Origin of the sequence: Cohnella massiliensis, assembly GCF_900169535.1 — a bacterium.
GTDB lineage: Bacteria > Bacillota > Bacilli > Paenibacillales > Paenibacillaceae > Cohnella > Cohnella algarum.
The window spans coordinates 57518-109822 of the sequence record NZ_LT821244.1 but is presented as its reverse complement, the minus strand read 5'-3'; the positions used below and the strand labels follow the sequence as shown (position 1 = coordinate 109822).

General features: G+C 44.9%; 45 protein-coding genes and 1 other RNA gene (1 of these 46 running past the window's edge). 17 read left to right on the top strand and 29 right to left on the bottom strand.

The window, feature by feature from the left end; genetic code table 11:
* Positions 1 to 210: 210 nt before the first annotated feature.
* Positions 211 to 504 carry an IS66 family insertion sequence element accessory protein TnpA gene (gene tnpA, locus B7E11_RS30830; protein WP_420830610.1) on the bottom strand — a complete coding sequence of 98 codons (294 nt, stop codon included), beginning with the start codon at positions 502 to 504 and terminating at the stop codon, positions 211 to 213.
* A 652-nt stretch (positions 505 to 1156) separates the two neighbouring features.
* On the opposite strand from tnpA, the gene B7E11_RS30040 reads away from it, so the two are divergent.
* From B7E11_RS30040 to B7E11_RS01610, 6 genes are all read left to right on the top strand, one after another.
* Positions 1157 to 1396, top strand: a complete 240-nt coding sequence (locus B7E11_RS30040) for a hypothetical protein (RefSeq protein ID WP_338026251.1) — start codon at positions 1157 to 1159, stop codon at positions 1394 to 1396.
* Between the two features lie 127 nt (positions 1397 to 1523).
* Positions 1524 to 7052 (top strand): DUF4011 domain-containing protein, encoded by a 5529-nt coding sequence (locus B7E11_RS01625; RefSeq protein ID WP_080831899.1) that lies wholly within the window; start codon positions 1524 to 1526, stop codon positions 7050 to 7052.
* A 41-nt stretch (positions 7053 to 7093) separates the two neighbouring features.
* Complete coding sequence (locus B7E11_RS01620) at positions 7094 to 7354, top strand: hypothetical protein (protein ID WP_041049471.1); 261 nt, start codon at positions 7094 to 7096, stop codon at positions 7352 to 7354.
* Between the two features lie 808 nt (positions 7355 to 8162).
* Positions 8163 to 8489, top strand: a complete 327-nt coding sequence (locus tag B7E11_RS28700) for a hypothetical protein (RefSeq protein ID WP_139787032.1) — start codon at positions 8163 to 8165, stop codon at positions 8487 to 8489.
* A gap of 130 nt (positions 8490 to 8619) precedes the next feature.
* On the top strand, positions 8620 to 9984 hold the full coding sequence (locus B7E11_RS01615) for an ISNCY family transposase (protein WP_080831898.1): 1365 nt from the start codon (positions 8620 to 8622) through the stop codon (positions 9982 to 9984).
* 63 nt (positions 9985 to 10047) lie between these two features.
* The gene (locus B7E11_RS01610; protein WP_213084114.1) at positions 10048 to 11340 is read left to right on the top strand and encodes an SIR2 family protein; all 1293 of its coding nucleotides are present in this window, start codon (positions 10048 to 10050) and stop codon (positions 11338 to 11340) included.
* Positions 11341 to 11394: 54 nt separating this feature from the next.
* On the opposite strand, the gene B7E11_RS01605 is transcribed toward B7E11_RS01610, so the two are convergent.
* The 10 genes from B7E11_RS01605 to B7E11_RS01560 all read right to left on the bottom strand — a co-directional run bounded on the left by B7E11_RS01605 (position 11395) and on the right by B7E11_RS01560 (position 21199).
* Positions 11395 to 12510, bottom strand: coding sequence for a site-specific integrase (locus tag B7E11_RS01605; RefSeq protein ID WP_080831897.1), 1116 nt, complete (start codon positions 12508 to 12510; stop codon positions 11395 to 11397).
* A gap of 79 nt (positions 12511 to 12589) precedes the next feature.
* The gene (locus tag B7E11_RS01600; RefSeq protein ID WP_080831896.1) at positions 12590 to 13024 is read right to left on the bottom strand and encodes a DUF5348 domain-containing protein; all 435 of its coding nucleotides are present in this window, start codon (positions 13022 to 13024) and stop codon (positions 12590 to 12592) included.
* A 169-nt stretch (positions 13025 to 13193) separates the two neighbouring features.
* Entirely contained in the window at positions 13194 to 14864 is a 1671-nt protein-coding gene (locus B7E11_RS01595) for a DNA primase family protein (protein WP_080831895.1), read from the bottom strand.
* Positions 14865 to 15077: 213 nt separating this feature from the next.
* Positions 15078 to 16337: a hypothetical protein gene (locus B7E11_RS01590; RefSeq protein WP_080831894.1), complete on the bottom strand. Its 1260-nt coding sequence runs from the start codon at positions 16335 to 16337 to the stop codon at positions 15078 to 15080.
* Positions 16338 to 16538 (bottom strand): helix-turn-helix domain-containing protein, encoded by a 201-nt coding sequence (locus tag B7E11_RS01585; RefSeq protein ID WP_080831893.1) that lies wholly within the window; start codon positions 16536 to 16538, stop codon positions 16338 to 16340.
* Between the two features lie 152 nt (positions 16539 to 16690).
* Entirely contained in the window at positions 16691 to 17989 is a 1299-nt protein-coding gene (locus B7E11_RS01580) for a stalk domain-containing protein (RefSeq protein WP_080831892.1), read from the bottom strand.
* Positions 17990 to 18048: 59 nt separating this feature from the next.
* The gene (locus B7E11_RS01575; RefSeq protein ID WP_080831891.1) at positions 18049 to 18624 is read right to left on the bottom strand and encodes a hypothetical protein; all 576 of its coding nucleotides are present in this window, start codon (positions 18622 to 18624) and stop codon (positions 18049 to 18051) included.
* Positions 18625 to 18942: 318 nt separating this feature from the next.
* Positions 18943 to 20646, bottom strand: coding sequence for a DUF308 domain-containing protein (locus B7E11_RS01565; RefSeq protein ID WP_080831889.1), 1704 nt, complete (start codon positions 20644 to 20646; stop codon positions 18943 to 18945).
* Positions 20647 to 20659: 13 nt separating this feature from the next.
* The gene (locus tag B7E11_RS29310) at positions 20660 to 20827 is read right to left on the bottom strand and encodes a hypothetical protein (protein ID WP_176220567.1); all 168 of its coding nucleotides are present in this window, start codon (positions 20825 to 20827) and stop codon (positions 20660 to 20662) included.
* A gap of 27 nt (positions 20828 to 20854) precedes the next feature.
* Positions 20855 to 21199, bottom strand: a complete 345-nt coding sequence (locus tag B7E11_RS01560) for a helix-turn-helix domain-containing protein (RefSeq protein WP_080831888.1) — start codon at positions 21197 to 21199, stop codon at positions 20855 to 20857.
* Between the two features lie 192 nt (positions 21200 to 21391).
* Between B7E11_RS01560 and B7E11_RS01555 the strand changes: the two genes are divergently transcribed.
* Positions 21392 to 22912, top strand: a complete 1521-nt coding sequence (locus B7E11_RS01555) for a transposase (RefSeq protein ID WP_080831714.1) — start codon at positions 21392 to 21394, stop codon at positions 22910 to 22912.
* Positions 22913 to 23525: 613 nt separating this feature from the next.
* Here B7E11_RS01555 and B7E11_RS01550 read toward each other — a convergent pair.
* From B7E11_RS01550 to B7E11_RS01525, 6 genes are all read right to left on the bottom strand, one after another.
* A complete protein-coding gene (locus B7E11_RS01550) occupies positions 23526 to 23771 on the bottom strand; it encodes a hypothetical protein (protein WP_080831887.1) in 246 nt (81 codons plus the stop codon).
* A 154-nt stretch (positions 23772 to 23925) separates the two neighbouring features.
* A complete protein-coding gene (locus B7E11_RS01545) occupies positions 23926 to 24225 on the bottom strand; it encodes a DUF960 family protein (RefSeq protein ID WP_176220566.1) in 300 nt (99 codons plus the stop codon).
* Between the two features lie 72 nt (positions 24226 to 24297).
* On the bottom strand, positions 24298 to 25020 hold the full coding sequence (locus B7E11_RS01540) for a Rad52/Rad22 family DNA repair protein (RefSeq protein ID WP_080831885.1): 723 nt from the start codon (positions 25018 to 25020) through the stop codon (positions 24298 to 24300).
* On the bottom strand, positions 25010 to 25990 hold the full coding sequence (locus tag B7E11_RS01535) for a YqaJ viral recombinase family nuclease (protein ID WP_080831884.1): 981 nt from the start codon (positions 25988 to 25990) through the stop codon (positions 25010 to 25012). The genes B7E11_RS01540 and B7E11_RS01535 overlap by 11 nt, the downstream gene beginning before the upstream one ends.
* Before the next feature lie 29 nt (positions 25991 to 26019).
* Entirely contained in the window at positions 26020 to 26634 is a 615-nt protein-coding gene (gene radC / locus B7E11_RS01530; protein ID WP_080831883.1) for a RadC family protein, read from the bottom strand.
* Positions 26635 to 26681: 47 nt separating this feature from the next.
* Entirely contained in the window at positions 26682 to 27617 is a 936-nt protein-coding gene (locus tag B7E11_RS01525; RefSeq protein ID WP_080831882.1) for a DUF932 domain-containing protein, read from the bottom strand.
* 224 nt (positions 27618 to 27841) lie between these two features.
* Here B7E11_RS01525 and B7E11_RS01520 point away from each other — a divergent pair, with 224 nt between their 5' ends.
* The gene (locus B7E11_RS01520; protein WP_080831881.1) at positions 27842 to 28258 is read left to right on the top strand and encodes a toxin-antitoxin system YwqK family antitoxin; all 417 of its coding nucleotides are present in this window, start codon (positions 27842 to 27844) and stop codon (positions 28256 to 28258) included.
* Positions 28259 to 28700: 442 nt separating this feature from the next.
* On the opposite strand, the gene B7E11_RS01515 is transcribed toward B7E11_RS01520, so the two are convergent.
* Positions 28701 to 30347: an IS1634 family transposase gene (locus tag B7E11_RS01515; protein ID WP_176220565.1), complete on the bottom strand. Its 1647-nt coding sequence runs from the start codon at positions 30345 to 30347 to the stop codon at positions 28701 to 28703.
* A gap of 212 nt (positions 30348 to 30559) precedes the next feature.
* Between B7E11_RS01515 and B7E11_RS01510 the strand changes: the two genes are divergently transcribed.
* Both B7E11_RS01510 and B7E11_RS01505 read left to right on the top strand, forming a co-directional pair.
* Positions 30560 to 30907 carry a hypothetical protein gene (locus B7E11_RS01510; protein ID WP_080831879.1) on the top strand — a complete coding sequence of 116 codons (348 nt, stop codon included), beginning with the start codon at positions 30560 to 30562 and terminating at the stop codon, positions 30905 to 30907.
* 4 nt (positions 30908 to 30911) lie between these two features.
* Positions 30912 to 31838 (top strand): hypothetical protein, encoded by a 927-nt coding sequence (locus B7E11_RS01505; RefSeq protein WP_080831878.1) that lies wholly within the window; start codon positions 30912 to 30914, stop codon positions 31836 to 31838.
* 281 nt (positions 31839 to 32119) lie between these two features.
* Here B7E11_RS01505 and B7E11_RS01500 read toward each other — a convergent pair whose 3' ends face one another.
* The 3 genes from B7E11_RS01500 to B7E11_RS01490 form a co-directional block, all read right to left on the bottom strand.
* On the bottom strand, positions 32120 to 32857 hold the full coding sequence (locus B7E11_RS01500) for a hypothetical protein (RefSeq protein WP_080831877.1): 738 nt from the start codon (positions 32855 to 32857) through the stop codon (positions 32120 to 32122).
* A 198-nt stretch (positions 32858 to 33055) separates the two neighbouring features.
* Positions 33056 to 33454 carry a JAB domain-containing protein gene (locus B7E11_RS01495; RefSeq protein ID WP_080831876.1) on the bottom strand — a complete coding sequence of 133 codons (399 nt, stop codon included), beginning with the start codon at positions 33452 to 33454 and terminating at the stop codon, positions 33056 to 33058.
* A 113-nt stretch (positions 33455 to 33567) separates the two neighbouring features.
* The gene (locus B7E11_RS01490) at positions 33568 to 34503 is read right to left on the bottom strand and encodes a DUF932 domain-containing protein (RefSeq protein ID WP_080831875.1); all 936 of its coding nucleotides are present in this window, start codon (positions 34501 to 34503) and stop codon (positions 33568 to 33570) included.
* Positions 34504 to 34665: 162 nt separating this feature from the next.
* On the opposite strand from B7E11_RS01490, the gene B7E11_RS01485 reads away from it, so the two are divergent.
* Positions 34666 to 35607, top strand: coding sequence for a HamA C-terminal domain-containing protein (locus B7E11_RS01485; protein WP_080831874.1), 942 nt, complete (start codon positions 34666 to 34668; stop codon positions 35605 to 35607).
* A 3-nt stretch (positions 35608 to 35610) separates the two neighbouring features.
* On the top strand, positions 35611 to 38124 hold the full coding sequence (locus B7E11_RS01480) for a DEAD/DEAH box helicase (RefSeq protein ID WP_139787031.1): 2514 nt from the start codon (positions 35611 to 35613) through the stop codon (positions 38122 to 38124).
* Between the two features lie 178 nt (positions 38125 to 38302).
* Here B7E11_RS01480 and B7E11_RS01475 read toward each other — a convergent pair whose 3' ends face one another.
* From B7E11_RS01475 to B7E11_RS01455, 5 genes are all read right to left on the bottom strand, one after another.
* Positions 38303 to 40057 (bottom strand): AlwI family type II restriction endonuclease, encoded by a 1755-nt coding sequence (locus B7E11_RS01475; protein ID WP_080831872.1) that lies wholly within the window; start codon positions 40055 to 40057, stop codon positions 38303 to 38305.
* 18 nt (positions 40058 to 40075) lie between these two features.
* Positions 40076 to 41980, bottom strand: coding sequence for a Dam family site-specific DNA-(adenine-N6)-methyltransferase (locus B7E11_RS01470; RefSeq protein ID WP_080831871.1), 1905 nt, complete (start codon positions 41978 to 41980; stop codon positions 40076 to 40078).
* Positions 41981 to 42107: 127 nt separating this feature from the next.
* A complete protein-coding gene (locus tag B7E11_RS01465; RefSeq protein WP_080831870.1) occupies positions 42108 to 42719 on the bottom strand; it encodes a DNA modification methylase in 612 nt (203 codons plus the stop codon).
* Between the two features lie 522 nt (positions 42720 to 43241).
* Positions 43242 to 43607, bottom strand: a transfer-messenger RNA (tmRNA) gene (gene ssrA, locus B7E11_RS01460).
* A 427-nt stretch (positions 43608 to 44034) separates the two neighbouring features.
* Positions 44035 to 44889 (bottom strand): MurR/RpiR family transcriptional regulator, encoded by an 855-nt coding sequence (locus B7E11_RS01455; protein ID WP_080831869.1) that lies wholly within the window; start codon positions 44887 to 44889, stop codon positions 44035 to 44037.
* 178 nt (positions 44890 to 45067) lie between these two features.
* Between B7E11_RS01455 and B7E11_RS01450 the strand changes: the two genes are divergently transcribed.
* From B7E11_RS01450 to B7E11_RS01435, 4 genes are read left to right on the top strand one after another with little or no spacing between them, the layout of a single operon-like run.
* Positions 45068 to 45955: a DUF8171 family membrane protein gene (locus B7E11_RS01450; protein ID WP_176220564.1), complete on the top strand. Its 888-nt coding sequence runs from the start codon at positions 45068 to 45070 to the stop codon at positions 45953 to 45955.
* A complete protein-coding gene (locus B7E11_RS01445; RefSeq protein WP_080831868.1) occupies positions 45948 to 47780 on the top strand; it encodes an ABC transporter ATP-binding protein in 1833 nt (610 codons plus the stop codon). The genes B7E11_RS01450 and B7E11_RS01445 overlap by 8 nt, the downstream gene beginning before the upstream one ends.
* Entirely contained in the window at positions 47752 to 48561 is an 810-nt protein-coding gene (locus B7E11_RS01440; protein WP_080831867.1) for an energy-coupling factor transporter transmembrane component T family protein, read from the top strand. The genes B7E11_RS01445 and B7E11_RS01440 overlap by 29 nt, the downstream gene beginning before the upstream one ends.
* 44 nt (positions 48562 to 48605) lie before the next feature.
* Positions 48606 to 49403, top strand: a complete 798-nt coding sequence (locus tag B7E11_RS01435; RefSeq protein WP_080831866.1) for a PHP-associated domain-containing protein — start codon at positions 48606 to 48608, stop codon at positions 49401 to 49403.
* 221 nt (positions 49404 to 49624) lie between these two features.
* On the opposite strand, the gene smpB is transcribed toward B7E11_RS01435, so the two are convergent.
* The 3 genes from smpB to B7E11_RS01420 all read right to left on the bottom strand — a co-directional run bounded on the left by smpB (position 49625) and on the right by B7E11_RS01420 (position 51843).
* Positions 49625 to 50101 (bottom strand): SsrA-binding protein SmpB, encoded by a 477-nt coding sequence (smpB, locus tag B7E11_RS01430; RefSeq protein WP_080831865.1) that lies wholly within the window; start codon positions 50099 to 50101, stop codon positions 49625 to 49627.
* 322 nt (positions 50102 to 50423) lie between these two features.
* A complete protein-coding gene (gene pyrB, locus B7E11_RS01425; RefSeq protein WP_080831864.1) occupies positions 50424 to 51347 on the bottom strand; it encodes an aspartate carbamoyltransferase in 924 nt (307 codons plus the stop codon).
* Positions 51348 to 51462: 115 nt separating this feature from the next.
* Positions 51463 to 51843: a winged helix-turn-helix transcriptional regulator gene (locus tag B7E11_RS01420; protein WP_080831863.1), complete on the bottom strand. Its 381-nt coding sequence runs from the start codon at positions 51841 to 51843 to the stop codon at positions 51463 to 51465.
* 138 nt (positions 51844 to 51981) lie between these two features.
* On the opposite strand from B7E11_RS01420, the gene B7E11_RS01415 reads away from it, so the two are divergent.
* Positions 51982 to 52305, top strand: the 5' end (the start) of a protein-coding gene (locus B7E11_RS01415) for an MFS transporter (RefSeq protein WP_080831862.1). The gene runs 879 nt beyond the window's last position; 324 of the gene's 1203 nt are visible here — the first part of the coding sequence; the start codon lies at positions 51982 to 51984; its stop codon lies beyond the right edge, outside the window.

Sequence of the window (52305 nt, the reverse complement as noted above, 5' to 3'; positions counted from 1 at the left end):
GGAGCAGTTTTTTTACGCCGACAAACAAAGGCGAAATATAATTGTCTCCGAAACGGCGGTGAGGAAAGCAAAAAGCCACCGTCATTGGCGGTTCCGAATCTACCGTCAATTAAAGTGGCTGATGACAGACAAGAGCAGCCAATCCGTCGATGGATTTACGTAAATCCGTGCTGCCACAAGCCAGAAATACCTGACGGCTGGTTAATTCGCTCAGCATATGACCTCCAAAGCCTGCACCACGTCGCGGAGCAAAGCGGGATTGAACCCGGCGTCAACCTCGATGACGGCTGCGCCGATTCGGATGCGAAGGCAAGCCGAAGGTGTGGCTTCCGGCTCGGGAGTAATATGAGCTTTGACGAAGGTGGCTGACTTGACAGCAGCAGGGGATGAACCGCTTAGTCTCTTCATCCATGTATAGAGCCCGCGACGATCCACCTGATTGGCTTTGCACCATCTTGCTGCTTTTTCTCCACTGGAACGGAAAGCGGCAATCGTTCTTCCCATTTCTTCTGTACGTCTTCTCTGGCCATAAAAAATCCTCCCCCAATTGGACTATGAGGAGGATTATCTCACGGTTATTGCAAGGAACGAAGGTGGGGAGAGTTTGACGCTTACGATTCAAATCGAATTCGGCTTTTTTATGTAGATGTTCGTTACAATTTGTCACTATTGACGATATATAGAATATTGATTACCCTACTGTAAGCATTCACCGATTGAAATGTCGGCGTAGGATTAATATCCATAAGGATTTCAGCTTGTGCCAAGTGGTAATGAGCCAAAAAATTGCGATTTTGGCGTTTCTACTCCCAATAGGGGTAACAAAACTTAATTGAGCTCAACATATTGATCAAGATCAGGAAGAAAGGCCCAATTCCTTGTGATAGAATTAAGAAGAATCTGTCGTTTAGAAGATGGCAAGAACGTATTATTCAGAATCGTTGCCAATCCCACTTATCAACGAACTGACTGTCCATGTTGATCACTTGGTGGAGAAAAGAACGCAATGCACGAGCTTCACGAGTTAATGAAGGTGATGGTTTGAGTAGTAGGACTTTTTACAAAACACCGCTCGGAGCGGGAAGCCATACGATTCCTATTGTCCAGACCGCAAACATATTGCTGGTCATGTTTTCCAAAAAAAGCGGCAGAGGAAATGCGTGACCGAATCGCACATTTACCTGGGATGGATGAAAATATTGCGGCAACCATTCAAGCCCGCACGTTTCACTCTTTTTTGCTTAAAATCATTCGAAAACATGTTGTAACACAAGTCATCTTGAGCGAAACCCGTTACCAGCATATCCTGCTGAAGCGTATGAAAAGGACTTGGAGGACGCTTATCAACCAGAATCGTTACTGTCCCTTATCTTGTTGTTGTTTAGCTTTTTCATAGAGTTTGTTGAGATTTGGCAATTTGCGACTGGTCGAAAGAAGGAGATCTTTGTCAATTGTTGAACTTAATAATAATTAGTTAGCTTTTTACATACATATGATTTAGTCCTAATGGCTGAGGTGTTATTATGGCTGCAATTGATGTCCGCATAGATAAATGGAAGAAGCGTCTTCTTGATTTGGGCAAGAAAAACAGACTCATCAACTATCGAGAAACCAAACGTTCCAACATCAAGATAGTAGCCCCTGATCTCGCTGAATTGTTTAGACTGCTCGTCGTTAATGAAACAGCTTTAGAATTCCCATTCCCATTTGAAGATTTTGATGACGATGAAGACGAAGTTAGTGAACCATATACTTCAAGTGGCGATTTACAAACCAATCAAACCATCAAAGAGCAACAGAAAACATTAAGAAATCTTAGAAACAAAGCAAAGACAGCACTTGAAGAGCAAGGTGTCAACATCCTATATCTTTCATTTGGTTTCTTGAGGTGGAAGGAGAACCAAGACTCTGATCAGATCATCACCTCCCCCATCGTACTTGTTCCGGTATCACTTACACTAGAGTCCATTACCTCGCCCTTCGTCCTACGTCTACATGAAGACGAGGTCGTGGTTAACCCAACATTAAAATATAAAATGGAACATGAATTCGGAATTACATTACCTGAATTCGATGCACACGAAGATAGCATTACCGAGTATCTCAACAACCTCAATAAATCTGTTAATAAAAACAAATGGGAAGTTGCTTTTGAGACTGGATTAAGCCTGCTCTCTTTTTTGAAAATAAATATGTACGAAGACCTGGATAAGAACCAGGATAAGATAAAGGCACACCCGGTACTTCTCGGATTGGCTGGAGACAGAAGCCAAATCAAAACACTGCCTGCAGAATTCAATCAGTATGATCACGACAGGAAGACTCGGGCTATTGATACATTTCAAGTCGTTGATGCAGATTCTAGCCAGCAAGACGCCATTCTTTACTCCAAGAAAGGTGTCAGTTTTGTGCTGCAAGGGCCCCCTGGTACTGGAAAAAGCCAGACCATTACAAACATAATCGCTGAGAGTCTTGCTGAGGGAAAACGAGTGCTATTCGTTTCGGAGAAGATGGCAGCACTTGAGGTTGTACACAAACGATTGACGCAAGCAGGCTTATCTGATTTTTGTCTCACCCTACATAGCCATAGAGCTAATAAGAAGGAAGTCCTAAACGATCTTGGAAATACATTGGCTCTTAGTAGATTTAAAGTTCATGATGAGGCAGTCTCCCAACTAGAATTACTTGAAAAGCAAAGGGAAAAATTGAACCGTTATATTACTGAACTTCACACTCCCATCCAGCCTCTCAATCTAACACTATACAGTGTTAATGGGAAATTAGCTAAGTTATACGAAACTCCAGATGTCATTTTCTCCATTGACAATGTGGGCGAAACGACACTGGAGAAGTTGAATAGATATATTTACCTTTTGAATGAACTCTCCAAAACCATCGGAAAAATGACGGAGGACTACGCACTCAACCCATGGAGAAACTGCATAGTCCCCAATGTTTCGCACGAACTTCGGCATGACATTGAAACAAACTTAAGGAAGTTGGCCCCCGCTTTCCACGTACTTGTAGAGAATTTTAATAAAGTTAATAATAACTTCGAACTGAACAGGGATTTGACCCTGGCTGCAACAGAGGATATCCTTGAGATTTTCGATATCTCGGAGAAATCACCAGGAATTCCGATTCATTGGATAACTACTGAAGATATTACTCCGCTTATTCAGCAAGCGGAGAAATATCTTGCAATGAAAAAGGAATATGAAGATTACCAGTCCGAGTTAGGCAAAATTTATGATAACGATTACTTCAATCTGCAAGCTGAAAATACAAAATCACTACTCTTATCAAGGGTTACAACAGTTAAGCCTATATTAAATGAGGATAGTTTTCCAAGTGACAATGATATTTTGAGGTTCGCAAAATCGATCATTAATGAACTGACTTCCATTTGCGGAAAAATAGAAGCTGCTTCAGCCGCGGCAGAAAGTATTTTTGAAACATTAAAAATTCCTTATAAAAGATCGATCATGGGTTTAGAAGCACTTCATACATTATTGAGCTTCATTCTTCTAAATCCAAGACCTACTGAGGCATGGTTTGACCCTGGTAAATATAATGCTATTAAGAAGTTGTCAGAAGAAGCAAAGAATAAGTACGATCAGATCAACAATCTCACAACATCCATAAGCAGCCGCTTCGATAAAGAGATCTTTGACATTGATTATTCATCTATGCTGAAACGATTCAAGATTGAATACACTACTTGGTTCAAGGTTTTTAAAAGGAGCTACAGAACAGATAAAAAACAAATTCGTGTTTTGATGAAAGATAATTCTCAGAAGTTCGATGATCAAACCATTATCTCTGTCTTAAACGAATTAAAAGAAATCGCTGATATTCATTCTTGGCTAAATGAAAATGAAAAGATACTTACTCAATTATTGGGAAGCCATTATCTTGGGAAAATGACTGATTGGGGGCTCTTGGATCAATCGTTCAAACAATTCTCAAGCATTCTCAACTGTTTCTCAGGTGAGCCTATTCCTGTTAGCGTTAAAAACTTTCTCGTTGATGGAGAAGCGAATTATCAGGACATTAAAACACGACATGAGAAGCTTGGTATCATAAAAGACCCTGATCTGGTTCTTACTCTTCAAAGGATACTGCCATCTACATCCGATTGTAAGAATTTGGATGTATCAGTACTTCTTGAAATGGTTACCGGTGTAATGAATTCACTTCAAGTACTGGATGGATTGTTTACAGAAGTGACTAAGCATAGTCATAAAGAACTTTCATATGACGAAGTTATAGATGATCTCTCCAAGTTGGAAATTATTCAGATTATTGATCGCACAATCAATAAGGAGAGCGATAACCTAAAAGAAAACTTCCAGAGTTTCTTCAACGGTAGTATCCAAACTGATTGGGGCTCCATCTTAGGATCATTATCTTGGGCCGGAGATTTTAAGAAGTTACATGAGAAGTATTTATTGCCACAGAACTTTATTGCTCGCATTTGTTCTGATTCCTCATATGTTGCAGAGGTCTCTTCTTACAAGAAGATTCTTAAGGATAGCTTGAATCATATACAGAAAGAATGGCGATGGTTTGCAAACCTCTTTGACAATGTAGAGGAGTTACAACGAACAGACTTAACCTCCATCTTATTAAAGATCAGCAAATGTCTGAACAACATATCATCTCTGGAAGAATGGATTGATTTCCGTAGCATCAGGGATGAGTGTAAGAAAGAAGGATTGTCGGAGTATGTCCAGAAAGTAGAAGAACTCAAGATCGACAAAGATCTGATAGTCGGTACATTCCTTAAGCGTTTCTATCGACTGTGGGTAGACTCTGTAATCTCAAAGTTTCCTGCAGTTAATTCTTTCCGTAGCCGTAGCCACGATGAGATCATACGGGAATTTAATCGCCTCGATATAACTCAACTTTCCTTGGCAAGAACAAGGATAAAAGAACGTCTTGTCTCAAGGTTGCCAGATTTGAACATGGCGACAATGGCTATGGATGAGATTGGAATATTAAAGCGTGAACTAGGCAAACAACGCAAAATACTTCCATTACGGAAACTATTCAAGGCGATACCCAATTTATTACTTACTCTAAAACCATGTTTGATGATGTCTCCCCTTTCCGTAAGCTTATTTCTCGATGCAGAGAACTATAACTTTGATGTGGTAATCTTCGACGAAGCATCACAGGTTTGTACTGAAGATGCAATAGGAGCAATTATGAGGGGGAAGCAAGTCATTATTGCCGGAGACAATAAACAGCTGCCACCAACCAACTTCTTTGCCGCGAATACTTCAGATGGAGACTTTGATGGCGATGGAGCAGACGATGAAGAATTTGACGATACCGACGCATTTGAGTCTATTCTTGATGAATCCCTTACTGTTCTGCCGGAGCGAACACTAAGATGGCATTATAGGAGTCGCCATGAACACCTGATTGCTTTCTCAAACGCCAAAATTTACAATCATAATTTAATCACATTTCCTTCTCACATTGATAAAGTTCCTGACCACGGAGTCGAGTATATTTATGTTGAGAATGGAGTTTATGATCGTGGCGGTAAGAAATGTAACGTAAAAGAGGCAACACGTGTGGCTGAATTGGTTTATGAGCATTTCCGCAACTACCCTGAAAGATCCCTAGGAGTTGTCACTTTTAGTGAAGCCCAACAACAGGCCGTTGAAACAGCAATCCGTCAATTGCGTCTTCAAAATCAGGAATTTGAAAAATTCTTCAATGAAGATAAAGAAGAAGCGTTTTTCATAAAAAACCTTGAGAACGTGCAGGGGGATGAACGCGATACCATTATCTTCAGCATTGGTTATGCAAAAGATTCAAATGGCATTATGTATATGAACTTCGGGCCTTTAAGCAGATCCGGCGGCTATCGTCGGTTGAATGTTGCAATAACTCGAGCTAAATATAATGTTAAACTTGTTGGATCGATCCGGCCAACAGATATTAAATTGGAGAGCACAAATGCTGAAGGTGTAAAGATGTTACGATCTTATATAGAATTTGCAATGAATGGGCCCGATGCAATTCTTAATGAGCTGACATATTCCGATTCGGTTAACGTTGACTCTCCATTTGAAGAGTCTGTGTATGACTTCTTAGTAAAGAATGGATTTATGGTTGCTACTCAAGTTGGTTGCTCCGGATATCGAATCGATCTTGCCGTTAAACATCCTACGTTAAGTGGCAGGTTCGTCCTTGGAATAGAATGTGATGGAGCTACATACCACTCTGCTAGAACGGCTAGAGAACGTGACAGGTTGCGTCAGACCATCTTGGAGGACATTGGTTGGAAAATCTATCGTATATGGTCAACTGACTGGATTAAAGATCCTATTACAGAAGGTCGTAAATTACTGGATGCTGTCAACAAGGCCATAAGCGAGTACAAGGAAAGCAATGTTAATTCTGGATCAATGCATAAGTTTCAAAGCGAGCTCTTACAGCAAACGATTGGTATCCAAATTATAGAGAACCCCACGGATCTTGGCGATCATACTTACGATAACCCTTATTCCTTTGAATACTATGAAGAAGCTAATGTCTATGAGGTTAAACGTTATTCCGATGATACGACTTATCTTAAGAACGTGATTAAGTATGTTGTCGAAAAGGAATACCCAATCCATTTTGAATTGCTGTGCAAAAGAGTTGCCGGGCTGTTTGGCAATCAAAAGGTAACAGTAAAAGTGAGAGATTCAGTTAACTATGTAATCAGTAAATACCTTACCGATCAGTTGATGAGAAAGGGTGATTTCCTTTGGATTAAGGGAGCTGAAAACATAAAAGCCAGGGTTCCGCTTTCAAATGACGTTGGAGTAAGATCAATCAATCATATTTCCAAAGAAGAGATCGCTGAGGCAATGCTACAAATAGTTAGTAAAAGTTTTGGAATCACTACAAATGACCTTTATTCAGTTACAGCTCGGGTATTCGGATTCAGCAGAACGGGCGGCAATATTAGCAATGCAATGCAACAAGCTTGCGATTATCTCGTTGAATCAGGGGTTGTTAAAAATCTTAATGGAAAGATCGTTCTTTAGTCGTTAATTTTTTCTAACCACAATTACTAGGAGGATTTATTTTGGAGCAATTAATTGAAGTTCTACAAGAAATTAGGGACGGAATTTACTCAATCAATTCAAACATTGAGGACTTAAAAGTATCTGTTGAGGAACTCAAGGGACAAGGTCTTTATAATTCGATATCAGATGTATACGATAAGTTGGAATCATTAGCAAGTGATATCAAAGGCAATGGCCTATATGATAGTCTTAGTGATGTTTGTAATAAATTGGATGAGATCTCTACTATACTAAATTCGATAGATACTAATACGATGTGAGATTATAAATATTGTTTGGAACCATTTTTACAAAATCACGTAAACTAATCGAACAATTTTCAACCGTTAAACATTCATGCTGAACCTTTTAAAAATGAAAACCCAGTTCGACCAAGACGCGTTCTAACGGAACGGTTGAAGGAGCGAGCCCGTCTATTGGATGACATTAAAACTGGTATAAAGTGTGGCACCGCCCCGTGCACCATCAGAGATATTTCTTATTCAGAGTCAGAAAAGGCAAAAACCCAATAACCACAAGTTTTTTAAACCACCACAATTACCGAAAACGCAGAAAAGACACCTAACGCGGTGTCTTTTCTGATGGTTTTGGTGGAGGCGAGGGGAGTATATGATTCCCGATTAAACTTGCTGACGAAGCCCACTCGACGAAGCAGAGCGCTGCGGTAGAATCAGATGCCGTGCTCGTCCGCTTCGCTCCCTTCGCGCGGTCGAACCCCAATGTCCTCCTTCGGATCGGGCACACGACTGCCCCTCGCCCCCATTAAAAAACTCCGACCTCGTGCGGTCGGAGTTTTTATGGTGGAGGCGAGGGGAGTCGAACTGTTGTCCCTGATTTCTCACTCTCTCTCCACTTGTATTAATGAATCCCGAAAAGTCTTACTAACCAAGACTTTTCGGGATTTTTCATTTTATGTAGTACCCTTTTTTATCGTCATAATTTAACAAATTTCAAATGTCTTGTCTACAGTTAGTCTACAAAATCGGACAGGAGATTTAAGATAACTGCTCAATATATTTTTATTTGTTATAATATACTTAATATTCTTGTAATTGAGGTGTAACATAAATGTCCCGGTCAAAGGTTGCTTTGTTTTTCGGAGCAGGATCTGAAATTGGCTATGGTTTACCTTCAGGCGGGAAATTCGCACTTGACCTTTTTAGGACATCTGTAGAGAATGATAAAGATGATTTTCGTAAACAACTTGACAAAATAAATAACACTTCAACTTATGCTGCAAAATGGCTACCAGAAAATTATCACAAAAAACGTATTTACGTTTTTGGAAAAGGAGAATTTGAAGAAATAATTGCTTCAAGTTTAGAATATAAACGAGACGATATATTAACTTACTTAGTTTCCCATGAAAAAGTCGGGTGTTTTGGGCAAAATTAAAAGGAATTCAGCACCTCAAAATGGAAATTGTTATTGTCGAGATAACAAAGTTCCACACCCCGAGGGAAGAATTCCTTTGCTTTAGGAGTTCAACAAAAGCCCTCGGGAATCCTTCCAAGAGGTGAAGAAAATGTTGAAACTTCGCGACGGACAATTGAACATCTGGGATGCCATTCTCCCGGAACCTGTAAGAAGGCTGCCAGTCGAACTTGCGATCATAGATCAACTGCTGGACGACGACCGTTTTCTTCAACCGTTTGCTGAGTTGCACCCGAAAGGCAAGAAGAGCGGCCGTCCTACGCTTGCAATTGAAAAGTACATCCGTCTTATGGTGCTGAAGCATAAATACAATTTGGGCTACGAGTCACTCGTGAAGGAAGTCGGCGACAGCATCACATGGCGAATGTTCTGCCGAATTGCCATCGACGAAACGATGCCAGACCCGTCTACACTCATTTATGCTCGCAAACGCTATGGCGACAAGATCATCGAAGAGATCAATGCCGCACTTGTAAAGCAGTGTGAGGAAAAAGCCATTCTGAAAACTCGTAAATTACGCACGGATACAACGGTTGTGGAATCCGACATCCACCACCCGACAGACGCTACACTGCTACAAGATGGCGTGAGGGTTATTACTCGCACGATTCAGAAAATCCAGAAAGTTGCCTCCCACGCTGTTCAAGGCTTTGAAGATCGCACGGCAGAAATCAAGGAAAAGATTCTGTCCATCGCGAAAGTTCTACGTCGCCGCACCCGTGAATCCTGGGAAGAAGTTGACCGGATCACTGGGAGCGTAATAGAAGTAGCCGAGAACGTCGTGAACAAGGCTCAAGACGTAATCGAGAAACTGCATGACAACGGAAGAACTACTGTTCAGCAAAGCAAAACGAAACTGTCGGCTGCGGTCGAGCTTGCCGGAAAGCTGCTTGAGCAAGCCAAGCAGGTCGTTTCCGGTAACCGTATAATTGCCGACCGTATCGTAAGTTTCTTTGACCCGGAAGCCAGGCCGATTAAAAAAGGCAAGTTAGCCAAAGGCACGGAGTTCGGATACAAGGTGCGAATCGACGAGACGGAAAGCGGCTTCGTCACTGGTTACGCTGTCTACGAGGGAAATCCCTCTGATGATGAACTGCTCGTTCCCGCTGTACAGGCGCACATCAAGCAATTCGGCAAGGCGCCGCAAGCTGTAGCCACCGACCGCGGTTTCTCAAGCAAGGAAAACGAAACGGCCATTACCGAACTCGGCGTGAAGCGCGCCAGTTTGCCGCGAAAGGGCAAGAAAGGCGTGGCTCGAACTGAGTACGAAAACGAAAAATGGTTTAAGGACTTGCAGCGTTACCGTGCAGCCGGAGAAGCGAAGATTAGTCTTCTCAAGCGCAAGTACGGTTTGAACCGCAGCAGGTACCGGGGATTTGCTGGCTCAAAATGCTGGGTCGGCTTCGGAATCCTGACCCACAACCTGCAAAGAGCGGCAAAAATGCTCCAAAATTAAGGTGAAAACCGCCCCTTAGGGGGAGTTTCCCCTACAACCCAACCAGGAACCCCGAAATCATTTTTGAAAATCTACTTTTTCAGGAGCAACTACTTAGAAGATTTCGACTCAAATGTTAGCAAAATACTCAAATATTGGCACCTAAAAGAAAGTGATGTACGAGATAAATTCAGAGAAAAAACAGGGCTCGATATCGGTGACGTATCTTATAGTCATGCGGTGAAAATAAATAGAAGATTAGCCGAAAATATCAAACTATTTGGATCAGCGTTCTTTTCTGCAATGTTAAAAACATTAGAATTAAATCAGGAAAACAAGAGATTGCAACGAATAGTTAGAGCAATCTTAGAACTACTCGTGGGTTCTTACGGTCAGCGACTTATTGCCAGACTAAACGAAGAATTATTTGAAGAAGCACCGGAAGAATTATCTGTATTTGATGATCTTTCGGGAGTGTTTAGTCTCAATTACAAGAATATCGGACAAACTGGAATGGAAATGGTTCTTGATGATATTCAATCACCAATATCCTCCAATGATACTCTTGTTAAAATTATGAGTGAACTAGGACGAACAGTTCTTGAAGACATATATTCAAAAGCTATTGATTATCAGGCACTGATTGATAGTCATTTTAGATATCTTTATAATCCTAAAGCACACTGGGCAAAGTTCACAAGAATCAGCATTTTCTTACATACCGTTAGAAGATATATCAAAACATGTAGTAATATTGATATCAATAAAATAAATAATGGTCCAGGGTATTATCACGACTTGCTATTATTATCAGAACATGCTGACATAGAAGCTATTGGAACCACTAACTACAATACTTTCATCGAACAAGTATTTGATTTGAATGGGAAATCTAATATCCCCGTCTTTCATCTTAATGGAAGTGTAGATGAATATTACGATCCTTATTGTAACACTATTTTACTTAACTATACAGAAGAACAATTGGCATCGTATGAACATATTGTAGTTCCATTTTTATTTACACAAAGTGGAGTTAAACCACTAACCTCGATTACTATGTCCAAGAGGTATGTTGAACTTTATGAGAGATTTAAAGAATCTGATATAATTTGTATTGTTGGATACGGATTTAATGGTGATGATGGACATATAAATGGACTTTTTAGATCATTGGCTGTTGAAGGGAAAAAACTAGTAGTTTTTCACTTTGGCAACGATAATCAGAACTTTTTGAAAAAGGAATATCAAACTAAGCTAAGATTAGGGTCTTCACATAATATTGATATTTTTACGGTTGATGACTCCAGAAATACGAATGATAATAAAGCATGGTGGAAATCCCTTATAGACAATTACGTTCTACTTCCCAATTAGCCAAAAGTAAACACTCCGGAAGAAAAAGTTTTTCCTTTCCGGAGTGTTTATATGTTAATCCCTCAAAGCATCACTCATTGCACTAACAGTATTTTTGTGTGTTTTATCGAGCAAATGAGTATATATTCTGCTTGTTGTTCCGATATCCGAATGACCGACTGCTTCAGAAATGGCCTTTAAATCCACGCCGGAAGCATACAATACGCTGACGAATGAGTGCCTTAAATCGTGAAGCCTGCACTTAGGGAGATTATTTTTCTCAAGAAAATCTTTAAACCATTCTGTAACGGAATTAACTCGATATGGCCGTCCATCTTCCCTTACAAAAACATAACCAGTGTATTGGTAAGAGTCCCCAAGCAATTCCTTATGTTGCTCTTGCAACTTTCTATGCTTGATTAAAATTTTATACAATTCATCTACAATATACAACGACCTTTTACTTTTTTCGGTTTTCGGCGCTTTGGTAATCACCTTCTCTCCAGCACTTGTCCTGACTTCCCTGATGTGAAGAATACGTTGATCAAGATCAACATTTTCCCATTTCAACCCGGTTATTTCTTCTCTACGCAATCCTAAATATCCAGCCAAATACACTGGTAATTCAAGCTTGGTGTCTTTAACCTTCTCCAACAATTCCTTTAATTGTTCCTTGGAATATGCTTTTCCTTCAAACCGAACCTTGCGCGGCATCGAAACTGCATCGGCTGCATTTCGATATACAAATTGCAACTTCAAAGCGTAATCCAGCGCTTTACGTAAATTCGCATGATGTTTGTGGACAGTGTTTGGGGACAAGCCCTTTTCCTCCATTAAATGACGATAGTAATTTTGTATGTGAATAGGCTGTAATTTCTGTAGCTCGATATTGCCCATGAAGGGAATAATATGGTTGTAGATTATATTTCTATATCCGTACGCTGTAGTCTCTTCGCAATTGTATCGTACATAATTTTCCATAAAGTGATGAAGTAAATCGGCCAAAGTCATTTCTTCTGAATGAACTAACAAGTTCCGCTGGCGATTGTATTCAAATTCATTTAGGATTTTTTTCGCTTCCGATTCCGTTGAAACTGATACATACTTACGGAGCCGTTTACCTGCATTGTCCACGCCAAGTTCCAATGTTACACGCCACTTCTTACCTACCTTTTGGATTGAACCTGCCATACCTCATCCCCATCCTGTGATAGTTTTTACTTTGAATAAGAGGGAGGGAAGAAGGCTGCCGTATAAGGCAGCCAATCGATTAAATAGCAATTAGGTATTTATCCTGGGTACGCAAATAAAAGCGAACACCATCCATAATCACATACCAATCAGAATCGAATTCCAAACGACAGAGAACAGGCTTGTCCCCGATATAAAGACTGAAGCATTCACCGCAGTGTAAACCATAGCCTTCATCGATCACAAACCACCGCTGGCGATCCTTATCGAACATGATTGTATGTTTTTCCTTCATGTTGAGTTTATGCCCCTCTTCCGTTGAATGATTTTTCAGGACCGTACTTCTCACCCATTCATCGAACCAATCCCTGGGAATAATTACCTTTCTCCCAAATTTGATCTTGGGGAAGTCTTCTTGGTTGACAAGCTTATATATGGCATTTTTGCCCAAAGGCAATAGTCGATATAAATCGCTAACTGTGTAAAAGGATGAATTTCTTCCGGCGTCCCCCATTGTAATCCTCCCTCGTGGTTATAATATATATTTGAGTCAGTCGGGTTAACGTAGTCTTATGTAGCTCGAATGTAGCATTCGCAATCTACGTTAATTCCTCAAAGAACATCGTAAAATCAATAGTCTTAACGCAATGTAGATAATGTAGCCATTTAATCTCCTGACTCTTTTAATCTTCCTCAGATTTAAGGTTGATCCCCGTATACCCCTCCAATGGCGTAGAGCCATTCAGCCGAAACTTTCCGGGTTTAGCAATTTTTTTGATTTCGACATTAAACTCCTCTTTTGTTAAAGCCCTTTGTGCATTTTCATGACAAAATCTTAGGTACGCCTGGTACAAATCTCTTTTGTGAATCCGTAGTCTCGGATTACTTGCATCAACTTTACATCTATCTTGAAGAAACGTTGGCACATTGTTTAACTCGGCCATATACTGCTTTTTAAATCGTTTAGCATCTTCGCTTTCAACGAATACTAAATTATTAGCCATTAAGTCACGCAACCCATCAATTGCCCATTCCACGATGTAATTTTTTTCCGATATTAACTTTGCCATGAGTTCTTTATCTCTTCTTTCTTCGGGAATAGTATTGTTAAATACCAGAAACAAAATCCGATCTGTAAAAGCATTGGTGCCATCCAATTTGCTTAACATTGGCATCTGATTTCCGGCCGCCACCAGCTTAGTTTTTCCGTAGAATCGAAAAGGATGTTCCCCCTTCCGTTCTGCGGTCAACAAGTCGCCGCCAGTAATCGCTTTGATCACATCAGTTCCCTTGAGCGCGGCACTTTCATCCAATTCGGGAGTCACATTCAATTTTGAGCGAAATAATTCAGCCGTCATGAATCTTACTTCCGATAGTTGTCGGAAGGACATCGCCGTTGTGTGCTTATCTCCAATAAGGTGTCGCCATAACGCCAACCAAACACTTTTCCCAGTATGCGGCAATCCGATTAGAATAAAGAATTTTTTAGCACGCCATTCGTTGCTAATGATATAGCCCGTAACTTGCTGTAAACATTGGATTTTCACGGGATCTCCTTCAGTACAATCGAAAAGGAATTTTTGAAACCAAACTCCCATATTCCTTCGTCCGGCGGTATAGACCTTTACCTGGGAGTCAGTCACTCCATATTCCGCGTTAATATAACTTGTAAACATGAAATTTGGACTATGCTTGTAGACTCTCCTGCTTTTGATATCAAGAACTCCGTTAAGAAAATTGATCAAATGGGTATGTTGATCGAACTTATCGTGTTCTATTTGCAATTCCGGATCAGTTTTTATCCGATGAACTATTTCTGACATTTTCTGCTTTCCTAATTTCATATTTATGGCTTCCGGAAGTGATTTACGTATGTCAATGTAAAGTTCTTGATCCGACTTTTCATCAAAACATCGACCGTTATACAAATACACATTTCCAGCGCAACATCTGATAATATGTCGCTCAACGAAAATTTGCTTAACTACATAATCAATTGGGACATGCGAGGTAAAAGCGTCGTTATTCTTCTCTTCTTCTTGACTAACCGCACTACTCAATTGTTTGCCAGATGGTTCAATTGGTTTAGTCGGATTTGTTACTCTGTCCTGAACTTGAACTGTGGACTGAATTGCGCTTTCCTCGGTGTCAGGGATTTTTACTGTTAGCCGACCAGCGTTCTGGTTATGCATTTGCAGTATTTCGTTGTGCGATTCTTTTTCAGAATCTACCTCGGAGATTTCAACTCGCAGCATTTCATCTTCTAGGTCAGGAATTTCAACTCGCAGCATTTCATCTTTTAGGTCAGGAATTTCAACTCGCAGCAGTCCTTCATTACCAGTTCGCCAGGTCAACTGCCCTCTCTCCCTTCACTTGTTAATGAGACGTCTCATGAGCTAAATATATCAGCCGGTGCAGCAATTCGTATTACCAGCGAAGATCATTTTTTTTTTGATATTGGTATTTACACAGTATAAAAAATGAGATAAAATTCTTGGATTGACTTTAGTTTGACAATATAAAAACCAAGCTTTGTGCCGGTATTTCAGCACAAAGCTTGGTTCCAATTAAGCCTTCATATAATCTGCCAAGAATGTACGGCTAATTTCGTATCTCTGAGATATTTGCATAGCCAATAACGTATACTTGTCTGCTCCTTTTCTTCGTAAAAAATCCAACGGATTGAGGAATGCCTGCTGATATTCTAATGTCTGAAGTGATGTAGCTTTGTTGATTCGCTGCAACACTCTCTTAATCTTTTTAAATGGCACCTTGGCTATTCTCCACTTCTTATCCATTATTGAACCCAGTATATTGTTTTCTTCCTCATAGACTTCATTAGAAAAGAACTTACTTTCATAACTATGAAATACTGTGCTTAACCATTCTTCGTCAAGATCAACACTTGAGTTTTTTATCAAGTATAAGAAGTAAGACTCCATTAGTGGGATTACGATCAGCGCTAATTCAATTAAATCATTTATCCATTTTCGAGTCGTATCGATTCTTCCCGACAAACTTTGTTGTATTATCTCTTCGCTAAAAGCAATACTTTTTATGTAGTGTAATCTGCCAATGATATTAGGCAACAACGCTGCAAGGCTGAGTAATTTCTCGTATTCATCTAATAAATCTGGAAAGTCCGAAAATTGTGTACTAAGAATTGCGATCTCGGAAGCAAGTGCAAAATTATATTCACGTTCAAATAACAACCGGTTAAACAAAGTAAATTCAGTATGTAGTTCCAACACTCTGCAAAAATTATTGTAAAAATATACATGAAAATACTTTGTTGTAATATGTTCGGAAATAAATTTATAACTATAAAGATTATTTTCTATTTTCTCTTTTTTTAAAATATTATGTATGTCTTTGTAAAAAATTGAAAAACCTAAAAATCCTGACAAAAACCTTGGAATACGATATTTATTTTCTAACTTAGGAAGATCAAAATAAGCACCAATTTTTTCAAATTGTCTGGCTGCATTTCTGAAAAACCCACGTTTTTCATCCATAATCAAATTTTCAAAGTTTACAGAATCAACTATTTTCAATAATCCGTTTCGATCCTGAACATACTCATCTTTTTCTAATAAATAACCCATATAAGCATTGATTATGATATGGTTTACTAGATCGTATTTGAAGAAATCGTCTTCGCTATCAGAAAAAAACCAAAATAAACCCTCAGGTATAAATTCTGAGCATTCCTCAAATACAAAATCAGCAATTTCTTCAAGTGTATTTATACCGTCAGGACACTTCTTAGGTAAATTATAGTATTCGAAAGTATCAGCTGGTAATGTGTTTGATCTAATATGCAACAATTATATCTTCCGCCTTTTCATCTTCTGGTTTTCAATTATGAAATCAATAACAGCGCTTCTTTGAATACGATAAGAGTGATTGACTTTAAATGACTGAATCTCACCTGATTTGACCAAATTATAAGCTGTATTTAATCCTATCTTCAACATCTCGGCTAGTTCATTAACGGTTAGAATTTCACCATAAAATTCATCATACATGATTAAAACCCCCTCCTAAATCATTATCGTAATGTTTGTTAAATTTTGTTATTTTTTGTCATTCTTCATTAATGGATGTTATATATTCCAAAATGAATCTCCATGAGCACAAAAAAAAGAGGCATATTTATGCCTCTAAAGACTATTTTGTATTAATCTTCCAAAATAACAACCTTAGCATCCATCCATTGATCAGCTAGCCATGTGATGCCGAACATTTTGGCGGTTTCTCGTTCTTTACCGGGGTCAACCAGGAAAGAAGCCGTGTCCCAATAGACAAGCACTTTCGTTCCACGAACTTCCTTTACGTAACCGCTGAATGTACCTAATCCAACCCGATCTCCGACGTTTATCCATTTTCCATAATAGTCTAGAGGATCGGTATCGTTATATTGAACCTGATCATGCTTTTTTTGGTTCTCATCCACTACATCGGCTAGTGTCTGACGGTTATCCTCTTGTTTTTGGAATGCATTGAGCAGAGAAATTTTATAACCGTACTCAAACCAATCCGATTCTTTTGGTTCTGCTCCGCCGTAGTAGATCAGAATCATTTGCATTTCTCCATCCCACATGACATCCGCTCCTAAATTTTCTGCAACGAAGCGAACGGGAATCATAGTCTTTCCTTTAATAATTTCTGGCGGGACATCAAGCGTTTGGATTACTCCGTTCACAGTAGCCGTTGTCCGGTTAATCCAAAGTTCAATATTGGTTTCATTCAGCGTAATTGTAACCTTTCGTTCGTCGCCGTTCCATATGACCGTTCCGCCCATTTGATTGACGATTGGAGCGATGGGAAGCAGGGTACTGCCGTTTTGGATGACCGGCGTGACCGTATGATCGGCTTCATCAAATAATTGGCCATCATTTGGTGTCAGCAACCATGGACTGTTGACGACCATAGCTAGCGTGACGGGTTGAACTGCTTGCATTTTTTCCGATCCGTCCTTATTAACCTTCGCGAACTCTAATTGGCGCTCTTCCGGGTCATATTTCGTGGTAAATCGATTCCCGTATTTTGAGTTTTGCAGAATATCGCTAATAAAACTAAGCGGAACAAAAATGCCGAGATCATAAGAATCTAGATAACCTGCCGCGGCTTCCATTTGGTAAGATTCGCCGGTTTGTACTAAACAGCTTCCAGATTCATCAAGCTCATATTCTTGCACTTCGGTTTTCCCTTGGGTAATTTTGAAACATTGGCCTTGAAACGTGACAAAGGAATAAGCTGGAGATTCGTTGTAATAGACTGTCTCCGTTCCGCTTATGTCAAGAAACTTCAGGATTTGACCAATGGGGAAGATTTCAACCCCGTTTCGTTCAACAGGAGTATGTACCCATCCTTCATTTTGACCCAGTTTAATCGGTATATCGGCCGCAAACGCTGATTGAAGCATGGTGAGTGACAGAACCATGAGCAGAACAAAGCTAAGAAGTGTTTTTTTCATCGAAAGAACCTCTTTCCTCTGGATTATTTAGGAATTTTTATCGATGTGTGTTTTCTTGGTTACGAACCATCGTGCAGTGCGTTGGAAGCGAGCTCTGCAGATGCGTTATCAATTAGCTGCCTAATGATCGGCACGGCAGTCATTGCATGGGTGTATTCTCTCACCGCGGGATTATGTCGTCTTTTAATCAGATTTTTTGTATTTAGTCTAGAAAAAATGTTATAGGTCAGTTTGTCTTGGTCGATTTTTACCCTGTGAGTTGTTGTGTTCTTAAAGATGATTCGGATTTCAGATGATCTGTTCTCAATTGTAAAATCCGGATGGAGATTCATGGACGATAGCTGCTTGTAAAGCTCTTCTGTAGTGACCGAAAAGGGCAAGGGATAATCCTGCCAGTTTAAACGGAATAACTTGATTGCGGAAATGAATTGCATAAAAAGGTAGGCAGCGGCCCATCCGATGACGCTCCCAATGAGAAGGCCAGCTAGTCCCCCGGTAACAGCAAGTCCAATAGCTCCAATGGGAATAAGAAACCAGTACACTTTCCGGTATGCCTTTAATGGATCATGAAGTTGAATTGGAGAGGGCGAGAGAGTTTCTGTGAATACTCGATCTTCATGGTTTTCAATGTGCATGGGAAAGCACTCCTTTGCTGATTCTTCCAGAGTGTTGATGCAATCCTGTTGGATTTTCCATTTCTTTAAGATTGCTAGCGACTACTTTTTGTGATAGACCGTACCATTTTGAAAATTAAATAGATCAAGTAAAACGGAGTAACGGCCCATCCGATGAAAGTGGCCAGAATAATTTTGTAAATGATGTAGTTGGAAATCGAAGTGAATACGGTAACATTCCGTTGCAATCTGCTAATGAAGGCCCAACCGAAAGGAATGCAGAGAAGCACATAAGCGGAGATCAAAGGCTATTCCTCCCTTCCTGAAATTAGTTGAAACTTAGTACATGCTCTCCACTTTATAGTCAATCACAATCCAGTCATCCGATTCCGACTTTTTAATCGTTGCTGCGACTGAGCCGACATAAGAAAAGTTTGAAGAGTCCGGCCAAGCAGCTTGAGGTTGATAGCGAATGGCTTTAGCTTGCAAATGATCGGGATCATCACTGTTAAAAAAACCGTAGTCACTCAAGTCTTGGTACACGCTGATTACAGCCGTCAACGTACCATCCTGATTATCGAACAACTGTTGTACTTGAGAAAACAGGTTCGAATCGGTATATGCCCATCTGTATGCATCCCATCGATAATAGCCGTCTTTATATTGGTACCCGGAAATGGATTTATGTTTAATTTGAATGCCAAAGAAGTGCTCGATCGTTTCAGCAATCAAGTCCTGATGCATCATTAACTCATTTTCGTTATCCGGGTTAAAAACGTAGCTATTGTCTAGGCCGAATTGTTGATTTCGCTCTATCGCAAATCGAATTAGTTCATCCGTGCTATATTGACTGATCTTGCTATCTCTAATATAGGGGGATGTACCGAAGTTTACGGAACTGAGATCACTAAAGAATCGATTCAATTCGACCTGTTTCTCCGAGCTCATCGACGGCCATGTATCGATTGGGGTTTTGGGCCCATTCTCCGTTACACGCAGCGGCGATTCCTTATCGTTATGAACACGATTAGTCAGTTCATCCTTTGCAACAGTGACTTCGTGCTTCAACGGGATTTCAAACGTAAACGGCTCGATACGCACTTCCCAGTTATCGCTGCTACCTTCAAACGTAACCGTGAAATTATCTCCGTTGGGGTCAACAGACGGAAAAACAATCACTCCTTCCGTCGTAACGCTAGGACGAATATTGTCACTATTGATTTCAGGATAATTGGCGTGAAAGTTACTAATCCTCTCGTACTGTTTGTCACCCTGAATCAATGTGGAAGAGTAGGTATGAAAATCGATGGTATCTGCTGATTCGTTCCTTACTTTGAGATGTACGCGGGTTTCCTGTTTCGCCAGTTCCACATTGGTTACCGACATGACGTAGCCGTTCTGATTTTGTTCCTGATTCACTTCAATCGTCTTGAAGGCAGGAGCAAACGCGGTGGCGTAATCCGTTTTTTCGACCTTTTTGGCTATGATGGCGGGGAGTTTCAATATGGCCCCAAAGGCGTTCTTCCCTTGAAACATATCGTGAACCTCGCCTACAATATGTAAAATATCTCCTTTTTGAATGTCAACGGCCATGTCGTCCAGACGAACAATCGTATTCTTGCTGTCATCATCTTGGGCGTATACTTGGAATGATTGATACTTTTCCGTTTTTTCTGGTGCTTGGAACACTCGCCCATAAAAGTCAACCTGATAGCCTTTAAACGGCTTCGCATCCGTATAAAGTTGGACAAATTGCTGTTCCGTCAAAAACTCCTCACGGCTCACCGTTTTATCGTTCACACTACTTAAAGCTAATCCAATGACCACAAGCAACAAAGCAGCAGTTCCTGAAATAATCATCCCTAATTTCGTTTTTCGCCCCATTTTGCGCGATTTACTTTCCGGCAACAAAAATCCTGCGCCGGACAACAGGGAAGTAACTGCACCGATCATAGCGGCAATGCCGATATCACCTGTCATCATGCTGCCTAAAATTAAACCTGATATGCCTATCAATAGTTGCAAAATACCAATGATTCTCATTTCAGTCCCCCGATTATGGCGTCTTTTTATCTTTTGCCATTTTCAAGAGAAACCCGATGCCGGAAAGCAATGCGGAAGATGCGCCGATCATCGCCGCAATTCCGATATCCCCAAACATGGCGCCGCCCATTGCCATTCCGGCTACGCCAACGATAACAAGTAAAATTCCAATAATTTTCATCTGTTAAACCTTCCTTTCATATAATTTCTAGTCTTCGTTCGTGCTTTTGGTTTGATTTGCCGACACATTCGTCTTGATCGTATCGATGATGATCTGCTTGAGTTCATCGGACGAAAGTACGGTAAGCACCGCCTTTTTCTCGACTGGAGTCTCCGCGCATTGTTTCGTAGGCACAATCAAACTTTCTAGGGTAGTGTCAAGACCACCGGCTATTTTCTCCAACGTCTTGATCGTCGGATTTTTTTCCCCGCGTTCAACTTGTCCCAGGTAGGAGGTATTGACTCCGGCGTGAAGCGCCAACTGTTCTTGACTCAACCCCTTCTTTAGACGCAAATACCGAATTTTTTCACCAATATTTTGCGCGGTGTTCATGTTTTTTCACCTCTTCTCACCTCTAATAGCCTCTCGGAATTAAAAACTCCGCACCGGCTTTGGCCCTTTGGCCAAGGTCTTTTATTGTTTCACCCCCAAAACAGGAGTGCGAACAAACATTCCTCTTGACATTTTCGAAACACCCCAATAATCGCCGAGAAGGCATTTTCTGCCTATCTCTTGAGAAATTGGGTGATCGTTTTGAAAGTTGTTTCTCGTTCTCACCAGGACTACTTGACTTTCGTAAGCAACCAACTTCGAAAGGAGTACGGCACACCGGAAGCGCTACTGTTTTTGCAGCACTTTTACAACGACCTGATCTTCTGGATCACGGCCATCGATCTGTCCGCCACCGCTTCCTTGATGCGTTCGGCTTACTCCTCCAATCCGAAAGGACGCAAGCCTCACGATCCCGCCGACATGCTCCGCTGCTTGCTCCTTATGACCAAGCTCGGGCTGAGCGTCGATGACGGAGTCGTCGCGCTGCGAACGACGCCGGTCTATGCCATTCTCTGCGGCTTTAAACCTGGTGAGACGCCGGGTGTCGGAACGTTCTACGACTTTTTCCCCCGGCTTTGGCGGGCATCCACTCCGCATAAGACCGGGCGCGTCAAACGCCGCTTGAAGAAGCCGCGGAAGAAGGGCAAAAAGAACGAAAAGCAAGAGCCCAAAAACCCCAAGATTACGGAGAAACTCGTCTCCCGCATCCTGCGCGAGGGCAAAATCCACTACGCCCCCAAGGAGCACGACCTGCTGCAACAGTTGTTCCAATCCCTGTTTGTCCTGCCTTCTGCGGCAAAAGGATTGCTTGGCGATACGAGCGCTTTCCGCGTCATCGGCGACGGATCTCCGGTTGAAACCGGCGCGCGTTCGTACGGCAAGTTCCTTTGCGATTGCCGCAAGTCGGGCAACTGGAAATGCTCCTGCAAACGGCAATTTTCCGATCCGGATGCCGATTGGGGCTGGGACAGCTATCGCGAGAAATATTACTACGGGCGTACGCTCTACATGTTCACCGCAGCCGACAGTCCTTACAATTTGCCCGTGTACCCGCGATTGTTTCGCGCCAGCCAACATGACTCGGTGTCATGGATCTGCGGCTACCGCGAGCTGCGTCACTGGTACTCGGACTGGAAGGTGGGAGAGGCGCTCCTGGATTCCGCCCACGACGCCCTCCCGATCTATACCATGCTGGAACATGATGATGTTTCCGCCATCATCGACCTGAATCACAGGCGTTCCGGGCATACGGTATACAATGAAATGAAAATTGGCTCCGATGGCGTTCCTGTCTGCCCCATTGGACGCAAGATGGTCTGCTGGGGCAAGTGTTCGGGGCGACAGCGCATCAAATGGCGCTGTCCCGCCAAAGTCGGCAAATGGGAATGCCCGACTCCCTGCTCGCCTTCCGATTATGGAAGAACCTTCTACACATCCACCGCGGATAACCCGCGCCTTTTTCCGCGCATCCGCCGCGACAGCAAGGAATGGAGAAAGCGTTATGCGCTGCGAACCGGCGTCGAACGCTGCATCAAGCGCCAGAAAGTCGATTACAGGCTGGAAGCTTCGCGCGGGCGCAGTTCCCGCCACTGGAACATTCGCGTGTACTTGATCGCCATGTGCCAGCATGCCGACGCGTGGCTGGAAGAAGCGAAGAAGCAGAAGCAGATCGCGTCTGTTGAACAATGGCTCAAAGAATTAACAGCCGCTTGATGCAAATTGGTTTGCATAGCATTTTTTAAAAAATGCCCTTTTGAGGGTTCTTTGGCATGCACATTCTTGAAATCAGCTTTCATACCTGCCATTTCATCGACATATCCGCCTCATTCACCCCTCATTCGGACTCAGAACCCTGCTTTATTTCCGAGCCTCTATCTCTATGAAAAGGATAGGTTTTCCTACTGTGTGCCTCAATAGGATATAGTCGCGAAATCAGTGGATATAAGCGCGATGTCTTGACTATTCTCTTTGAATGAGTGGCTAAATGCACCCCCTTTATTGGCAACAAAAAAGACGCAAGCCACGAAACACCAGTCCGGATTGCATGAGAAAGAAACCTTCCTCTTACGAATCTTTTCCTGTTGTCTTGTGTCTGCGTCTAAATGTCGATTATGATTGACAGCCAGTGCAAAAATAAACAGATGATATTTTTGCGGCTGGGCTGACCGGGATGGGTATATCCGGCCAACCAATTATCGGTTCATTTCAAAAACAATACTAATGTTAGCATACTCATTTTTGAAGTGACGATCAAGACCAAAATTCAATTCCGAATGAACCCTTGACTACGGACGAACTTGCCCCGCCCATGACGGGCAAAGATGGTCTAATTCCCTAACCGTTCAAGGATCGTCTCCACATCTTCATCTTCGAATTGTTCCAAACGGGTCAACGGACATTCCCAGTCGAGCAGACTGAGCAAGAGCGGATAAACGATTTCGACAATCCGCTGTTTCTTGTCTTCGGACATGTCCCGAAAAGGTTGCCGATACGACATCCAAAAGCGGATTTCGTCTTCTATACGCTCTTTGGTATAATCCCCGCCATTTTCACACGAATAAACAATCTCCAATGATCTTCAACCTCCATGATGAAGTTGATTTCCAGGCGCTTTTTTCTCTGTTCCTTCTTCTATGTTCCTTGGCCCAAGACCGCTATCTAGCATAGCGTCTATATGAATAATATATACTTGAAGCTACAAGTCTTGCGTTTGATCGGTCAGGTTCTTAATACTCCTCCGCAAGCAGCATCGTACAGTGGGTCGCATCGTCGATCACAAAGATTTTGGCATTGACCATGTGCCTGGAACATATGGCATACTCTTTTCGGTATTCGGGCTGTTCTTGCGTATGCACGATTTTTTGCTTGTTCTTTCCGTTTTCCATCTTGCTTTCCAGATGAAAGACTTGCAAATAGTCCTTCGCCTCGACTTCCATCGTTTCGATCAGGTACCAGAGGATATGTTGCAGGAAGGGAGGCACATTGTCTCTTATCCCTTGTGTGATGAATTTCGATCCGGTAAACACGTTCTCATCTCCTTGGAAACAGAAAAATAAACGGCCAGACGTAAGCCTGACCGTTTGCGGTAAACCATTCATTTACGCGCTCGCCGCGCTGCGTTTCTCCTGTAATTTCTTTTTCAACCAGTTGACCAGTTGTTGCTCCGTGACACCTTCCTGCCGCTTTTTCGCGTACCATTCATCAAAGCCGTCGAGACTTCCCGCCAGTTCCTGCCACGCCGTTTTCATTTGATTTTGCAGTGCGGAGGCCTTGTTCTTCAGTTTTTCGGTTAATTCCGATTTCTTGGAGTTGCGGGTATGGTTGGAATGCGGCGCTTTCGATTCCCAACCTTGTTCATGGTAATATGAATGATAATGATCCGGTACAATGATCGCCTGTTTCTGTTTGTCCCATGTAATCAATCCTTTGTACAAATCGCTTGCCACTCCGATCCGGCTGGCGCACTTCTTCATGCCGTCGGTAATCGCGGATTTGGTGGCATCGCCTTCATGCATACCTGATTTCACCTGCTCGCTGCCGACATCGATAAAGGTGATCCATTCTTTTAGATCAGGATTAAAGAAACTGAACTCGACATAAATCTTCACACGCGGATTTTTACCGTTCGGGTCCTGGACAATTTTCTCCGTCTCGTACAGTCCTTGATATTTCCAGAAACCTACGCCAAGCACTTCGTTCAACCGCTCCGTGACGGATTGGCCGGAAATATAACAACGGTCTCCGAAGCTGTCGTATTGATATGCGGAGTAAGGGAAAGGAGCGTTCAATCGTTCGAATAAACTCATTGCTTCATTCGCCATGGTTTACCGCCTCCTGCTTGATACTGAACTGCCGAAAATGGGTATGCTTCATGCATTCTTCATAAATGGCCGGAAAGCGTTCCTTCAGTTGTTTGTTGTCCACACCGGTCCGGCTGCGGTTTTCCCACTTTACCTTGTACGTTCCGGCAATTCCGATTTCGTGGCTGCCCAGCAGGGATTTGAAGTGATTTTCGATACCGGCGATGGACTCTTCCAACTGCTTCATCTGGCTTTTGAGGGATAAATAGGTCTCAATCCGTTCGGTTTCTTCCGGCGGAAGTGTCGTGCTGTTCTGACCTTCGGGATACAGACGGTTCAAAAGGGTTTTACAGGCTTCCGAACCGTCTACAGGAGGACACTTTCTTTCGAGCACATAACTATGCCAAAAGTCACCGGCCAGCCGGACAAGTTGACGAATCAATTCATCATCGCGAAATACTTCATACTCGCGGTATTTGTTGCCGCCAATAAGCGTGGCGAAATAGCCCCAATCCAGTCCGGTAACGAACAAATACCATTGCAATTGGACGTAATAATAGTCGGGGATATTCCCGTCATCCCATTCATGACGGAGATATTCGCTCGCCGTTTTGATCTCCAGAATGCCGCGGCCGCGTTTGGGGCAAATAATCATGCGATCCAAATTGCCTAACGCCCAGCGATGCTCGGGGTGGCAGTATATCACCTTTTTCTCCGTGACGGCCCATTCGGGGCGTTCGCTCGCAAATTTATCCGCAATGAGCGGTTCGAGCCGCGTTCCCCATTCCGCCGCTTCGCTCTTTTGCTCTTCCGGTGCTTCTCCCAGCTTCTCCAAGTAAACGTGAATGGGGGTGCGCCATTTGGAGAGGCCGCAGATCGCCGCGATGTCGGAGCCGCCGATGCCACTGCGACGAGCAGCGAGCCACTGCTCATGTGATAAATTGTCCGTTTCAACAAAAACATCCGCATGAAACTTGATTGCTGTAGCCATATTTGGCTCCCTCCAAAATGAGGCGAGGACTAATGTACGATTGACGTTAGCCCTCGCTCTTTTAAACTGACAAACGTATGACCGATAATGACATGATCGAGTACTTCGATACCGATGATCGTTCCGGCTTCTATTAACCGATTTGTGATCATGATATCCTGCTCACTCGGTTCCGGGTTGCCGCTGGGGTGATTATGCACGCAGATAATGGAAGCGCAACTGCGTTTTATTGCAGGGAGGAACACTTCTCTTGGATGAACGATGCAAGCATCCAGGCTGCCCATCGCGATCAGTTCCTTTGACATCACCATATTTTTTGTATTCAACAGCAAAACGATAAAATGTTCTTTTTTCAGGAAGCGCATTTCAGGCTCAACCAGATAATAGACGTCTGCAGGGGAACTGATTTTGTTAGTAGGCGGCTTAGACGCTGTTAATGTACGGGCGAGTTTCAGCGCGGCGACAATTTGCCTCGCTTTCATATGTCCAATGCCTCTTATTGAGAGTAGTTCTTGTTCTGTGACATCGATCAGTTCTTCTATTGTACGGAATCGGTTAAAAATTTGGTTGATGATATAACCGTCCGGCTTCTCACGCAGAGAATCGGCGAGTAACAATTTTAATTCGAGTTGCGAAACACTCATGCAATAAATTACCTCCAAAGTTCAGAATGGTGGCAGATTTCGTTGGATTATGCTACAGCGGTAATAAGTTCATATGCCTTGTCGATCAGTGGGTTTCCTTCCATCGTACGGAGAAACAGATTCTCTTTATATGTTGCGGTTTCCCTCAGTGGCTTGGCATGGGTCGCAAAATCGGATACTGCGTTAATGAAACGATATCCGTTCTTGCCGACTGTTTGAAGATCAGGTGCGTCAAAATATCTGGCTTGAAAATCTTCCCGCAAATGCTGGACGTTCTTTTGTTGCACATTCGTCGCTTGATCTGGCATCGGGAGCAAAAGCTCGATAAATTCGAGCACTTTATGATCCGGTATTTTGATTCGCTGAAGTCGTTCAGCCTCGGCTCCAAGCTTGTCCATGTATAATTCAGCGTAGAGCAACGTCTTCTTGGCTTCTTCCAGTTTTGATTGAATGTTTCCGGTATGAACGGTTGTCCAAATACGCTTGGCGCTATTAAGCGCAAGGTTTAATGTGTTTTGACAAACGACACGAATTGGGGACATAGCGACCTTGACACTGCTGCTGCCGTCGTGGGTATTGGAAAATACCATATAAGGGCAGATGCGATCTCCGGTAATAATGTAATTCGCTGGGAGCTTAGCAAGCAGCCATACCTTCTTGCCGTTTTGCAAGCTACCTGCTGTTTCAAAACGAACCCCCTCACCGAGCAATTCATCGGCAAAGGCAAATGCCTCGTGATTTTGAACAATCTTGTACCGATCCGTAACGACACCGAGCACCCGCTGATCGGATGCTCGGATGTTTGCTTTATAGCCAGGAATCACGGCCATGTCCTCCGTTAAAATCGGCTTTTGAATGACTGTCCAATCCAGTTCTGCGGCTTTTAAAGCCTCATCCGAACTGAGTGCATGTTCGACTCGATTACCTAGTCCGTGCCATGGTGCCTCCCTCACGTAAAACATAGATTCGACATTTGCTGGCATGTACAACATCTCCCTTGTAGATTTTATAAATCAGCTATATGGCTGTTTCAAAGTAATAATATAGATTTGATTTGTCGTGATATGCGCGGGTTTAGATTTTTAAAAAACTCATGTGTATGTTATCGATAAAAGGGGTACTTATTACCGATCAATTTACTTTATTCCAGTAGGATCGGAAGATTCGATTACATGAAAATTCATTTCAATCGCAGGAGTGTATTACTATGGACAATTTTTATTCAGGAAAACTCTACTATGATTCCGGCGAATTGCGCTATGAAGGATTTATTCAGAATGAAATGCCGTGCGGACAAGGAATCAGTTATTTTAAAAACGGTCGAAAACATATGGAAGGCCGGTTTGGGGATTGGTTCATTGAGGAAGGCAAGGAGTACTACAAGAATGGAAATTTAAAGTTTGAAGGGAAATATAATTCCGGGCCGAGAACCTATTACGGCCCAAGATATTTTGTTGAAGGAAAACTTTATTATGAATCAGGGCGGTTATGGTATGAGGGGACATTTGATATTGAAAAACATGGGAGCATGGGCTACCCGATTTTTAAAGGCTCAAAATCATTTCTTTCAGGTATTGAATATGACGAGGTTGGAAATATCGCGAAAATTCATAAAGGAAAGTGATTCATCCTTTACGCTCAATGGATCAACCAAAACCAATAAGGGAGAATGCAAATGGACGTTCATGATTCACTATTGCCTGAAAACCCACATGCTTATTTGCTATCTATTCCTGCCGATGATTTACGTTGGGATAAGGTTAAACGCTTTTTTCAACTGCCTGATATTGAAAAAGAGTGGATGTCAATTACACGACTTCGGAAGTTGCGTTCTAAACAAGTGATAGTCGCTATTCTGCAAGATCGATATCGCAGAAGCAATATTGAGATTTTCGTGGATCACCAAGAAAGGATCATCACGTTTCGTTATCGAGGCACAATAATCGGAAATTTTCATCAAACCCGGGTTCGACAGTCAGTAGATGCACAAACCGCCACAAGCCCAAGTGGGACAAGGGATGCGACGGTTGTGGATAACTACGTGTGGTGCCTACATCTTTTGGGGGTCAAGAGAGCGAAATATCCCATATTTGCTGGGGTTCTGCGATTTGCAAAGCCGAAACAATTGCCCGATGTTCGTCCGTTAATTCCGTCCGTTGCCGCAGCTTTCCGCCATCCAAACGGTACTCAACCAGATGCAGCGTCTGCATGAGCGAACGAATTTCGCGCCACGTTTGGCCGGTTTGGTTTTCTGCAATCCGGATGAGCATCAAGGCCAGCCAGCAAAGCAGGACATGTGCGCGAATCCGTTCTTCTTTCCGGTGGTAGACCGGCCGCAGTTCCAGCGATTGCTTGAGTGTCCGAAACGCTGCTTCCACCTGAAGCAATTGCTTGTACCCAAGTGCCACATCTTCCGTGGACAAGGTGTCGTCCGAGGTGCGCAGCAAGTATTTGCCGTCCAGATGCTCCATCGCTTTGACGGCGGCCAGATCGATACGCAGATTGCCGCGCTTGTCGGTCTTGAGATACCGTTTGTACGTCGGATGGCTGTGCAGACGGCAGTGTGCCCCGGTATGCGCTTCGCCGTCCAGTTCCTTCAACCGGGCAAGCTCCGTGCGCAGCTGCTCCAGATGCGCTTCGCGCCGGGCGGCATCCCGCTTTGCTTCCTCCGGATTTCGGACGAGCACGTATCGCTTGCGCGCTTCGCCATCCCCCACGACGATTTCCTTAACTTCCAGGTTCTCTCGGATCGTCTTGAATCGTCCCGGATGGGCAAGTGCCGCTTCAACGGCCGGCTTGCCTGATGCCATCTTCTCCCCGGCAATGTAGTGGCCGCCGCTCTGTTGCAGTACACGCAGATTGTCTTCGGAGGAGAAACCGCGGTCGACGACGGTAATCACACGCCCGAGTTTCCACCCGGTCAGATCTTTCTTCACCTGCGGCACGACGTTCATATCCGACGTATTGCCCGGCCACACCCAACAACGAATCGGGATTCCCTCGCGCGTTACAGCGAAACCGACGACCACCTGAGGAAGGTCGGGGCGATGGTCTTTCGAATAACCGGTTTTGCGAAAGTCGTCTTCCTCGTCCTCTTCCGTTTCAAAATACGTTGAGGTCGTGTCGAAGAACAACAGATCGACTTCCAGGTTCAGCAAATCCGCTACCGTATGGAACACTTCGCGCTGGATGCTTTCTTCCGACTCGAGCAGGAAATCCATTGCCCGATAACCATGCTGCACGTCAAACGCCGGGAGATCCGGAATGACCACTTCACGTGCCACCCAATCTTCGATCGCAAGCTTGCTGCTGGGTGCCAGCGCCCTATTGGCCACCATAGCAAAGATGGCGCGTTCAACCGGCATGCGGTATTCCCGATCGGCCAGCCGCCGTGTAATCGCTTCTCCGATACCAAGCTTCTTCCAAAGTTGATCGAGCAGCCATACGCCGCCCAGCGAACGACTGCTAAGGAACGTAACCGAAGCTGGTTGCGCTGAAGATGGAGAGGGCGCTTGCGGCTCGCCAATAAAACGGTGGATGCTGGCGGCAAGACGTTTCAAGCCCTCCATGTCCAGTTCGTCAGCGCGGCCGAAATGGTACAGGACTTTCGCTTGTGGAGTTCCGGTCACAGGATTTCGCTCATTATGGGCGAGCTGTACGTAACGGGTGATCGAACCGTTTTTGTTTTTACGAGAGATTGTTCGTATATACATATCTACAGGATAAAGTATATACTACAAGAAATGCAACAAAAATATCTAGTTATCCACAAAAATTTAGTGCCTACAGTTTTTTGGATTTTTTCGCGTCGTAGTGCCTGTGGAAAAGTCCGAAAAACCGCGTCAAATCTAGATTTCAGTTGTCCACAGCACCCAAAAGGGTGCCTACTTTTCGAGGGTTACTGTCGAACCCGGGTCAAAAGATTATGACATTTACCCCTGTGCATGCAGATACATATGAAGGATCATACTCAACGATCAATCAGCGTAAAATTGCAAAACAAGCTATAAAGGAAATCGTTCAAGCCATCCTGGGGGACTCCGCGGCGGAGCGAATTCATCTTGCGTATAAGGAATTCTTGGTATTGCTGTTTGGCTCAGTGCCGCAGCAACCATCTGAATTGTGGGTGTCGCGAGAGGCATATATCCATGCGATGAATATTATCGAAGAAAAATATCAACTAGAGCCCGGAGACGAAAATTTCTTGGAATGGCGACTTACTTTGCTTGGTCGTTCACCAATGTTAAAAAAAGATGATACAGAGGAGAGATAATAAGATGTTTTGTATTCATTGCAAAAAGGAATACGATGAAAAATACATCATTGATGCGAAAGGTAATCGATATTGTTCAGAAGACTGTATGGAGCAGTATATGGAAGCGAATGATATCTCATTTCCTCCGTATCCTTACGAGGATACCTACCTGATGTTGCGGAACTCGTATATCGAGCTTTTGGATGGTTGGGAAAGCACGCTTAACCGGGCAACCATCGATTTAGAAGATGCAGTAGATGAATTGATGGAGGAGATTGACAGTCTAATCGAAGATCATTATGACTTTATCCTATCCGAAGGCGACGACGGCCCTTATGCTTGGGAAATCTACCAGTACACGAACAAACTGAAGGAGCTTCAGCAGCGCATTTTTGCTTGGCGGCCAAATAGAAAAACGCTATATTGGATTACTTCTGATCATGGCAATTATGGAGATTTGGGGGAAGCAGGAGAAGAAGTCTATCAGAAGATTTGCACAGATTTATATTTGGCTGGATACGAAGAGTTCATCCTCTATGTGACCGAACATCTTCAGCATCCCTACCATTGGGGACTAAATTATATTTTCGATAATCTGGAAATGGCTCAAGAGGCGTATGAGGTTTTGTTGACAGTGTGTGATAAGCATGGAGTTGACCTGAGGATGGTGAATGCCCATAAATGCGAAGCTCATTGCAGGGACATATTGGAAGCTGATGCAGATACGTATGTAAACGGCTGGTTTTATTGTTATTCGTGCAAAGAATCGGATCATCATGGCGTATATTCGGTTGACGAACTGGATGAATGGATTCGATATTATAACGAAAATGAAACGGATCGCCAAATATTGATTCATGAGCGGGAAGAGTGGTGTTTCCCATTTAAAAAGAAAATAAGGCGGTCTTGTCGAACATGGGAACGTGAACTGCCCGAATGGGCTATCTAAACACAAAGGAAGTTTGGAAACAAGCGTAATACGGAAAGCTTTATTATGATACCGGCGAGTTAAGTCAATATTCCTATGACAAAGACTTATACCATAATAAATTTACAATTCTCTCTTAAAGTACAATTTTGGCCTTAACCGCGCTCGGGGCGCAGAAAGTCGCCCCCGAGGGGGGCAGGTGGAGGTGAGGCCACCTTAGGGAAAGATCGCTCGGCAAGCGGGCTCGTGCAGGCCAAAACAAGGCTCCTGCAGGTTGCGCCCCGCTTTGATTTTGGTGGACTTCATTGGACATCAGCTGAAGATATTTCGTAAACGTAAGCAGCGAATAATACAGCAGGGTAAAACTCTTTTCGTACACCGTATTCATACGGGCCAACAAGATTTTGATGCAACACCCATAATCCAGACCAGTTTGGAGCAGGGTTTAATGACCTGACGACCTGATTTGTCACTTGATTTAATCGTTCGGTAGTTGCGGTGGATTTATGAGAAGCCTTTGTAAAAGATTCAAAGACCGGGATGACATGAAGCGCAATTCTGACAGCGGCGTTACACCATTTGCCTTGTGTCAACGCTTCATCTTTAATAGAGTCCAGTTGTTCGATCGCTTTTTTCCAGTCGCTTTGAAGGTTTTGATTCGCTATGCCCGAACGCAAGGAACAAAAGCTGTGTTTCAGTTCAATCAATAGTACGATATTTCTCCAAAGACACCAATAATCTAGCCAGCCATGTGAATCGGCTTGCTTTTTGTTGAGATCGCTCCATTTTCTATTTACTGGAGTCTCCATCAAAAGTAGGTCTGAGAACTGAGAAAGCGCTGGAGCTAGAAATGAGTGGAGCTGACGTTCACGAAAAGCGAAAGGAGCTTCGCCAGTCAGGGTCATATATTTTTCGCATTGTCTGGCAAATCCGCATATTAATTGATCTAAGAAATCTCTTGTCAAGTTCATTCCCAAACCCTTTGGTAGAGAAGGGAAAATGGTGACGCTACCTGCTCGTCGAATGGTTTTTTGTATCATTACCGAATACTCCTCATAGGTTCTGTTTCTTGAAAATTCGACAGGCCTAAGAAGGTTTCCTCTCTTGAACGATAAATGAAAATAAGAAATTGGTGGCTGTTAGTTAATAAGGTGTCAATTTTTGTTTCAAACTCGGGGCTTTCCCATCAAAATGTAAAACCCCTTCGCACACCGTATTAGCGGCAGAAGGGGCAACGCTTAAACAATACTTGCATTGAGAGAGCCAATGGAGATCGTTTCTGTAGAGATGACAAAGTTCTTGGTATTCAGGAAGATACAAACAAAATGCTCTTTTTTCAGATAGCGAAATTCAGGCTCCAGCAGTTGGTATACGTCATGGGAAGAGCGAATAATGTTCGGATGCGTTTGTTGAATCGGTTTTGCCAACGTTAGTGCCAGTTTCAGCGCGGCGACAATTTGCCGGGACTTCACCTTGCCGATTCCTTTAATCTTGGAAAGCTCCTGCTCGGTAACATCAACAAGGTCGCCGGGAGTCGGATAACGGTTGAAAATCTCGTCGATGATGTAACTGTCCGGTTTTTCACGCAGCGAATGCGCTAATAACGACTTCAAATCTGTGCGGATATCTTCGCGCATTTCTCAATCCTCCAAAATTCATTAAATTTTTTGCGGAAAATAGAATGAGCCGAACACTTCGAAACATCGAAAGTGTACGGCTCAAATAAAAATGCCCCGGCGTTCTAAAGCAATTACGCCGAGGCTAACAGCATTTCATAGGCTTTATCGATTAACGGATTGCCTTCCATCGTCCGCAGAAACAGGTTTTCCTTGTAGGATGCACTCTCACGAAGAGGTTTCGCGTGTGTCGCAAAATCCGATACCGCATTGATGAATCTGTATCCATTTTTCCCCACTTGGGCAAGGTCAGGGGCTTCAAAATATCTAAGCTTCATATCTGCCCGAAGATGCTGAATGTTCTTTTCTTGAATCTTTGTTGCGTTGTCCGGCATAGGAATGAGAAGGTCGATAAACTCCATCACTTTGTGATCGGGAATCTTGACTCGATTTAACCGGTCCACTTCTGCCCCTAACTTGTCCATATAATATTCGGCAAGCAACAACGTCTTTTTCGCTTCATCCAGCTTGGATTTGATATCGCCGGTATGGATCGTTGTCCATATTCTTTTAGCGTTGCTTAAAGCAAGGTTCAGGGTATTTTGGCAAACCACCCGAATCGGAGTCATGGCGACTTTGATGCTTCCGCTTCCGTCATGGCTATTGGAGAAAACGAGATACGGACTGATGCGGTCTCCTGAAATAATGTAGTTATCCGGCAATTTTGCAAGCAGCCACACTTTCTTACCATTCTGTAGGCTTCCGGCTGTTTCGTAGCGGACTCCTTCACCTAAAAGGTCATCAGTAAATGCAAAAGCCTCATGATTTTGTACGATCTTGTAACGGTCGGTGACAACCCCCAGTATTTGGTTATCTGATGCCCGGATGTTTGCTTTGTACCCTGTAATCTCCAATTGGTCTTCAGTCTGAATTGGCTTCTGAATTACCATCCAATCTAACCCAGCTTCCCTTAAAGCCTCCTCGGAACATAGTGCTTCTTCCACACGTCTGCCAAGTCCGTGCCAAGGGGCTTGCCTTACATAAAACATACTTTCGATATTTGCTGTCATTTTGAACCATCTCCATTTCTACTTATTGTCAATGGTATAATATAGATTTGATAATTGAAGATTTACGCATAAATAATTGTTTATTCACTTTTTGGGTGTAAAAAAAAGGATATTGATAACCGCCGTCGTATATTGTATTCGTGTAGAACGGAGGGGAATTATTTGAATCTTCAAAATAACCCAATTCAAAGGCAAGCACATCTGAAGCCGATTGACCTCGACTCTTTACTTTCTAATACAGAAGCGTTTTTAAATACAATGTACTATGTTAAAACCGACCAGTTTGCATTGGTACCTAGAAAAGAACATATTGCTACCTGTATCAATTATAGTGACCTTATTGAAATGAGAGATGAATTTGTAAATGAGCTCGTGTCTACGATAATTCAATATGTTTACTCAACGGAAAAACAAAATAAACTTTTACAACAATTTACTGCCCAAGGCCGAGATATATCTGCTGCATACATGAAAATTAGGAAATTAGCTCAATCAAAATTTAGACAAACGGATTTAAAAGGACAATTTTCAGAATTATTGCTTTACAATTTGTTGCAATATCACTTTAAGGCTGTGCCTATATTACGTAAAATGCCAATAACTACAAATCCGAATCTTGAGAGAAATGGCGCTGATGCTTTACATATTGCTCTAGAAAACGGTAAATACGTTATCTATTTAGGCGAAGCAAAAACATATGATCGCAAAAGTTATGGTTTGAATCAAGCTCTCCGAGATTCACTCTCAAGTATAGTTGAACACTATAATGCCCATAGAAAAGAGTTAAATCTATATATCTACGAGGATTTTCTGCCTAAGGAATTAGAATCGATCGCCGAGGCTTACCTACAAGGAAGTTTGAACTTAGAAGTTCGATTAATTTGCATGGTTACTTATGACAACAAAAACTCACTAACTGGAAGCAATAGAGAAGAATTGATTGAAAGTACAATTCAATCAATCCAAAAAGATATTAAGTCAATTAATATACAATCTTACGATGCGTTACCCAAATATTTATATCCGAGAATAAGCTATATTATCTTTCCGGTTAATAAGCTTAATGATCTACTTACAGATTTTAAAAAGGAACTAGGTGTATAAGTGGTGGAATTTTTAATAGAAAAACTACTACGATATGATCTCACAACATTCGCAAATAACTTAGGGCTATCAGATGCTAAAATGGAATTAGATGTAAAAGATGTCGTTAAATTATTAAATTACATCGAAAAACTCTCAAGAGGCAATTTATCAAACGATACAAGAAATAAGTGTCTTTCTATAATTGGGATTATTTGGGAATATAAAAAGGAAGAATGGAATGGGCTAACGCCATTCTTAGTCCATATATTATCACGGTTAGGACTTGGACCTTCTGCGATTATGGTCGATGAATCATATAATGAAAATAAATTTTCTAGCCTAGGTAGCTATATGCTTGAACTTAGGACTGGTCTAAAGCTATTGAATTATGAAGTACAGGTTGATGAAAATCATACCCTGCTGTTATCTAAATTTCAAAAAGATGTATGGGATGCGATTGATCGCTTTGATCGGATTGGAATTTCAGCACCAACATCAGCCGGAAAGTCATTTACTCTCGTAGCAAAATTAGTAAACATTTTAAAGCAGTATCCTAATGGAAAGGTAGTCTTTATAGTTCCGACTATTAGTTTAATAAATCAAGTTTGTCGTGATATCAGGAAGGCACTATTTGAATATGAATTAACAGAATATCAAATATTGCAAACATATTCTGATGATTTTGACAAACAGTTTGAAAAGGTTATTTATGTATTAACGCAAGAGAGAGCGCTAGCAGCATTTACACAAAATAGTTCCCCATTTAGAAACCTCAAAGTACTGATAATAGATGAAGTTCAAAATATCGAACGAATTGAATCCGGTGATGAGGAACGATCTCGTATTTTATATGATGTAATTCACGAGTTTCTTAACAATGTGAACCCGGAAAAAGTAATTATTAGCGGTCCGATGATTAGCAATATGAAGCAGGTTTCAAATAATTTTTTTGGTGAGAATAGTGTTGATGTTAATGAGGAGGTACCACCAGTAATTAACATCACTTATACTATTTCTAAAGAGAAGAAAAAATTATTTATTAAGCAATATTCGACTCTAAGGGATGAACCCATAAAAATTGAAATCAATAATAATGACTTCTATAAATATATTGGCAAGAAATTGTATGATGAAAGATTCCACGAGTTTGTCTCTCAATTAATAAACAAATTTATTGAGCAGGATTCAGGTACACTTATTTTTTCTCCGACTGCCATACAAGCATCGAGAACAGCTGAAGCGATAACTTTATCTCAAAAGAAGGCAATCGGAAAAGAATTGCAATCGCTAATTCAGTACGTGAAGGAAACAGTTCATCCTCAATATAATTTAGTAAAAACATTAAACAATGGGATTGGATACCATCATGGAAAAATGCCCCTACATATTAGGATTGCTATTGAACAAGCGTATATAAATAAAACAATTCGTACAATTACATGTACTACGACATTAATGCAAGGAGTCAATCTACCTGCTAAGAATTTAATTATTAGAAATCCAAATTTATACCTCAGAGCGACAAAAGAAAATGGTTCGCCAAAATTATCAACCTACGAGTTTGCAAATTTAAGAGGAAGAGCCGGAAGGCTTATGAAAGATTTCGTTGGACGTGCTATTGTTTTAGACGAAAATTCATTTGAAGAACAATTTGATTTTTCAAAGACAATAAATAAGGAATTAGTTTCTAGTTATCATGAGCGATATTTGCAACATGAAGAAGAAATCATTGGTGCTTTAGTCGATTCAGATGAACCTAATCCTGATGTAAGTTATAATGATCTAATTACATACATTCGCCAATCAATAATCAGAAATGGTGAAAGAGCTAACTTATTTTTAAAAAGAGTTGGAATCGAGATCGATCCCAAAATTTTCAAAAAAATAAAAAGTGAAGTTGAAGCAATAGACATTCCAAAAGATTTTTGTATTCAAAATAGATATTGGGACCCTCTAATATTACAAAAAATATATAATTCAAAATGGTCTGTCATACCATCAAAACCGATGGATTCAAATTTGGTTAATTCTATTGTATCAAACTTACAAAAGCTTCAAACACTCGCTCCCTACTACTATTTCAAACAATTAGGTGATAATACATCAAGAATTCTATCTTTAGCACTATATACATATAGCTGGGCGAATGAAAAACCGATGCGTGAGATAATTGAAGCTGTGGTTGATAAAGGAATAGTGGAAGAATCCATGATCGATAGTGCAATCGATACGATTTTAAGAGACGTTTCTTTTTCAATCCCCAAATTATTACAACCAATTGTCCAATTGCAAAACCAGACCAATCCAATTCTAAGTTTCATAGAAATGGGGGCTTGGAAACCTTTAACAAGAAGAATCATTGAATTAGGTTTACCTAGAGAAACTGCAATTAGAATAGTTAATCTCTCTAACACAACTTCTTTTAAAAATGATATAGACGAAAAATCTCTGAGACAGCTTTTATCAAGTGTTTACAACAAATTAAATTATTGGGAACAAAAACAATTGGATGAATACGTTGGTTTGACAAGTTAAAAAACTTAAAAAATAGAAGAAGCAGAGTCAATATAATATAGGGGATAGGGAATTGACCGTCCCCCTTTTTATTTTCAGCAATCCTAGTTTTCAACAAGATTGAAATTTTCCTAAAGTTTCATATACGTACAGGAAAGCCCCACCGTGTTTGGCAGGGCGAAAGTAGGAGCTTGATACTTTATGCTAAGAAGATATCTACAACTTTTTGAATTTCCTTTTTCCATGCAGGTGCATGGGCATTTCTTGGTATTAGACAATTATCTAAAACCCTTCTAAACACTTTATTATCAAAACGATTAGTCAGAAACTTTTCCATTATAAGGATGAATTGTTTTAGCGTAATCGGTACGATGTTTATAAAATCAGGCTCGTCGCCCGTGTACCAAACGCCAACACGGAATGTTTCTGCGGTATTATTATCAATAGAACGCGCCAAAAACAATCCATAAACAGGTTTTCCAGTTGCCGCGGCGACTTTCGCCTTCTCTTTTGCAACGTGTCTGCGAACAGGTTCGCCTTCCGCCGCTTCCTGACGTGAGGAAGAAGTTAACGTTACCTCAACAACTAAAACATAATCTTCGAATTCGAATATCATATCTGGGCCACCGCCTGGGGCGCAACCTAACGGGAAGAAGTCTTGGTCAACTTTGAATCTTCGTGCTTCATGCGGCTCGTTTACAAGCTGATTTATTGCTAAAAATGCTCTCCAAACCGCCCATTCCAAATATGCAGGTTCATCATCGATATCAAATTCGTATGTTTCCTCATCAATCGGTTGCTTATCAATCTTTTTGAGGTAAGCGATTATTTCTTTTACCTGTTCTACCTCGTCTTGTTCAGCCGCATAATTCTTTTCAAGAACTTGTTGATACAATACTTCAAGTCGTATACGTACTTGGTTCAATTCGGCTATATCATGTGTGTCTGGAATGACAGGAATGAGTGTTTCTGTCATCCCAGAATCCATGAGAAGTTTACGGAATCTAAAGATTTCTTCTCGTGCTGTAATTACGTTATCCGTTGGTAATTCTGCGCCTTTCCATAGACGGGTCAAATATGCCTTACCATTATCCTTACCAATAATTTGTCGCTCACCGGCAATTAAGGCGTTTATTGTTGGTAACTTTTTATCACTAAGAATAAGCCTTTTACCCTTCAACGAAACAAGTCCCGTCAATCGTGGATATCGGAAATTTACGTCTGCATAATCTCTCAACGAATCTCTTTGTAAGTCGACTGAAGCGGCAATCCTTTCTAATAATGCGTTGTCAACTCTCCGTTTCGCAACCCTACCTGTAACGGCATTTCTTTCAGCCCGAAATTCAAGAATTTTTTCAACCACTTCGTCAATAGAATCATGGTCGCGATAAATTTGTACAATTCCCATTTCGACTTGCGATAACCCTTCTGGGTTTTCGAAAGAACTCAATTTTTGAAGTACTTGTAAGATGAAAATAAATGGTTTGAAACTATCATCACCGTTATTAGGTTCAATGACTGAGGGGATTTCGTATGCTAATAATGCTCTAAGCATACATTCCTGTTGTTCTTGAACCGTTTCGGCATTTATCATTCTATGACCACTTGGCGTTATCTCGTAAGCGTATCCCGTCAAGCCATACTCTGGATGTTCATTTATTATTTCAAATATTGCAGGGTCTTTTTCCCCTGATTTCAAGTCGCGTTTGAACTTATGTGTAATGAACCCCAATTGAGATAAGCAGGAACGCCATTTACGTCCCATATCACTGTAATCCCGTTGTTTATTTGCGATTTCTATTACACCTGCCCTTTCAAGCTCATCAGCAAATAAACGTTCTTGCTGTTTTCCGATAATATTACCGTTCAACGTATTCTTTAATACAATCAAGCCTTCACGGATTCGCAAGGGATTCCTTACAGTTGTATTACCAAAATGCCACGGAGAATTCATAAGACACCTCGACGAAAATTAGTATCCGACAAAAATATACTCCTGTACTTCGTTATTGTTATCATCAACTTTATGACCTTGATTACCGAAAGAATATCTGTGGTCGACTTGGTTGACTTCCACTTTATCTTTGTATTTACATAGCAACTCTATCATTTCTTCCATCGAAGGGAACGCATTGGAAGAATACGAAACAACAATAATACTATCCTTATGTTTTGCAAACAACTTATCGAATGCATCATAAGCACCAACCTTTGTACCGAAAGGCGTTGGATACTTTTTAAACTTCTTTGTTTTTGTATCCCATTGTATTTCTAAACCTTCCCAGCGCCTTGCAAGTCCTTCAACAAAATGATAGCGCCTTGTATATTCGTTATCGCTCAATGGGCTATAATATGGCGGGTCGATATAAACCAAATCTGCATGACGCCTAAGCTCCATAGTATCTCTATTTGTGGATATATTCTGTTTGCCATTATCAAAAACAGCGTTATTGTATGCTTCAACGCTTTCAAGGAAATGTTCTTTGAGGCTTTTTTGCAAATCCTTACGCCCATCATCGTATCGATATCCAACGTAAGTGAAAATCCCTCTGGGTCTCCGTTTCAAACAGGCACGAGTTAAAGCTGCGATAGCTAACGCTCTTTTATATGGACATTGCAACTTATCAATACGTGCTCTTAAATCGTCTATGAAAATATTTTCCTCGTCGGTAAAATAAAGCCCCTTAAATGTTTCATATATAAATCCATTACCGCCGCCTTCTTTCAGTAAAAACTTAACGTCATTAGCATCAAGAGTAACGGAATTATTTTCAACAATCGCTTTTGTAACGTTAGCTGAAAATGCCATAAAATCGTTGGAGAAAACAGTCTTGCCTTTCGTTTTGAACATATAGCTTACTACGCCACTTCCGCTGAACGCGTCTAGCACGGAATCAAATCGAAACTCCGAAACAACATCCCAGATACTATCAAGCAAATTATACTTACTTCCCATATATCTAGTGCCTGGGAATCGGTCTAATTGCGTATTTGGGATTTCTGGTTTTACTACTTTGAAACTTCTTCGACGGGGTTGTGCGACAACCAGAACGTCTTGTCCGCTCCGTTTACTAGCATCCGAGTTGATATAACGTTTCGTCCTATGGACCTCAATTTTATAATCACGATACAATTCATATACAAGCGGATGGTTTGAATTCGTTAAAACAACGGTACAACCTAATTCGAAAAGTCGGCGTACTTCGTTTGCTAAGTTAATGTGGTCTTCTTCGTAAAAGAATTCCTTTGTATATCGCTTAAAATCAGAATATGTAGATATGGGCAGGTAAGGCGGGTCTAAATAAATGAAATCTTCGGGCTCGGCATATTCTCTCAACACTTGAAGATAATCGCCTTCAACGATAGTTTTACCATTTAAAGCTGAGCTCGCGGACTTAAGCCCTTCAACATCACAAATATTAGGGTTCTTATATCTCCCGAATGGAACATTGAACTGACCTTTTTTATTTACGCGGTAAAGTCCGTTGAAGCACGTTTTATTTAAATATAGCGTTCTTGCCGCCCGCTCAACTTGACTCAAAAGTGTAGGGTCTTGGCTTCGAATAAAATAAAAAAATTCTTCTTCGTTAACGAAATCCCTAAGACAATCAATTAGCTCTTCGACGTTATCTCGAACAGTTTTATAAAGGTTTATTAAATCGGGATTGGTGTCTGAAAGAACTGCATTGTCGGGTTGCAAACCGAAAAATATTGCCCCACCACCGAAAAAGGGTTCGATATACTTTCCGTAGCTATTTGGCACGTGCCGAGCGATTTCATTCCATAATTGTTGTTTTCCGCCTGCCCATTTCAATATAGGTTTTGCTACAGGTTTATCCACTTGTTGTATGAATAATTGTGCCTTTAGGACAGACATAATTTAAACCACCTTCAATTTCGTTCATTTAATCATCATTGTAACACAAGGAGTAGAAACTTTAATCCGAACATTCTATATTTTTTCAAATTAGAAAGCAAGTGAAATCATTCATTCGATCTTCTTATCATTTTCTAAAAACAAGAAGGTGTTCATGAATAATCGGTATAAATTTTCCCTGATATTTTTTTCTTGTGGAACTCATATTATGTTGCACCTTAATAATGTGAGATTCAAGTGTCCCAAAAAACTTCATATCTTTAATGATAGAATAGTAAATTCCCTGCTTCCTACAATCTCCGATCAAAGTTGCCAGCCTTCCGTTTATTTGAAGACTGTTGAATAGTTTTTCATGTACAAAGTTTAATTTCGTAATGAAATCTTGATAGTCTTTTGCCCGTGATAAATCATCATCATGCGGCGTTCCCCATACCTCACCTGAATAAATGACCATATCAAAATAGGGGGGATGACAGAAAATAAAGTCGGAGTTAATTGGAACATCATCTTTCAATGCATTCCACCCGCCCCATTGAGGGTGTAAATCCAGATGTACTGATTCGGAATAACCTAATTCTCTCGCCACCTCATAACCAGTACCTCCCCCTGCAAAAACCTCCAGAAACGAATGAGGCTTATAAAACTCAAGTAAATCTTTAATAACAAAACCTGAGCAATTTCCTCTATAGGCAGTATCCCCCCAGTTCCCTCGATTCGGATAAGAGATCACGCTTTTCATATATTACCTCCCAAACGCAAAATAAGCATGCCTAAAGGATGGGCATGCTTTGCTCCAAAAAATAAAAATAGATTAAAATAATAATACCACATTTATACACAAACTAAAATACAAAATTCAGTTGTACGAAATTTCTCTTAAAAATTCCGTGTGTATACTCTACAGTCGTTCAATATCGATAAAACCCAACCGATGGATACTAGGAATATGATACAGACCGCTACTTGGTCGCAATTGCCGTAAAACTGCCGCAAAAATTCATGATAACTTACGGTAAATCAAGTGAATAGAACGTGAAGCAAACTAATAAAACTTGATTCTACGTGATTTAAACGGTCTGTAACAGAAGGGACAATAATAAGGTCGCTTCCCGCATACAGAGCATATTTATTTCTAAATTCTAGCTGTAGACAATTTGTCTACAACTTTTCTCAATATTGGACCTACAAAAACTCTTGTCTACAATTCGTCTACAATTTCAAGACATAGCAAAGCCCAGTCCTCATGCGGACTGGGCTTTCATGGTGGAGGCGAGGGGAGTCGAACCCCTGTCCGAAGACAACGCCACACAGGCTTCTACGGGTGTAGTGACAGATTTGATGTCACCCTAGAGACGCCCCGTCACCGGCTGCTCTTCGGGTCAGCCTGATTGTCTTCTTCAGCACACCCCAGGCGGAGATGTGACAGCGTATCCCACTAAAGTTGAGCTCTCAACCCGCCACATGGGCGATGGAAGGCAAGAGCCTGGTGACCGTTATTAGGCGGCCAGAGCCAGAGAAGGTTGTTTAGCTTTGCCGTTTAATTGGCTTCCGCGTTAGTGAAGCAGACGCAGCCCTACTACCCGCTACCCATGCTCGATCTATCCCCGTCGAATCCAAAAACGCCCCCAAGTAAAAGCGCCCTCGGCGTCCGCAGACGGCCAATCGGCTTGGTAGAACTCGCTGCGCGGCTCCCGAACCCGAACGAACCGGATCGATTCCGCCGTGCCGGCAAAAAGCGGCACAACGCGCAAGCGAATAAAATCGTCAATCAAACACATTCTTAGTATAACACGATTCGCGTTCGAAAACCGCCAGAGGTTGCTGGCAAGCTTGGTCCGCATTGCCTTGGCAGCCGCGAACGCATTTGGAAGCGCCGGCCGACCCCGAATCCGGAAAAAAAGCGATCGTGTCCGACGTCCCGAGGCAAACGCCCAAAATCCGCAAGCCCTCGCCGAAATTTCACGCCGGACATTCATTTTATCAACTCCGCGGCTCAAAATCAAGGACACCGGGGTGTTGCACGCCAAGCTTGTAATCCAGCTTGCCCGGCGTAATCAAGCCTTCCCGCGCGGAAGCTTCTCGGCGTACCGGGCCCGGAGCTCGCCCAGATACTCCAGCTTGGACAGCACGCTCTCCTTGTTCAACAGTCCGATGCTCAGGATCAGCTGCTCGATCAGCAGCAGCGGCGTCACCATCGAGTGGAATTCCCCCATCTCCCCCCGGCTCACATAAAAGGCCGCATCCGCCTGCGCCCCGTACCGGAACTCCTCCCGGTCGGTGATCAGGACGGCCGAGCAGCCGATCCGGCGCACGCAATCCTGAAGAACCTCGGTTTCGGGCAGCAGCCGCGCGAAGTTGAACATGACGACGACGTCTTCCCGCTGCACGCGCGCGAGCGATTCCAGCAGCTCGTGGCCGCTCGGCGCCATTAAACGCACCGACATGCCGAATCGCGACAACCGGTAATGGAGCAATTCGCCCAATGCCATCGCCGGTCCCGGGGCATGCACGTATATCCGTCTCGCTCCTGCCATCAGCGAGGCGGCCCGCTTCAATTCGGCCGGGTCCGTTTTTTCCGCCGTTTCCTGCAGGTGCGCGAGCGATTGTTCGAGCATTTTCATCGGCAAGCTGGAAGGGTCCAGTTTGGAAATGGTCGTCTCCAGCTTCAACGCCGGCGTCGTATCGGAAGCGGACCGAAGCTTCTGCTTGAAGTCCTTCCCGTTTTCGTAGCCCGCGGCGCGCCAAAACCTCGACACCGTCGCGATGCTCGTCCCGATCCGGTCGGCGATTTCCTGTTCGGTCATGAACAGCGCCTCGTCGGGATGACGCTCGATGAAATCGGCGATTTTGAGCTGACCCGGCGAAAATCCGTTTTTGTCGGGAAACCATTGCTTTTTCGTTAGATGCATTCGTTCTATTCTCCCTCTCCCTCGATTCCTTACTCATCGTAGCAAACGTTTGTTATGTAAGAAATATTTCACGGTTATCACCATGTAAAAAATATTACAGCCAGTTAACACATTGCCTCTTTTCATTTAATACTCCGTCTCTACACTAAAAACAAATTCCGATCGGGAGGCGGTCCCCATGAGTGCCAAAGGCAAAACCATGTACACCCTCACGTCCTCGCAGAAAATGATGATTTTCGTCCTGTCCATGTCCCTGTACGGCTTGTCCAACATGTTCACCGAGCTCATCCCGAGCTTCCGGCTCGGTCCCGTCGAGCTGTCCGTCGAGTATTTCGCCTTTATCCCGCTTACGCTGTGCATGCTGTTTCATCCTTTCTACGCGGCTGTCGGCGCGGCGCTGGGCGAAGTGATTTTCGGCGAATTGATGCTGGGACAGTTCGGCGGCCTCGGCGAGCTCGAGAAATTTCTGACCTTCTCGTTCGCCATGTACGTCGCCGGCCGCCTCGTCCGCGATCCGCAAAGCCGCGCGCAGGTCGGCACCGCCGCAATGACCGGCGTCGTCATTCACCAACTGTGCAGCAGCCTGGTCGACATCGGCAAAGTGTGGATCGGCGTCGAAGAATTCGAAGCCGTGCCTGGGCTCGCCGAAAGCGTCGTCCTGGCGGAAGGCGTCGGCTTCCTGAACGACGTGCTGTTCTCCGGCATCCTGTTCGCGCTGCTTCCGACGCTGTATCTCGTTCCGAGACTGTACGGCAAAATCGAACCGCTGCTCGGCATCAAGCCCCGCGCCAAGACGGACCGCTACGAAGCGGCGGGCGTCGTTTCGCCCAAGCTGGTCGCGGGCGGCATCGCGCTTGCTCTGATCGCGTTCGGCGCGGAAGCGTTGTCCGAAACGGATTGGAATTTCGGCGAATGGGACAGCGGCTTTGCCGACCGCCTCGGAAACGGCGCCATCTGGCTGAGCATTGCCGCGGCCGCCGTCGTCGCCGTCGCCGTTCTCCTCCTCATGCGAGCGAAAAAAACGCGCAACGGCCCAAAAGACCCGAAGGGCGTGCCGTATGCCTAAGCCTCTCGCCATCGACATTTCCGGCGTCACCTTTACGTATCCCGGCTCCGAGGTTCCGGTGCTAAGCGACGCGACCCTTGCCGTCGAGCAAGGCAGCTTCCTCGCGATCGTCGGCGGCAACGGCTGCGGCAAATCGACGCTCTGCAAACTGTTCAACGGCCTCATCCCCCATTACTATTCGGGAGATTTTGCCGGCGAAGTCAACGTATGCGGACTCTCGTCCAAGGAGAAAAGCGTTGCCGAGCTGTCCGCCAAAGTCGGCTACGTCTACCAGGACTTCGAAAACCAGCTCGTTCGCCCCACCGTCCTGGACGAGGCCTGCTTCGCCCCGCTCAACTACGGGCTTCCCGATTACCGGGACCGCGCGCTCCGGGCGCTCGATTTGTGCGGGCTCGGCGAATTCCGGCACCGCTACATTTGGGAGCTGAGCGGCGGGCAGAAGCATTTGCTCGCGTTGGCCGGAGCCCTGTCGCTTGCGCCGGACGTCCTTGTCGTCGACGAGCCCGTGTCCCAGCTCGATCCGAGCCACGCCCGCCAGGTGTACGAAGTGCTGCGGAAGCTGAACCGGGATAACGGAAAAACGGTCGTCGTCATCGAGCATCATCCCGAATTTATCGCCGACTACTGCGGGGAAGTTTGCCTGATGGAGCAGGGCCGCGTGCTGTGGAAGCTGCCGACGCTTGAGGCTCTCAACCGGATCGGCGATCTGGAGCGGCTCGGCATTCAGCCGCCCGAGGTTACCCAGGCCGCGGCCAAGCTGGATGCCCTCCTGCAAGCCGCTCCCGACAAGGACGCCCGGCCGGCTTTCCCGGCGCTGCCGTGGCCTTATCCGGTCACGACCGAAGCGGCCGTGCCGTATTTCGCCGGCCTCCTTCGCAGCGCGGGCGCGACCGATCGACCGTCCGACAACGTCAACGCAATCGTGCGGACGGACAACGGCAGCTCGAGCGCTCCGCGGGAAGGCCGCACCGTCATCGCCTTTCGCGACGCCGGCTTAACCTACCGCACCGTGCGCAAAAACGAACGGCCCGTCTTGCGCGGCATCCGGCTCGACATTCGCGAAGGCGAGCGCATCGCGCTGATCGGCAACAACGGGGCCGGCAAGTCGTCCCTGCTGAAGCTCATCGCCGGCATCTCCCGGCCGTCCGCGGGCTCCGTGTCCGTCCTCGGCCTCGACACGCGAAGCGTATCCGTCGAACGGCTGTCCGAACATGTGGCATTCGTGTTTCAAAACCCGTCCGACATGTTCATCGACGACCATGTGCGAAAGGAAATCGCCTACTGCCTGCAAAAACGCGGCCACGAAGACGCCGAGGCGACGGTGGAGCAAATGCTCCGCAGCTTCCGGCTCGAGGAGCTTCGGGATCGCGACGCCCGGCTGCTCAGCGGCGGCCAGCAGCGGCGGGTGACGCTCGCGATCGGCGCCGCCATTCGGCCCGAAATCATGCTGCTGGACGAACCGACGGCCAATCTCGACTTGGCGACACGGGAGGAGCTGTTGGGCACGCTGGAGGAGCTTCGGCATCACGTCCGCACCGTCATCATCGCCACGCACGACATGCAGCTCGTCAGCCGATGGGCGACGAGAGCGATCGTGATGAGCGAGGGAACCGTCGCGGCCGACGGGACGCCCGCCGACATTTTCGCCGATCCCGATCTCATCCGCCGCGCCGGGCTCGCGCCGACGCAAAGCCGTGAGCTGTCGGCGCAACTCGCGCTCTCGCCGCCGTGCGCCTCTCCGGAGGAGCTGGCCGAACGCCTGCATTCCATGCTCGCCCGAAAGGAGGACCGACCCCATGCAGCTCGTCCGCAACTGGTTCCATAAGCTGTCGCTCGACCGGATTCAGTTCGAACTGATGAACACCGCCTACGGCACCGGGCATGCCTCGCTTTCGCGGCTCGACCCGCGCGGGCTGCTCGTCTGGTATCTTTTTTTCGCCGTCGTCCCGTGGTTTGTCGGAAGCTATGTCGTGCTGGCCGGCATGTGCCTGTTCATGATCGTCACGACCGTGCTGTCGCGGGTGACGCCTCTCATCATTGTCGTGCTGTGCCTGGGACTGATCGGGCAGGTGGGGTGGCTGTTTGTGCTGTCGCTGTTTTTTGGCGGGGATGTTTCTTCGGCTTTGCCGCTGCTGAAGCTGACGCTTAAGCTGTCGATCGTGTCGCTGGCGAGCATCACGGTGTTTTCCGGCCTGGATCCGGAGAAAATCAGCGACGGCTTGCTGGCGCTCGGGATGCCGGCGGCGTTTTCCTTCAGCCTGTCCTACGGCTACCGCATTTTGCCGGTGCTGTTCCAGGAATTCCGCAACGTGCTGCTGTCCTATCGGCTGCGCGGCAAAGCGCCGGAGCGTCCCGGCTTGCTCTATTGGCGGCTCGGCGCCTACTATTTGCGGCTGCTCGTCTATTCGTTTTACCCGTTAATGCTCGCGACCGCCAAACGTTCCCGCACGACGGTGGAAGCGCTGGAGACGCGGGGGTTTTCCTACGGGCTGAAAAATCCGGCAGCCAAAAAGCTCAAGCTGTCGCACCTGAAATTCCGAACGCGCGACGTTTTGTTTTTGGCCGGATCGGCGGCGTACGTGGCCGTCCTGTTTTGGCTGGGCTGAAGCCGCAAAGCCATACCCCTATATAAAAGAAGGAGCGCTGCATCATGCGAATCGACCTGCACACCCACGCCAAGCTGTCCAAAGCGAGCGACTTTTCGCCCGCTTATTACGACGAGATGCTTCGGGAAGCCGAGGCGAACGGGCTCGATGCCCTGGCCTTGACCGAGCATTTCAATACGCGGCATTTTTTCGACGTGTACGACCAGTTGGACCGGCTGTTTCCTTACAACGGAGAGCATTATGAAGCCGGCAGCCTCAAAATTTTCCCCGGCATGGAAGTGGACGTCCGGGAGACCGGGCATATTTTGCTGATCGGCCGCAAGGAGCACATTCTGGACGTCAGGCGCCGGCTCGAACCTTTTACGGAAAAAGACGCCTTCATCCCGTTCGCGGAGCTGATGACGCTGGCCGAGGAGGTTCCGCTGCTGAAAATCGGCGCCCACCCGTTCCGGGAATCGACCCCGCTTCATCATTTGGACCGGTCCGAGCTTCGGCGGCTGGACGCCTTCGACCTGAACGCCAAAGATATGTACGAGTACGGCAGCGAAACGAACCGCCGGCGCGTGGAACGCTTCGCCGCCGAGCTCGGCAAGCCGGTGACCGCCGGAAGCGACACCCACCAATGCCTGCAATACGGCAGCGTGTACAACGAGCTTCGCCGTCCGTGCCGTTCGGTCGCGGACTTGAAGCAGGCCATCGCCGACGGCGCTTACGACATCCGCGTCGCCGAGACGCTGCCGGTGCAAGTGAAAGCGTCCATCATGCTCAAAAAGCTGCTGAAGCAAATCGCCCGGCTCGAAACGCTCGCGCTCGAGCCTTCCGCCCGCGAGTCGGCGGTTTAGCAGGCGGGGACGCGGGCAAGGCGTTGGCTCGGCTCCGAGCCGTTAGCGCGGGGAACGTAGCGCCGAGCCTCACCGAGCCACGCTGCGCCACACCGAACCGCCCATCCGCATTCTCACGCCAATCCGCGTCCTCGTTTCCCGCCGAAATCAAAAGAAGCCCTCCCCGGCCGTATTCGGACCGATGGAAGGGCTCCCTGTATTGAGCATATAAAACGATTATCTTAAACCTTCTGCTTCTCGCGCAAAGCCCGCCGGATGTCGCGCTCCGCGTCGCGCTTGGCGGCGACGGCCCGCTTGTCGTACAGCTTTTTCCCTTTGCCGAGACCGATCAGCACTTTGGCGTAGCCGTTGCGCGCGTACACCTTCAGCGGCACGAGCGTGAAGCCTTCCTGCTTGGACAGCCCGAGCAGCTTGTGAATTTGCACCTTGTGCAGCAGCAGCTTGCGCGCGCGGGTCGGGTCCGAGGGATTTGCCCGGTTGCCCTCCTCGTACGGGCTGATGTGCATATTGTGCAAAAAGATTTCGCCGTTCCGGATCGTCGCGAACGCATCGTTCAAATTCGCGCGGCCGCGCCGGAGCGACTTGATTTCGGTGCCGGTCAGCACGATTCCCGCTTCGTAAGTATCCTCGATGAAGTAGTCGTGGGACGCTTTCTTGTTTTGCGCCAACGGTTTGTCCGTTTGACTGTTTTTGCCCATTCCGCTCCATCTCCTTCACGCAACGATTGAATTGCAGCCAGCCGGACATTCATTATACCACGACCGGAACGCCCGCGGCAAAGGGGGCTTCTCCGTCGGGAACCGGGGTTTCGGCCCGAATCGCGTTCTTTCGTCAAGCGCCTCGCCCCCGCCGATCCTTAACCCCATTAGAGATAAACCCCGTTAACGCCGAACATCAACTTGTCCGAAGATTAACCGCGCGAACGTTTCGCCTGTTAACGAATCGCAGCCGAAGGCTCATCCTGCGGGCCACTCGCCGGCTCCCGCATAATCTGCTTTGATGACGATCCGTCGCGAAGGTCTAGCTCAAAGCCTTGTCGATCAACGCCATCCGGATGTACAGCCCGTTCACGGCCTGGCGGAAATACGCCGCGCGCGGATCGTTGTCCACCGCCTCGGAAATTTCCCCGGCGCGCGGCAGCGGGTGCAGCACGATCGCGTTTCGGTTCAGGCCGTCCATCAGCTCGGGATCGACGATATATTTGCCGGAAGCCTTCTCGTACTCCTCCAGCGACGTAAACCGCTCCTTCTGGATGCGCGTCTGGTACAGCACGTCGATGTCGCCCGCGACCGCGTTCAGGTCGGCCGTTTCCCGGTAGCGGATGCCCTTTTCGTCCATGTACCGTTTGACGCTTTCCGGAATGCGCACGTTGTCCGGGGAGATGTAGTAGATCGAAACGTCGGAATAGTTGGCCAAAATGTAGCTTAGCGAATGCACCGTCCGCCCGTACGCGAGATCGCCCACCATGGCGATGCGCAGGCCGTCGATGCGTCCGCATTCCTTCTGGATCGTATACGCGTCCAGCAGCGCCTGCGTCGGGTGCTCGCCCGCTCCGTCCCCCGCGTTGATAACCGGCACGCCGGCCACCGCCGCCGCGCGCTTGGCCGCTCCGATTTCCGTATGGCGCATGACGATGATGTCGCTATAGCCCGTTACGATGCGAATCGTATCCTCCAGCGTCTCGCCCTTGATCGCCGACGAAAACTGCGCCGCGTTCTCCGTGCCGATGACGCTTCCCCCGAGCCGGGTCATCGCCGATTCGAACGACAGCCGCGTCCGCGTGCTCGCCTCGAAAAACAGCGTCGTCATGATCCGTCCCTCGTATTTCCGGCTCCCGCCGCCGCGCACGACTTCCTCCATCGCCCGGGCCTCCTCGAACAGCCGGTCCAGCTCCGGCCGGCTGAACTGCTTCGCCCCGAGAACGTGATACAATTTCGGTTCCATATCGGATCCTTCCCCTCGTCCGTATCCTGAAATACACCATGTTCTATCCTATCGGATACGCCCTCAAAAGTAAATCGGCTTCCGCGCCCGCCGCGGCCATTCGCCGGCCGATCCTTTAGCGGATCTCCTCCGGCTTGCGGGTCAGGACGCTCTCCTCCAGAACCGCGAACTTGTCCCCGTATTCCCGTTCGATGTGGCAATCTCCCCAGGCGCAAAGCGCGTCCAGAATCGGCTTCAAGCTCCAGCCGTATTCGGTCAGCTCGTATTCCACCTTCGGCGGAACCTGATCGTACACGAACCGTTTAATAATGCCGTCCTGTTCCAGCTCCCGGAGCTGCTGCGTCAACATTTTCTGGGCGATGTTCGGGATCAGGCGCTTCAAATCGCTGGTCCGTTTCTTGCCGTACGTCAGATGGCACAAAATGACGCACTTCCATTTTCCTCCGAGGACTTCAAGCGTAGCTTCCACTCCGATGTTGTATCTTTTAGAGTTCATCGATGACAGCTCCTTTAGGATGAGGGTACTTTTTGGTGCCTATAGCACTTGAAAGTACGTACTGTTATTTATTGTCCGTTTAATTCATAATAACATTCGCCGGCCGGCAACAACAACCTATGGAGTGGAGAGAGAGAGATGACGCATAACCGAAAAACAAGCGCGCCGGCGCTGCTGGCGCTGGCGATCAGCGCATTCGCCATCGGAGCGACGGAATTTATCAGCGTCGGGCTGCTGCCGCTCATTTCCGATGATTTGCATATATCGGTCACCGCTGCGGGCCTTACCGTAACCCTCTACGCTTTGGGCGTAACGTTCGGGGCTCCCGTTTTGACCGCTCTGACTTCCGGCGTCCCGCGCAAAACGCTGCTGCTCTGGATCATGTTCGTCTTCATCGCCGGAAACGCCCTGGCCGCGTCCGCCGGAAGCATCGGCGTGCTGCTGGCCGCCCGCGTCGTCTCG

Bases quoted from the DNA above. Each gene is read 5' to 3' on its own strand.
- tnpA (WP_420830610.1), bottom strand. From the start codon at position 504: ATGGGAAGAACGATTGCCGCTTTCCGTTCCAGTGGAGAAAAAGCAGCA.
- B7E11_RS30040 (WP_338026251.1), top strand. From the start codon at position 1,157: ATGCGTGACCGAATCGCACATTTACCTGGGATGGATGAAAATATTGCG.
- B7E11_RS01625 (WP_080831899.1), top strand. From the start codon at position 1,524: ATGGCTGCAATTGATGTCCGCATAGATAAATGGAAGAAGCGTCTTCTT.
- B7E11_RS28700 (WP_139787032.1), top strand. From the start codon at position 8,163: ATGTCCCGGTCAAAGGTTGCTTTGTTTTTCGGAGCAGGATCTGAAATT.
- B7E11_RS01615 (WP_080831898.1), top strand. From the start codon at position 8,620: ATGTTGAAACTTCGCGACGGACAATTGAACATCTGGGATGCCATTCTC.
- B7E11_RS01605 (WP_080831897.1), bottom strand. From the start codon at position 12,510: ATGGCAGGTTCAATCCAAAAGGTAGGTAAGAAGTGGCGTGTAACATTG.
- B7E11_RS01600 (WP_080831896.1), bottom strand. From the start codon at position 13,024: ATGGGGGACGCCGGAAGAAATTCATCCTTTTACACAGTTAGCGATTTA.
- B7E11_RS01585 (WP_080831893.1), bottom strand. From the start codon at position 16,538: ATGTATGATGAATTTTATGGTGAAATTCTAACCGTTAATGAACTAGCC.
- B7E11_RS01580 (WP_080831892.1), bottom strand. From the start codon at position 17,989: ATGAAAAAAACACTTCTTAGCTTTGTTCTGCTCATGGTTCTGTCACTC.
- B7E11_RS01575 (WP_080831891.1), bottom strand. From the start codon at position 18,624: ATGCACATTGAAAACCATGAAGATCGAGTATTCACAGAAACTCTCTCG.
- B7E11_RS01565 (WP_080831889.1), bottom strand. From the start codon at position 20,646: ATGAGAATCATTGGTATTTTGCAACTATTGATAGGCATATCAGGTTTA.
- B7E11_RS29310 (WP_176220567.1), bottom strand. From the start codon at position 20,827: ATGAAAATTATTGGAATTTTACTTGTTATCGTTGGCGTAGCCGGAATG.
- B7E11_RS01560 (WP_080831888.1), bottom strand. From the start codon at position 21,199: ATGAACACCGCGCAAAATATTGGTGAAAAAATTCGGTATTTGCGTCTA.
- B7E11_RS01540 (WP_080831885.1), bottom strand. From the start codon at position 25,020: ATGGCGAATGAAGCAATGAGTTTATTCGAACGATTGAACGCTCCTTTC.
- B7E11_RS01535 (WP_080831884.1), bottom strand. From the start codon at position 25,990: ATGGCTACAGCAATCAAGTTTCATGCGGATGTTTTTGTTGAAACGGAC.
- radC (WP_080831883.1), bottom strand. From the start codon at position 26,634: ATGAGTGTTTCGCAACTCGAATTAAAATTGTTACTCGCCGATTCTCTG.
- B7E11_RS01525 (WP_080831882.1), bottom strand. From the start codon at position 27,617: ATGCCAGCAAATGTCGAATCTATGTTTTACGTGAGGGAGGCACCATGG.
- B7E11_RS01520 (WP_080831881.1), top strand. From the start codon at position 27,842: ATGGACAATTTTTATTCAGGAAAACTCTACTATGATTCCGGCGAATTG.
- B7E11_RS01515 (WP_176220565.1), bottom strand. From the start codon at position 30,347: ATGTATATACGAACAATCTCTCGTAAAAACAAAAACGGTTCGATCACC.
- B7E11_RS01510 (WP_080831879.1), top strand. From the start codon at position 30,560: ATGACATTTACCCCTGTGCATGCAGATACATATGAAGGATCATACTCA.
- B7E11_RS01505 (WP_080831878.1), top strand. From the start codon at position 30,912: ATGTTTTGTATTCATTGCAAAAAGGAATACGATGAAAAATACATCATT.
- B7E11_RS01500 (WP_080831877.1), bottom strand. From the start codon at position 32,857: ATGATACAAAAAACCATTCGACGAGCAGGTAGCGTCACCATTTTCCCT.
- B7E11_RS01495 (WP_080831876.1), bottom strand. From the start codon at position 33,454: ATGCGCGAAGATATCCGCACAGATTTGAAGTCGTTATTAGCGCATTCG.
- B7E11_RS01490 (WP_080831875.1), bottom strand. From the start codon at position 34,503: ATGACAGCAAATATCGAAAGTATGTTTTATGTAAGGCAAGCCCCTTGG.
- B7E11_RS01475 (WP_080831872.1), bottom strand. From the start codon at position 40,057: ATGAATTCTCCGTGGCATTTTGGTAATACAACTGTAAGGAATCCCTTG.
- B7E11_RS01470 (WP_080831871.1), bottom strand. From the start codon at position 41,980: ATGTCTGTCCTAAAGGCACAATTATTCATACAACAAGTGGATAAACCT.
- B7E11_RS01465 (WP_080831870.1), bottom strand. From the start codon at position 42,719: ATGAAAAGCGTGATCTCTTATCCGAATCGAGGGAACTGGGGGGATACT.
- B7E11_RS01455 (WP_080831869.1), bottom strand. From the start codon at position 44,889: ATGCATCTAACGAAAAAGCAATGGTTTCCCGACAAAAACGGATTTTCG.
- B7E11_RS01450 (WP_176220564.1), top strand. From the start codon at position 45,068: ATGAGTGCCAAAGGCAAAACCATGTACACCCTCACGTCCTCGCAGAAA.
- B7E11_RS01445 (WP_080831868.1), top strand. From the start codon at position 45,948: ATGCCTAAGCCTCTCGCCATCGACATTTCCGGCGTCACCTTTACGTAT.
- B7E11_RS01440 (WP_080831867.1), top strand. From the start codon at position 47,752: ATGCAGCTCGTCCGCAACTGGTTCCATAAGCTGTCGCTCGACCGGATT.
- B7E11_RS01435 (WP_080831866.1), top strand. From the start codon at position 48,606: ATGCGAATCGACCTGCACACCCACGCCAAGCTGTCCAAAGCGAGCGAC.
- smpB (WP_080831865.1), bottom strand. From the start codon at position 50,101: ATGGGCAAAAACAGTCAAACGGACAAACCGTTGGCGCAAAACAAGAAA.
- pyrB (WP_080831864.1), bottom strand. From the start codon at position 51,347: ATGGAACCGAAATTGTATCACGTTCTCGGGGCGAAGCAGTTCAGCCGG.
- B7E11_RS01420 (WP_080831863.1), bottom strand. From the start codon at position 51,843: ATGAACTCTAAAAGATACAACATCGGAGTGGAAGCTACGCTTGAAGTC.